This window comes from Paenibacillus sp. FSL W7-1279, assembly GCF_037969845.1.
GTDB lineage: Bacteria > Bacillota > Bacilli > Paenibacillales > Paenibacillaceae > Paenibacillus_AQ.
On record NZ_CP150215.1, the window covers coordinates 85,001 to 142,671 of the forward strand.

The window sequence follows — 57,671 nt, forward strand, 5'->3', positions numbered from 1 at the left end:
CTATAACGGTCCTAAGGTAGCGAAATTCCTTGTCAGGTAAATTCTGACCCGCACGAATGGCGTAACGACTTGGGCGCTGTCTCAACGAGAGATCCGGTGAAATTTTAATACCTGTGAAGATGCAGGTTACCCGCGACAAGACGGAAAGACCCCATGGAGCTTTACTGCAGCTTGATATTGGATTTGGGTACGATCTGTACAGGATAGGTGGGAGCCTTTGAAGCATGAGCGCCAGCTTGTGTGGAGGCGACGTTGGGATACCACCCTGATCGTATCTAGGTTCTAACCTGGTACCGTGATCCGGTACGGGGACAGTGTCAGGCGGGCAGTTTGACTGGGGCGGTCGCCTCCTAAAGAGTAACGGAGGCGCCCCAAGGTTCCCTCAGAATGGTTGGAAATCATTCGAAGAGTGCAAAGGCATAAGGGAGCTTGACTGCGAGACCTACAAGTCGAGCAGGGACGAAAGTCGGGCTTAGTGATCCGGTGGTACCGCATGGAAGGGCCATCGCTCAACGGATAAAAGCTACCCTGGGGATAACAGGCTTATCTCCCCCAAGAGTCCACATCGACGGGGAGGTTTGGCACCTCGATGTCGGCTCATCGCATCCTGGGGCTGAAGTAGGTCCCAAGGGTTGGGCTGTTCGCCCATTAAAGCGGTACGCGAGCTGGGTTCAGAACGTCGTGAGACAGTTCGGTCCCTATCTGTCGTGGGCGTAGGAAATTTGAGAGGAGCTGTCCTTAGTACGAGAGGACCGGGATGGACGTACCGCTGGTGCACCAGTTGTTCCGCCAGGAGCATGGCTGGGTAGCTACGTACGGACGGGATAAGCGCTGAAAGCATCTAAGCGTGAAGCCCCCCTCAAGATGAGATTTCCCAACTAGTAAGACCCCTTGAAGACGACGAGGTAGATAGGTTGGAGGTGGAAGTGCAGCAATGCATGGAGCTGACCAATACTAATCGGTCGAGGGCTTATCCAAATGACCCCAAAAAGTGAAGTGAAGCTTTGAAGCTGACACCGAATACTTTTCTGGGACCCCGATACCACATTGGGTAATGCTACGGATTCTAATCAACGCAAATTTCGTTTCGTATCTAGTTTTCAGGTGATCAAGCATCTGAGCCGTTTGGTGGCGATGGCGGAAGGGTTCCACGCGTTCCCATACCGAACACGACCGTTAAGCCTTCCAGCGCCGATGGTACTTGGACCGAAGGGTCCCGGGAGAGTAGGACGTCGCCAAGCGAACAACCATAAAGACCGTTATCGAGTCATCGATAGCGGTCTTTTCCTATACTCAATAACATGTGTTTGCGAAATCGAGGACTATCCCGTACCGGGTTGGGTGATACTAAACAACAGCGATTCATTGTCCATAGGATGGTGCCTCAAGGGTTAGCATATTGGCAGACAGGGCTTTAACCTGGGTAAGTCTCCATTTAATAGAAGAAACCCGGTCTGTTTGTCCATTCCAAAGAGACAGGATAACGCGCTGGATGGATACTTGCGAACTTCAAGCAAAGGGCGAATATCAATCCTTGACAGCCTATGGGCCCTTTGCTAAGATGGCAATAATATATTTCTGAAAATACTTGAAAATGCCGTCCGGTCCAGCTCTGACAGTAGTTGTAGTCCGCAGGAAGACGACAAAAAGGAGGAATAACCCAGGTGTGGGAAGATAAGTTTAGCAAGGAAGGCTTCACTTTTGACGATGTATTGTTGGTTCCTAGAAAATCCGAGGTGCTTCCAAAAGAAGTAGATGTTAGCACCAAATTGAGCGAGCATGTAAAATTGAATATCCCGCTCATCAGTGCAGGAATGGACACCGTAACGGAAGCTCCTTTGGCCATTGCCATTGCTAGAGAAGGCGGAATCGGCATTATTCATAAAAATATGACCGTTGAACAACAAGCAGAAGAGGTAGATCGGGTTAAGCGTTCGGAAAGTGGTGTTATTACGAATCCGTTCTCACTCCATGCTGATCATCTTGTATCCGATGCAGAGAAACTCATGAGTAAGTTCCGGATTTCCGGCGTACCGATCGTAGATAAGAACAATAAGCTGATCGGTATTTTGACGAATCGTGATCTTCGTTTTGTTCATGACTACAATACGGTAATTAGTGAAGTAATGACCAGCGAGAATCTGGTGACAGCTCCGGTCGGAACGACTCTTCAAGATGCCGAAATGATTCTGCAGAAGCATAAGATTGAGAAGCTGCCTTTGGTAGACGAAGATAATGTTCTTAAAGGACTTATCACGATTAAAGATATCGAGAAAGCGATTCAGTTCCCTAGAGCTGCGAAGGACGCTCAAGGCCGCCTGCTTGTAGGTGCAGCGATCGGAATTTCCAAAGATACCTTCGAAAGAGCAGAAGCGCTTGTGAAAGCTGGCGTAGACGTCATTACCGTTGACTCTGCCCACGGTCACCACATCAATATCATTGATTCCGTTCGGAAATTGCGCGAAGTGTATCCGGATCTGACGATTATCGCTGGTAACGTGGCTACAGGCGAGGGTACAAGAGAGCTTATCGAAGCCGGTGCATCCGTCGTTAAAGTCGGAATTGGGCCTGGATCGATCTGTACGACGCGTGTCATTGCCGGGATTGGCGTACCGCAAATCACAGCGATTTATGATTGTGCAACGGTTGCTAAGGAATACGGAGTGCCGATTATTGCAGATGGCGGCATCAAATACTCCGGTGAAATTACAAAAGCGATCGCAGCCGGAGCAAGTGCAGTTATGCTGGGCAGCATGTTTGCCGGTACGGAGGAGAGTCCGGGCGAAGCTGAGATCTATCAAGGACGCCGTTTCAAGGCTTACCGCGGTATGGGTTCCCTTGCTGCCATGAAACAAGGCAGTAAAGACCGTTACTTCCAAGATGACGACAAGAAACTGGTACCGGAAGGCATCGAGGGCCGTGTTGCTTACAAAGGGCCTTTGGCAGATACCATCCATCAGCTGATCGGTGGATTGCGCTCTGGTATGGGCTATTGCGGTACACAAAACCTGGAGGAACTGCGGAATGACACCCAGTTCATCCGTATCTCTGGTGCAGGACTCCGCGAGAGCCATCCTCATGATATCCAAATTACCAAAGAAGCACCTAACTATTCCTTGTAATTCACTCGGAAGAACAAGGATAAACAATATATATGTCATTTATTTCCTGGACAAGCTGGATGAAATTCATCTAGCTTGTCTTTTTTTGATACCCCCCCTATGATAGAATAGAACAAGTTAATGACTTATTGAGAATTAGAGGGGAGTAATTCCATTGATAGACAAGTCTGTAAAGAAGAATAAGCGACAACGCATTCAAAGAACGCTGGCATCCTTGATGCTGTTTAATATACTGTGTTTCTCTGCTGCGCCTGCGGTTTCGCTTGCGGCGCCTCATATGCTGGCAACAGCGGATACGACGAAAGCCACAGAGGACAAAGCGACAACTGAGAAGGCGACAACGAATAATGCAAAGCCGGATAAAGTGCCATCGATTGATCAACTGAATTTGGATGTAAGCTCCGCTGTTCTGATCGAGCCATCAACAGGACAGGTCCTATTATCAATTAATGCTGATGAAGCATTGCCGCCGGCGAGCATGACGAAGATGATGACGGAATATATCGTTGCAGAGAAAGTAAAGCAAGGCGACTTAGCTTGGGATGATGTTGTTACCGTGGGGGAAAATGCAGCAAAAACCGTGGGATCACGGATATTTTTGGCTGAGGGAGACCAACATACAGTGGAAGAGCTCTACATAGCCATGGCTGTCGGCTCAGCGAATGATGCGACAGTGGCATTGGCTGAGCATGTGGCTGGTTCCGAAGCGGAGTTTGTTACCATGATGAATGATACGGCGAAAAAGATGGGGCTGAAGACAGCGTTCTTCATAAACTCCACAGGTCTTAGCCGTGCCGATATGCCAGAAAAGTATCGCCCTGCGGAGGATAAGGAAACGGTAATGTCGGCGATGGATACCGCTCTACTTGCCAAATATATCGTTGAGGATCATCCTGATTTTTCGAGATTTACGGCCATTCAGTCCCATAAATTCCGGCCGCGCGACACGAATCCGATTATCAACTACAACTGGATGCTTGAGGCTAATAAAAGTATTACAAACTTTAAGTCCTATGCGTATGAAGGTTTGGACGGTTTAAAAACCGGTCATACCAATGCGGCGGGTTATTGTTTTGCTGGTACCGCTGAACGCGATGGCATGCGTCTGATTAGTGTTGTTATGGGTACGAAATCTGAAGGTGCCCGTTTTAAAGAGACCAAAAAAGTCCTGGATTACGGCTTTGACAACTTTGAAGTGAAGGAAGTCCAAGCTGCCGGGGCAACCGTGCAAGGCTTTGAAACGGTCGAAGTGAAGAAGGGCAAAGGCAAAGAAGCTGCACTCGTAACCGATAAGGCTCTCACTTTTGTTGTACCAAAAGGATCAAGCGGCAAGAACATTACCTTCGAAGCCAAGCTGGACTCCTCCAGCATGACAGCGCCTGTTGCTAAAGATACGAAGGTGGGCACGGTAACCTACACCTATAAAATAGAAGGCATGAAGGAAGCTCAGACCGAAACGGTGAATTTAATCACAGCGGAGGAAGTTGAGAAGGCCGGCTGGTTCAAGCTGTTCCTGCGGGCGATTGGAGACTTTTTTGCCGATTTATTTGATTCCATCAAAAATCTTTTCTAACAGCCGACAAATTCCGAGTAAATGGGTTGTGTATTTGATTTTGATGCGGTAAAATATCGAGTTAGATTCATTGCAAGTATGCACCTATACAGGTACAGTCCATATCGCCAGGGAATGCTGTAATGGCGATGAGATACAACATATAATCGGGGGGCTAGGGGACATGGAAACAGGAACATCAACTGTAAAAAGAGGTATGGCGGAAATGCAAAAAGGCGGCGTCATTATGGACGTCATGAATGCGGAACAAGCAAAGATCGCTGAAGCTGCCGGCGCAACGGCAGTTATGGCGCTGGAGCGCGTTCCTTCTGATATTCGCGCTGCTGGGGGCGTAGCACGGATGGCTGACCCAACCATCGTTGAGGAAGTCATGAAAGTTGTATCCATTCCAGTTATGGCCAAAGCTCGTATCGGTCATTACGTCGAGGCGAAAGTCCTTGAATCTCTTGGCGTGGATTATCTCGACGAGAGTGAAGTGCTGACACCGGCGGATGAAGTGTTCCATATCGATAAATGGGATTTCACGGTACCGTTCGTATGCGGTGCAAAGGACCTTGGCGAAGCGCTGCGTCGTATTGGTGAGGGTGCTTCCATGCTCCGTACGAAAGGCGAGCCGGGAACAGGTAATATCGTGGAAGCCGTTCGCCATATGCGCCTTATCAACAGTCAAATCCGTAAAGTTCGCAACATGTCGAAGGACGAGCTGTATGCGGAAGCGAAGAACCTCGGTGTTTCCTATGACCTCCTGAAGGGCATTCATGAGACGGGCAAGCTCCCTGTCGTTAACTTTGCAGCTGGCGGCGTGGCAACACCTGCAGATGCCGCATTGATGATGCATTTGGGCGCTGACGGCGTCTTTGTTGGATCCGGTATTTTCAAATCGGACAGCCCTGAGAAATTCGCTCGTGCGATCGTTGAAGCGACTACGCATTATGATGATTATAAATTGATTGCTGAAGTATCCAAGAACCTGGGTACTCCGATGAAAGGCATCGAGATATCCAAGCTTAGTCCTGCTGAGCGCATGCAGGATCGCGGCTGGTAAGAGAGAAGGGGTAACATGAAGGTCGGCGTACTGGCACTTCAGGGTGCCGTTGCAGAGCATATTCGAAGCATCACGCTTGCTGGTGCCGAGGGAGTGCCGATCAAGAAGGTTGAGCAGTTGGACGGCATTGACGGCTTGATTATCCCTGGCGGTGAGAGCACCACCATCGGCAAGCTGATGCGCAAGTATGATTTTATGGATGCGATTCGTCAGTTCTCAGCCCAGGGTAAACCGATATTCGGAACATGCGCCGGACTGATCGTGCTCGCTGAACGAATTCAAGGCGACGAAGAGGCCCATCTGAAGCTGATGGACATCACGGTGGCGCGGAATGCATTTGGACGTCAGCGTGAAAGCTTCGAGACCGATTTGCCTGTAAAAGGAATCGAGGAAACGGTACGGGCAGTCTTTATCCGTGCGCCGCTCATTCTGGAGGTGGGTGCGGGCGTTGAGGTCTTGTCTACTTATAAGGATGAGATCGTTACAACCAGACAGGGGCATCTGCTTGCAGCTTCCTACCATCCGGAGCTGACGGACGATTACCGACTTCATCAATATTTTGTGGAGATGGTTCGTTCCCGGTCTACGGCACCACAGACGTAATAGTTACAGTAGAAGACATCTTGACTCTTTGGCAGTATGTGGGAGTCAAGTTGTCTTTTTCGCTGAAATACAATAAGATGTATCGTATGTAATAATGTACACTGCAGCCTTGTCCCAAGGCTTTTTATCAACATATAGGGCAGCTGCTTCGATATACTTGATGGATGTTTTACTTTAGGAGGGTTTCCCGTGTTAGACGTAAAAATATTGCGCAGCGAGTACAGTCGTGTAGAAGAAGCGCTGAAGAATCGAGGCAAATCGCTCGATCTGATTGCGGATTTTCCTAAGCTTGACGCCCGGCGACGGGAATTGCTGCAGGAAAGCGAAAGTTTGAAGAATCGCCGCAACACCGTGTCGGCTGAAGTAGCCAAACTGAAGAAGAATCGTGAGAATGCAGATGATCTGATACTGGAAATGCGACAAGTGTCGGACCAGATTAAAGCGATGGATGAGGAAGTTCGTGAGCTGGAAGCCAGCATATCCGAGCTTACTTTGGCGATTCCGAATATCCCTCATGAGAGTGTGCCTGTAGGCGCCTCGGAGGAGGAGAACGTGGAAATCCGCCGCTGGGCGGAGCCAAAAGCTTTCGATTTCGAGCCTAAGGCTCACTGGGAGCTTGCTCAGAATCTGAGTATTTTGGATTTTGAAGCAGGTGCGAAGGTAACGGGCTCGCGGTTTACGTTCTATAAAGGTTTAGGTGCTCGTCTTGAGCGTGCCTTGATCAGTTTCATGATGGATCTGCACAGCGACAAACACGGCTATGAGGAAATGCTGCCTCCATATATCGTCAACCGGGACAGCTTGTACGGAACAGGACAGCTGCCTAAATTCGAAGAGGATTTATTCAAAATTAGCGATACCGACTATTACCTGATCCCAACCGCTGAAGTTCCTGTAACGAACTACCATCGCGAGGAAATCTTAAATAGCGAGGATCTGCCTAAATATTACGTGGCGTACAGCTCCTGTTTCCGTTCGGAAGCCGGCGCGGCAGGGCGCGACACACGGGGACTTATTCGTCAGCATCAGTTCAACAAGGTTGAGATGGTGAAAATTGTACACCCGGAAACTTCGTTTGATGAGCTTGAGAAGATGACGGCGGATGCGGAGCGCGTGCTTCAGCTGCTGAATCTTCCTTATCGCGTCATGGCTCTCTGTACTGGGGATATGGGCTTCGGATCGATGAAGACATACGATCTGGAAGTTTGGCTTCCGGAGAGCGGTGTATATCGCGAAATCTCCTCATGTTCGAACATCGGGGACTTCCAGGCACGCCGTGCCAACATTCGCTTCCGTCCGGAACCGAAGAGCAAGCCTGAATTTGTCCACACCTTGAATGGTTCCGGGCTTGCGGTTGGACGTACCGTCGCTGCGATTCTGGAGAATTATCAACAGGCTGACGGGTCCGTCGTGATTCCTGAAGTACTTCGCCCGTACATGGGGAACGTTAGTATCATCGACCAGAAAAAATAAGTTGATAAAACAGTTTGTCTTGTGGTATAATGATTTTTGCACGTGATTCATTTGCATGGATCATTACCACATGGAGAGGTACCGAAGCGGTCATAACGGGGCGGTCTTGAAAACCGTTAGGGGGCAACTCCACATGGGTTCGAATCCCATCCTCTCCGCCATACATATCAAACGCAAACCGTTTCCTTAGGGAAACGGTTTTTTTGCTCTATTTTATGAGGAATCATTGCGTGGTCTTCCCTTCAGTAGGTTTGTGCTTTATGGAGGAGGCTGTATAAAACATCCCCTGTTATCGCAATTTATAGAGAAGGGGAGGTGTGAACATGAACTCAGAACTGAATGTGGATCAGTCGACGCTGGTCAATGCCTGGCAGGAAAGGCTGCCCACCATATTAAAGCCGGGAGATCGCGCAGAAGTGGCTGCAGACGAAGGGGATCCGAACGCCATCCGCATTCACATTGATGCAGCAGGTCGCCAGGAGTATTCATTTGATTTTCAATGCACGTATGTGGATTCACGGGAAGTGAAGGTCGATTTGGTCGATGTAGAGCGTGATGGCGCAACGACGGATGAGCGTAATGAGAACATTCAGGGCATGGTCGGCGATTATACGCGCCATATCCATGAGTGTGCCCAAACGCTGCAGCAAATCACGCATCACTAGTTCCATAAATGAGCGAGACAGTTTCCATACTGTCCATCATGGTATGGACATCAAAGGCAGGATAGCGTAAGACATCGTTGTGATCCATGAAATGGAGGGCTATCAGATGAGCAAACCAAAAGCGATTCCGGTACCGGAAGCACAGGAGCAGCCGAAGCAGCGCAAGGACCATGACCGTGGCGGCCAGGAGCCGCTGTCAGGCTCGCATAGAGCGAAGATCCGTAAACAGGATGGACATTTCAATCCGGAGGGCTAGAAGCCTGTAGAGGAAGACTGAGAGGCTAGAAAGCAAGAATCGAGGGAACTTCCTGTCATTCGACAGGAAGTTCTTTTTTTCGTTTTGAAACCTTTTGCGTCCAACTTCCGTATTAGTGTTCAAGTGTAATATTTTGGGGCCCCACCTTATTCGCATGTTAAGAAGTTTGAAATTAAGATGGATGGAAAAAGAAAGGAAATAAAATTTCAGTAAATATTCCAGAAAGTGTTTCTCATTTTGGTTAAATGGTTTATGATTAGAAGGTCTGTTATTTTTTTGACTGTTAGAGGGGAGAGAAATTTTAATGAACAAGAAGTTTGCAGCTATCATGCTGACACTGCTGCTCACAGTGACAGTTGTACTTTCTGGCTGCGCCAAAAAAGAAGAGCCTAAGGCAGCGATGACGAATGCTGCTACAAACGCGATGAAGATGACATCCTACGAAATGAAGAGTAAATTTGTCATTGAAGACCTTCAAGTTAACATACCTGCAGTTGAAGGCGATCCAAGCGTAACACAGGCGATGACGATGTTGAAGAATGCTGAGGTTACGCTTGATGGTATCTACCAAGCTGATCCAATGCAAACCGAGATGAACATGGGTATCAATCTGAAGGGTGATATGGCGATGTCCTTCAATATTGATATGGTGATGACGAAAGAGAAAATCTACGTTAAAGTTCCAAGCATTCCAATGCTGCCATTCCCAGAGGACGTTGTTGGTAAGTTCCTCATGATGGACATGAAAGAGCTTGCTGAGCAATCCGGTGAAACGTTTAGCCCAGAAAGCCTGGATACTGAGAAGTCCCAGAAATTCGTTAACGAAATCCTTGAAGCCTTGCTGAGCGAGTATGACCAAGCGAAATACTTCAAAGAGATCAATGTTAAAGATGCTGGCCTTCCAGAAGGCGTTGACGCTAAACAAGTGGTTCAATTCTTTGTAACCAATGATAATCTGAATGAAGCATTGGATATTATGGTAAACAAGGTTGCACCTAAGGTTGTTGACATTGCAGCTAAAGACGAGTACCGCGAATTGCTGGGTCTGACCCAAGAAGATATCGATGCTGCTAAAGCTGAAGTATCTAACGTTAACCAAGATGAATTCAAAGCGGGCTTGGAAGAGATGCAGAAATATCTGAAGATCAACACATTCAACATCAACACAGCTATCGATAAAAAGGATTTCCCTGCATATCAGGATGTTGTGTTGAACGTTGATTTCAACGATCCAGAAACCAATGAGAACGTGAAGTTGGCTGTGAAGGCTAGCACCCAATACAACAACATCAACGCTAAACAAGAATTCAAAATCGGTATTCCAAAAGATGCTGATGTCATCACGATGGAGCAATTTGAGGAATCCATGAGCCAAATGGGCACTTATTAATATTATTCATCGCAGACAACAAAACCCGGCCGTCATGGCCGGGTTTTTACGTTGTTATACTTTTACTCTACATAAGGATCATAGTTTCCCGCGCAAACGTCGGAAGAACTGAGTGAGCAGTGATGCGCATTCTTCCTGCAGCACGCCCTGAACCACGTTAGTCCGGTGATTAAAACGCGGCTCTTGAAGCAAATTCATCAATGTGCCGGCACAACCGGCTTTGGGATCACCAGCACCATAGATCAGCTCTGGGACCCGGGATTGGACGATAGCTCCTGCACACATGGGACAGGGTTCTAACGTCACGTATAATCGGCAGTCCAGCAGCCGCCATGCTCCAAGATGCTGGCTTGCCTCCCGAATAGCTACCATCTCGGCATGGGCCGTACCATCGTAAGTCGTTTCACGCAAATTGTATCCACGGCCAATAATCTCATCGCCCCGCACGATGACAGCACCAATCGGAACTTCACCGAGCTCTTCAGCTTTCCGTGCTTCTGCAATGGCTTCTCTCATCCAGTGCTCATGATTATCGTTATCCACAGCCAGTGGGTCTATTGAATTTGATATCAAACTAAAGTCTCCTTTCACAGCCCGTTAAAACCCTGTATTTATACCCAATGTTCAACGAACATTTATTCGTTTGTTAACATGTTGTGGACAGAATTGTGGATAACTAAAATATTATACACAAAGTTATGCACACTATCCCCAGATAAGTTGTGTATTTGTGCGCAATCTGTGGATACGTTGTTTATTTTACCGGGAATGACCTCTTATATTGTAAGGATTCCTTATTTCAATAGCAATGCGATTGTGGAAAAAACCATATAGCCATAAAGCTGCTTGTCTTTTCAAACGTTCGTGATCAAGGTATCATGAGGGTATTAGATTCGCAAGTCGTCTATGTGACAGCAGAAAGGTGAAGATGCCACTTGTCGATTAAGACGAAATTATCGATGATCATGTCCATATCGGTATTATTTATTCTTCTGCTCAACATTACGCTGAACTATTACACGACCCAGGAAAATTTGCAGCAGGATAGTGAAACCAAGATGGTGATGGCCGCTACTCAGATCGCCATTACGGTCCAGCAAACCGGCTTTAGTTCTGCATATGTGGATAATATATTCGGCGATATGCTGAAGGTGGCCGCGGTCAACGCGGCAAAAGCTTTGGATCCGGATATTAACAATATAACCAATCAGCAATTGGTGGAATTGAGTAAGGAGATTGGCGTCACTCACATATCATTAATGGTTCGGACGAATGATGATATCGTTGTTGCCCGATCCTCCTCTCAAGATGAAATCGGCCTTTCAACAAAGAACTGGGGGTATTGGCATACGGCTTTTCTGGAATTGTTCCAGTATGGTAAAGTCGTCTCAGTTACCGAGGGCCAGCGCTCCGATCATTTTTGGTCTGGACCGTTTGAGTTCTCCACATCCAATCCGGAATTCATTGATAAATGGGGATACTATTACGATAGCAAGCGCAATTATATTATTGATCCCTACATAAGGAATTCCAATATCAAGGACTTTGTGAAGATTACAAGTCCGGACACCGTTGTGAAAGAGACCTTGAAGTCGAATCCGCGGATATTGGAAGTAACAGGCATCAATCCTGAAACGTTTGGCAATGAATATATGAGGGAAGATGGAACAGATGACGTTCACCACAAGCTTCGCAATCGACCGATTACATTCGGCACCTATGACTATGGGAGCCTGGACCAAGATGCGGAAGCTGTGCAGAAGGCTGTTTCTACCGGCGATAATGTGGTGTTTGTCAGCACCATCAATAATAAGAAGGTGCTAAAAAGCTTCATCCCTATCGTATCCGAAAATAAACCGACCAGTGTCATTAGTGTCGTTATGGACTATGAAGCCATCTCCTCCGTGATGAGAGAGCAGATGATCAGTCTTGTGGCGATCTCATTGGTTTTATTGGAAATTGTGATATTCGGCAGTTATATTGTTGCGGGGTATTTTACCAAGCCGATTCAGGCTATCCTTGGAACTGTAAATGATGTGTCGGATGGTCACTTTGATCGAAGGCTGGAGGTAAGCAGCCGGGACGAGCTGGGTCAGCTTGCAGGTCGAATCAATGCGATGACACGTAATCTGGGCAACTATACGAGCCAGTTGAAGCAAATGGTCGACGAGAATCAGTCCGTTAAGGAATATCTGGAGTCTGTCATTAATCAGACAGCCGACGCCATTCATACAACCGATACCTATGAACGGGTTATTAGTGTAAATAAAGCGTTTGAGCAATTGTATGGTTGGAAGGCGCACGAAGTGGTTGGACGGAAGCCTGCACTTGTCCCTCCCGCTAAAGAGGAAGAAGAAAAGGAACGCATCCGCCGCCTGCGGGCCGGAGAACGGCTTCCTCCAGTGGAGACGGTCCGCCTTCATAAAGATGGAAGCGCTATTGAGGTCAGCATCAGCACCTCGCTGGTGCGCGATGAGAACGGTGAGGTTACTTCCATGATTAGCGTGTCTCGGGATGTGACGGAACGCAATCGCATCGAGGAGCTGCTGCGACGTTCGGAGAAGCTCAATACTGTTGGCCAGCTGGCTGCCGGCGTTGCTCATGAGATCCGGAATCCGCTGACGACCCTCCGTGGATTTCTGCAGCTTCAGAAGCAGACCCACAAGGTCAATCCGGACCATATTGATCTGATGCTGTCGGAGCTGGACCGAATTAATCTGATTGTCAGTGAATTTCTGATATTAGCGAAGCCGCAGGCGATTCATTTCCAAGAGAGGGATGTAAGAATCATTATGAGAGATGTCATTTCATTCCTCGACAGCCAAGCCCATTTGTACAGCATCGAGTTCAAATTGAAGTTTACTGAAGCACTAACCTACGTACACTGTGAGGAGAACCAGCTCAAGCAGGTGTTCATCAATCTGCTCAAGAATGCGATTGAAGCGATGCCGGATGGCGGGAGGATCTGGATTGAGCTTTCAAGGTCGAAGGGTGAATGGGTCCAAATCGACATTCGGGATGAAGGGCAAGGCATTCCGGAGGAGCTGATGCCGCATCTTGGCGAACCGTTTATTACGAATAAGGAAACGGGCACAGGGCTGGGATTGATGGTAAGCCAGCGTATTATTCAGGGCCACCGGGGTATGATGGAAATCGAGAGTGAAGTAGGAGCAGGAACGAAGGTGAGTATAGTTCTGCCTGCGATTCAGCGGAATGCGATCGAGGGATAAGCAAGAAGTAGTTACAGATAAGGGGATGGCATCTTGAGAATCAATAAATTTATCAGTGAAACGGGATATTGCTCAAGGCGTGAAGCGGACAAGCTGGTGGAGAGCGGGAAGGTTACCATCAATGGCGTGGTTGCAGTCCTTGGAAGCCAGGCAGAAGAAGGAGACGATGTCCGGATTCAGGGAAAGCCGCTTCAAGATAAGAAGAAGCATGTGTATATTGCTCTTAATAAGCCAGTCGGGATTACAAGCACCACCGAACCGCATATTAAGGGCAATATTGTAGACTTCGTAGGCCATAAGGAGCGTATTTTTCCTATCGGACGATTGGATAAGGACTCCGAGGGGCTGATTCTGCTGACGAATGATGGGGATATCGTCAATAAGATCCTTCGCTCCGAGGGGAAACATGAGAAAGAATACATTGTGACGGTGGATCGCCCGGTAACGGAATCCTTCCTTAGCGGGATGTCCAGCGGCGTCAAGATTTTAGGTGAGATGACGCTGCCCTGTGAGGTCACTCGAATGTCTGAGCGAGTGTTCCGAATCATTCTGACGGAGGGGAAAAATCGTCAAATCCGCAGAATGTGCAGCGCTTTTGGTTATGAGGTCCGAAAATTACAGCGAATCCGGATTATGAATATCCGTCTCGGCAGTCAACGCATCGGCGCTTGGCGTGATCTTAACGAGAAGGAGAAGGAAGAGCTTGGTCGGCTGCTGAACTATAGGCTCGAGTAGGAGGCTGAAATACATCTATAACCCTAAACCAAAACAACCGATGGATCTGGAGACCAGATGCATCGGTTGTTTATTGTGTGTTATAGTCTGTAGGGACCGTTCCCTGTTGAGTTATTCATTCACGCTGGTAAAGGTCGCACTATCCTGGTATTTACGTATAATGGAAACCTCGACTCTGCGGTTCTTCGCTCGCCCAGCAGCGGTGTTGTTATCGGCAATCGGATGGTATTCACCATAACCGATCGGCATGAACCGTTTAGGATCCAACTCCGAGTTGGTGAGCAAAATCTTCATGAACTGCAAGGCACGATCCGAGCTTAAATCCCAATTCGACGGATATCGGCTATTAGAGATTGGCACATTGTCCGTATGTCCGGATACAATAATTTCATAGTCCGGGAACTTATGAAGCATTTGTGAGATAGCCATGGCCAATTTGCGGGCCTCCGGCTTCACAACGGCTTCGCCGGAAGGGAACAAGGCGTTATCCCGTATTGTAATGACAAGCTGGGAGTGGTTCAACTTGGTGCTGAGCTCCGAGGTTAAACCGTTATTTTTAATATAATTATCGAGCTGCTTCTTTAACTTCTCCAGATCCTGTTGTTCCTGACGCATCAGCTCAGCACGTCGTTGGTCAGGTGTTGTTGCGGGAACGGAAGGGGATGTCGCTTTATGATCTTTAATATTGGGCGGATCATCGCTGGGTTCCGTTTTGCTGTAATCCAGCACGCCGGTCCCGCCAGTGAGAGCAACGCTGAAGGCTTCGCTCATTTCTTGAAATTTGCGTGCGTCTGTCGCGCTCATGGCGTATAGCACCAGGAACAGGGCCAGAAGCAAGGTCAGTAGGTCTGCGTAAGGAAGAAGCCAGGATTCGTCGGCATGCTCCTCATGCGGCTCGTGCCTAGTCTTTTTGCTCACTAGCACCAGCCTCCCTCTCGCTGAGCTCAGCCCGTTCGGACGGTGTCAGGAACACGGAGAGCTTTTGATTGATTGCAATGGTGGATACACCGGATTGAATAGACAGCAGGCCTTCTACCATCATCAGGCGGATTTCAACCTCGCGTTTGGACAGACGCTTGAGTTTATTCGCAATCGGGTGACAGATAACATAACCGGTGAAGATACCGAGCAGGGTAGCAATAAATGCAGCCCCGATAGCATGAGCGAGTTCGCCCATATCTTCCATGTGGGACAGTGCAGCGATCAAACCGATAACGGCTCCGAGTACCCCGAGGGAAGGTGCATACATACCGGCCTGCGAGAAGATCAATGAACCGGAACGATGGCGCTCCTCGGTGGCATTAATATCTTCCATTAAAACGTCACGTACGAATTCCTGATCGTTGCCGTCGATGATCATGCGCATCCCATTACGCAGGAAGCTGTCATCGATTTCATCGACTTTGGTTTCCAGAGCCAGAAGTCCTTCACGGCGTGTGATCGAAGCCCACTCCATAAACAGCTTGATCATATCCGTTTTGTCCATCAGATTCTGTTTCACGAAGGTCATCTTGACCAGCTTCGGAATCTTTTTTAGCTCGACTAGCGGAAATCCGATGAATAAAGTTGCTGCCGTACCGCCAAGAATGATTAGATAGGCTGCCGGATTATACAAAGCGAGAAGGGAGGCACCTTTCAGGATCATGCCCACCAGTACCGCGACGATACCGATTATTAAGCCTATAATTGTTGAAATTTCCATACCACACCTCATCCGTGAGAAATAAAATAACGAATCCATTCGTCAGAACGGCTCTCATGGAGAACCGGGCCCCTTATGTGGGGCGTTATCCTATTTATCGTCAGGTCGGGCTTTTTTTTTTAGTTGTAATTTCCGGTATAATGGAAGGAAGGGAAACGAAGCTAAGTACGGCAAGGAAAGGAGTGATTAAGATGGGCGTTAAGCACGGAAGGGATTATGGCGAAATTCTGGCAGAACTGACCGAGGCGGTCGGGCGAATTTCCGACAGCTATGTCTTCTTTGAAATGGAAGCTGAGGATTGGGGCAATTTGGGCGAAGCCGAGCGAAATGAGGTCCATGAGGCGCTGGCAGAGGATTTGTTCTATGCGCTGGGCACAGAGCCGGTGATTAATGTTGGCAGCGGCGTGGTCATGCATGATCAGACGAACCATCGAATACATATTTTGATTGGTGAGGAAGAGTTGGCTTTTGTGGCCCTTGTGTAATCACTCCAGTTATCAACAGAAACAGGGCAGAATAGAATAGATGACAGATAGCCCATATTACGGTTAGTCGGCTTTAAGATAGGTTTTTTTCGGGGAGGAAGATAAAAGATGCTTTATACGCAGCAAGAAGTAGAGGCTCATCTGGAAAAGCTTGAGGGTTGGGAATTTGAACAAGGGAGATGGATTGTACGAAAGTATACCTTCTCCTCCTTCATGAAGGGAATCGCTTTTGTTGATGAAGTGGCAGCTATTTCGGAAGCTTTCGGACATCACCCCTACATCACCATAGATTATAAAGTCGTTACACTTCGTCTCACTTCTTGGGACGACGGTGGCATTACGGCTGTGGATATTAAGGAAGCGCAGCAGTTTAACGAAGCCTATGAGAAGAGTCGTTCGAAGGATGGCAAGTCGGGACAATAGAACGGGGAGGCCATTAGTCCCTTTAGAAGTCCCCAATATGTAAAAAAACACGCTTGCACCGGGAACAACTCCAGGTGCAAGCGTGTTTTGCGTATAAGCTGATTTATTTTTTCTCAGCAAGGTACAGCGCGATGTTTGCGATTTCTTCAGGTTTAAGTTGGTCTTTAAAGGAAGGCATTCCCTTACGACCTTTGGTTACAACGTTGAAGATCGCGTCCGCATCCATGTGTCCGCCTACTTGATTCAAAGCCGGCCCTGCGCCGCCTTGAAGTTGGTCGCCGTGACAGCTAATGCAGCTTGCTTTCAGTGTGGCTTCCGCTGCGGCTGCATCGAGAGTCACTTCCGGCATGGTCGGCTTCTCTTCCTGAGCTACCTGTTCCTTACCTGGGAGCGTAAACATCAGCGCGATAGCCAACGCACATGCGACGAAGAACAATCCGCTCATGATCCATTTTTGCATCGTCATATCGTCCCTTCTATGTATACTGCACTTTTGCACTTGTCTCCATTATAAACCAACATCCATAGACAGCATAGCCAGTTGTGACAAAAAAAGCAACTATACGGCGTAGCTTCATAAAAAGTACACAAAATTGTGCTTTTTCATATAGACAAAGATTACTATTCCTCATTTGTAGGGGGCTCATACACCATACAGTGGAAAAGGGCATTGCCCGTTGGCGTAAGCCGCTCATACGTATCGGTGATGTGAAAGCCTGCCCTTTGATAAGCGCGGATTGCTCGCTCATTCCAGGTCATTACCTCAAGGTCAATTTCGTCGGCAGGCCGCCTCCGTCTGGCTTCCCGGACAATCGTCTGCATAAATCGTTTACCCATTCCACGCCCGCACCAATCAGGCCGCATGCCAAGTCCAATTCGTGTCACCTCATGCATCGGAAACAGCTGGGCAAATCCCCAGAGGGCCTCCCGCTCATCCAGAACCGAGATGTACTGTCTTCGGCGAATGTCCGGATCGCCAAACTCCACCTCAAGCCCTTTCATCTGCTCCCAGGGAAGAAAGCCATAGATATTATAGGGGGGAGGGTAGGCCCAGGCGCATATTTCTTCGGCGTGCTCTTCACGCATGACCACGGTGTGAAATGTAATCGGTGTGGCATCCATTTGCGAAGTCCTCCTATCGTCTGCATAAATAATAACCATATTACGAGCATCCAGGTTGCATCAAAAAAGCCCGCCAAAGAGAGGTAAGGGCTCCTTTAACGGGCAAGCATTATGTATAGGGAAGATTAGCCTCTATAGCTTAGGATGATTCACCGACCGACTCTTCATACTTATCATCGCTCATGATACGCTTTGCACCCACGTATCGCTGATCGTAGTAATCCTCTGCCAGGCGGTTGATAACCACGCCGCGGTTGGAGGAAGCATGGGCGAATTTGCCATCGCCGACATAAATGCCGACGTGGGAGATGCCCTGGCCCGATGTGTTGAAGAACACCAAATCGCCAGCGCGCAGCTCCTTACGGGACACGCTTGTCCCCATGTCGAATTGAGAGCCGGATTGATGCGGGAGCTTCAGACCGAGTTTAGCATAAACATACATGGTGAAGCCGGAACAGTCAAAACCGCTCGTGGTTGTACCACCGTAGCTGTATCTTGTACCTAGAACCTTATCGATTTCCTGATCCAGCGCATGATCAGCAAAGACGCTGCCAACGCCCAAAGTGAACAACAGCGTGATACTTAGGGCTGCTGTCGATAATGTTTTCTTCAGCATGGAAAGCTCCTTTTCGATGCCGCGAGGCATAGCAATCTATATATTAAAGCACTTACATTAATGACAAAGTTGTTACTGCGTCCATTCTATCAGACAGCAAGCGAGATTGGCAATTATTTCTTGGTGAATTTCGCTATTTTTCAATAGCATTAGCTGTCGAAGCACCAAGGAAAATCAATATTTTTCCAAAATGGGTGTTTAATGAAGGGAGAGAAGGGTATATAAAGGATAGATGATGTGAAGACATGGCGAAGTGAAGTGAAATTGTATAATAAATTTTATTTTTTTTCGAAAAGCGGGAACTTTTTTGCTGTCCTGAACGTTATAAAGGTATACACACAAATCAACAAAAGAAAAAAGCCGCTGGATGAGATCGGCACAATCTCATAAACCCAGGGCTTTCTTGTAAGAGTAAATCAATTAAGTTCCAACATTAATTGTAGCTCACAGCTACAGATTTGTACGTATTCTGACTCATAATTCTCTTAGCGCCTACATATCGGTTAGCGTAATAGCTCTGGCTCAGCGGACTGATAATGACACCGCGCGAAGATGAAGAATGAGCGAATTTGCCGCTCCCGACATAAATACCCACATGAGATACACCTCTACCGGATGTGTTGAAGAACACGAGATCGCCAGCTTTCAGGTTGCTCTTGGATACGGCCGTACCTACTTTGTATTGAGCTGCAGACGTGCGGGGCAGGCTAAGACCAAGCTTCTTGTAAACATAGCTGGTGAATCCGGAGCAGTCAAATCCATTCGTTGTAGTTCCACCTGTTTTGTAAGAAACACCAATGGCTGGTTTGATTGCAGTATTTAATTTGGAATCGGCGAAAGCGCTTCCGGTCCCTAATGTGAGTGCGAGTGCGAGGCCTAGAGAAACAGCCGTTAACTTCTTTTTCAAAACAAAAGCTCCTTCCATTGCCTGCGAGGTTAGCTTAAGGGTTCGGTTGAAGGTCCCCTATGATCCCTCTCTTGCGAGATCAATTCACCCAAAACGGATCCCCCGCTTCCCATATCGTTATGGGAATTCGGCTCCTTGAAATGTTGATGAACCCATTCATTGACGTTTGACGTTCCAACATAGTTAGCGAATTACAACGTTCCTACATAAAAGTTACAGTAAAGATGACAAAGTTGTTACTAACATATTCGTTATTTTAGCAGAGTATTAACAATTTGGCAAACGAGGAAACATTATTTTTAAACAAAAAAACCTGTCCCCATCTTGAGGGAACAGGTTTTTTTGTAATTTGGCGTTCAGAAATTTGTAATATAGAGGATAAATGAACTCTTATTCTCTGTAAAATCTAGCGCGGGATAGAAACGTGTCGCTTCTGATTACAGCTTATTCACGAGCGTGTTTCATTATTATAGGGTGACGAATTGTAACCATTAAGGATGCTGTGAGGAGGAATCTCTCCACAAATGATATTGAGCGGACATTGCCCAAATTTGGAAAAGTCCATTCAGGAAATAAGAGGCCTGCTGAATAATTAAGCCGATCAACCCGGCCCAGAAGAGCGAGGCCGAGCTCAGGAGCAGCAGAATGACACAGGCGGATCCGCCGATGGTGATGGATAACAGCATTGCTGTGCCCAAGCGGCGGAAGAGCGCATGGATAGAGCTGATCATGCTGGAATCGCCGGTACGGCCAAATTGCATATAGAGCAATAACAGGCGGATCAGATAGGCGTACAAGAACCAGCCAGCTGCATAGGGCAGTGCATGAAGCAGCAGTACAGGCTCCTGAATTCCATTCAGCAGAATCGGGAGGATTTTGGGCAGAATCCAGTAACCGGGTGCGAAGGTGAGAATAAGCTCAACCAGATAGAATAGCGTTACGGGTTTCCACAGTTTCCGCATGCCAGTGAAGAAGAATAAACCGCGCTCGCCCTTGGCTTCCTGGTGAAGGTTGTAGAAGATGCCGGCCCGAATGAGCGGGGTGAGGAACATCCGGATCAAGAGCAAACCGGCCAAAAGCCATCCGTAAGTGTGTACTGTGCTGCTCAAGGACAGGCTCATCTCGCCCTCGTAGAAGAATAAAAGACGGCTGAGCTCGTTAGGGGCGGAATCCGGATATCGCATCAGAAGGGGGACGACTGCCGATTTTACGAGTCGGTACAGGCAATATCCCCACAGCAAACGGTATAAGAAGAGCAGAATCGAGACGTATAGCTGGTCTTTAACACTGATCCACCCTTGGCCTGCGTAACTTTTCATGTGCTCCCCCCTCACCATGACAGGCTGCCGAACAGCGTCTCCACAAGCTTGGTAATACTGAGATTCCAGCGTGTAACCACCGTCGGATCCATTCCTGCCTTCATATAGTTATTAATGTGTTTATTCTCCAGGACGATGGAGTACTTCGGATCAACCATGGCCCAGGCGAGCGGAGAGCTGTATTCCAGGGTGTAAGCCACTTTGCCGTCTTTGCCGCTCCAGGTTCGTTCCACCGTTTTGCCGTCCTCAAAGGCGAACACGATCGGCACATCGGTGATATCCCCGTCCTTGCTCGTAATCTGGACCGTGGACTCATACCGAGGATTTTCAGCCGTGCCTTTATTTTTGGTTTTGATCACGTCGATGGCGACATCCGCCATCTGGCTTCCATATACATATTGGTCAAAATACGACTGCCAGGACGTTTTGCTTACTTGCTCGACGACTTTCTGAAAGTCAGATGTGGTTGGATGCTTGAACCGGTATTTCTGGGCATAGGTATGCATAATCTTGCCCATCATCTGTGGACCGACCTGCCGTTCGATGCCTTGCAGCACCAGCTTGCCCCTCGTATATACATTCAGTGCGTAGTTTTCGTGAGAGCTGTATTTCCAGGATTCCATCTTCAGCGGTGCAGGGGAAGTAATGGATGCTCCCTGAGCCGCCGTATTGGAGGTAATACCGTATTCTTTTTCCATCACTCGTTCTTCTGCATAGGTTGCAAAGGCCTCGTCCAGCCACGCTTCCTCAAATTCGTTACTTGCAATCATTCCGTAAAAATATTGATGGGCGATCTCATGAATAACGGTCCGCTCCAGTTCATATCCCGGCGAATCGTTCTTGGCACCGAAGGCTGTGACCAGCGTCGGGTATTCCATGCCGCCTGCACCGTTGCCCGATTCAGGCGGAACGACGATGGACAACGTGGAGTACGGATAGGTTCCGTACCATTTTCCAAACGAAGCGAGTGCCGACTTGGCGGCATCAAAGTAACGCTCCTATAAGTCTTTATGGGCTGGATCGAGATACAGCTTGATGCGGACGCCAGGTACGCCTGGTGCGGAGAATGCTTCTTCTGCCGTGACAAAGTTTGGCGATGCCGACCAGGCAAAATCATGTACGTCATCCGCGTAAAACTGATAAATTTTTTCCCCGTTTGATTTTTGGGCAGGCTTGGTAGGGAATCCGGTCGCGGCGACAATGTAATTTTCGGGCACTCGAATGCGAACGCTGTAAATGCCGAAGTTGGAATAGAATTCGGAGTTGCCGTGGTATTGATGAAGATTCCAGCCTTCCTCTGCTCTTCCGCGAAGACCGGCCGGTTCATAGACCGAAATTTTCGGAAACCATTGGCCAGCCATGATAAAATTCTCGGTGGTTCCCATGCGGGCAAATATTTTGGGAAGCTCGACCTCGAACTCCAAATGAATGGTAACACTCTCCCCGCTCTTGATGGGTTTAGGCAACCTTAGCTTGGCAAGGCTGTGATCCTTGATGTTGCCGTCGTCAGGTTGAACAAATTGAAGGCGATGGGTCAGGGCCAGTCCTTCGGTTGTTTTCACGCTGGTAATGGTCATGGAGCCGTATCCGTCATCTGGCATGGGATCGGAACGAAGCCTGCCGCCCGATTCCTTCATAAAAGTCGTGTCATTGGAAGCAAAAGCATTGGGATACAGATGAAAGTACAGCTCGTTTACGCTTTTTTTGCCTGGATGAGTCCAAGTGAGTGTCTGTTTGCCCTTAAGCTTGTTCTCCTCAGGCTCGTACCGAACATCCATATGATATTCCACCAGCCGGTCGCTTAAGGCCGGAGCGGGAATATTAGGCTGCACCTTAGGCGGTGAGAGCGGGGCCTTCTCCACGGCAGAGGCGGAGGGCTTGCCCGCATTTGGGGCAAGAGCAGACGCTGAGGACCCTGGATTCAGAAATATCGGCATCGATCCTGCAAGCAAACCTAGGGCAAGCAGGGATGATAGAAAGACTTTGGCACGTGGTGGGACCATATCGAACAACCTCCCGTTGACAAGCATCTAGTGCATGTATATGTTTGCTTTTGGGGGATTATTAGTTAAAATAAAATTATTGGGACATGGTTATCAATTTAGCAGCTGATACGTAAGCATCGGCTCTGATATAGGAGGTCGGCAGCAGTGGAGAATGAAGAGCAGAAGCAGGGTGCGAAGAAACCGATTGCTTTGAATATTATTAATAGCAAGAGTAAGCATAAAGGGTTTGGATCAGGCTCCATCGATCTGAACAGTCTGTCACCCGTCATTATCGATAATGGCGAGGCCCGAGTGGATATTGGGGCCATGCATGCCAAGAGTAAGGTGGAGAAGGGTATCCGTTTCAGCATGAACCGGGATGAAGTGCCCAATGGACGACAGGTATGGATCGTGTGGGTGGCTGTAGATCGTACGGCGGAAGGACAGCATTATGCAGGCATGACCGCCTGTGAAATGTGGATCGACCAGGAGGCCCGTCGCGGCTGGAAGATCCTCGCCGATCATGTGAATAAAATGGATGCGGCGATGAAGCGCAAGATCATTCTGGATGGTCTTGGCGACGTCGAGAAGAAGGCACTGCGCGAGCTGCTGATTTCGCGTAACGAGGAATGGTGGAATGCATCGCCAGAGGAATTCAGGGAAGCACTTCAGACAGCGGAATGATACAATAAATTAAAGAAGCCTTTCCAAAAAGGACGAACATGAAGAAGACCGGTTGGATTCGTAAATGAATCCGGCCGGTCTTCTACTTATTTGCATATCGATTAGAATGGAAGGGGGTAGGTCAGCTTTTCTTTTTGATCGAGAAACGGATTGTTGTATTGGAACGTCAGCTTGCCGCCGGCATATCCGAGATACGTAAGGCCGTCACCAATGAAGCCCACCTCATTCGGCGGCATTTCCTCTATGACCTTGATGGTTTCCTCGTCCAGAAGCTCAGGATAGATAAGCTCGGCTGTCTTGCCAGTCGGATGGACGATATACAGGGTCGCCTTCGTGTATGGTCGGACGAGCAGGAAGTCCTGTTCAATCGCTTCTACGATAAAACTATCCTTTACTCCCGTGAGCGCGGCCAGGTCATAAGTTTTGACCGTTTTGCCCATCGGATGAACCAGCTCAAGCGTACTGCCGTTCATCATGGCAATATTGCCTTTGTAGCTGAGTTGGTCCGGATGGTAGTTGATCCCGGCAAAATTGGAATGATTGGTTTTGGATAGCTTCAGGATTTTCTTGTCCTGTATGAGCACCCGGTATCTTCCCTCATGAATATGAGGTTCACCGTAATAATTGGACAAGTCGACCACGTAGGTATTGCTATTGATGCGATGTGCGCTTAAGCTGACTTGATCGATCTCCTCAACCGGGATTATACCAACTTGGGCTGGCGTGGATCCGGCTTTACCCATCGAGAGCATACCATTCTCGCGATTTACCCAGAACAGCATATTGGCCTTGGAAGCATAGGCATATTTTGACCAAGCATCAAAGGTCGTTCTAAGCCCGGATTTGCTGTCATATTTCAGAGGGATGCCGAAAGCTTTGGTAATCAGACTGGCTGGAACATAAGTCACGCCTTTCTTCACGACCGGAGCCGCCTCAAGCTTGAGAGGGGTCCCCTTGGCATTGACTGCGCGCGACTGTCCGATGATAATGCGAACAGACTGTGTCGGGCTGTTAATATACAGCTCTTTTTTTCCCGGGATCGTCAACTGCAGCTGCAGTTGTTCGGAAACTTCCTTCAACGGAATGAATACGACGCCTTTATTCGTATAAGGTTTATGTTTCACGTCCAGCGTGCTCCAGTTTGCCTTGCTCTGTGATGTGGAGGCTGCTGCCGCATGGGCAGGAATCGTTATGAGCGATGAGGACGTAAGCAATAAAGACATGGCTATGGATGCGGTACCTGCTAATTTGATGAGTTGCACGGATTTCATATCAGTTCCTCCTTATGTTTTACACTCCCGCCTATATAAACGACTAAATAATGGGAAATGTTTCACCCTATCGCAAAATCATGTAAAAATTGATATATGCTTATGGCGTAAGATCAGAGCTAGTGGCCAAATGACGAACTAAAAAACCGGAGCTGCCCTGAAGGGGCGAAGCTCCGGTTATATTAATATCCTGATTTCAGCTCCTGATCCTTGCCAAGCAGGATGGTGAGACCAAGCAAGGTAACGATAATGGTGGCGCCCATATCCGATATGATTGCAATCCACAGGGTCAGCCAACCCGGGATCGTTAGCAGCAAAGCAATGGCCTTCAGCGACAAGGAAAGCCCGATATTCCACTTGATAATCTGATTGACCCGTCTTGCGGTTTTGATGGCCCCCGGCAGCTTGCCAAGGTGATCCTGCATCAATACAACGTCGGCGGTTTCTATGGCACTGTCAGTCCCTTTTCCCATCGCGATACCCAGATCGGCAGCGGCCAATGCAGGGGCGTCGTTAATACCATCGCCAACCATGCCGGTTTTTTTGCGGGAAGAAAGCTCCTTGATTTTGGCAACCTTCTGTTCCGGCAGGAGGCTTGCGAATACCCGAGCTACACCGGATTGTTTCGCGATGGCCTGTGCGGACTGCTCATGGTCGCCTGTCAGCATGACCGTATCCGTGATACCGGCCTCGTGAAGCTTGCGGACGACGGTTGCCGTCTCCGGTCTGATCTCGTCGGCAAGGCCGAACTGGCCTAATACGCGATCCTCGCTTACAGCAGCAACAATCGTATAACCTTGGGCCTTCATGCGCCGAATGTCATCCTCCACGGCACGGATATGATCTTGCTGGCCGTTCACATGCTTCAGCACTTCCTCGCTTCCGACCCAGAACAATTTCCCTCCAACTTCAGCCCGAATGCCTTCGCCTGGCAGTACCGTTATCTGTTGAGGTTCATTGAACATGCACTGCGGATTCTTGATCTCCAGATGTTTCATGACGGCTTTAGCCAACGGATGGAGTGACGATTGCTCCAGTGCGCCTACAACGGCATAAAATTTGGTTTCATCATATACCGTCTCTGCATAGACGGCAGGCTCGCCTTTGGTCAAGGTTCCCGTCTTGTCAAAAGCGATGGCTTCCAGCCGGCCAAGCTGCTCCAGGTGGACCCCGCCTTTGATCAGAATACCGTTGCGTGCTGCGCGGGTCATCCCGCTGACCAATGCAATCGGAGAGGAAAGCACAAGCGAACAAGGGCATCCGACAATGAGGATGGACAGCCCCTGATAGATCCAGGTCATCCAGGGCTGATTCAGCAGCAGCGGAGGAATCAGCGTAACCGCCAGTGCGATGATCATAATAGCGGGAGTATAGTACTTAGCAAATTTATCGATGAAGAGCTCTGTCGGTGTCTTGCTGTCCTGTGCCTCCTGTACAAGATGCATGATCTTGGCCAGGGAGGAATCCTCATAGGCCTTCGATATGGCGATATAGAGCACACCGTCGGTGCTGACGCTGCCGCCAAACACAGCATCGCCCTCCCGTTTCGTAACAGGTACCGATTCCCCGGTAATGGCGGCTTCGTTCACCGCCCCGGTTCCTTGGGCTATGGCTCCATCGGAAGGGATCTTCTCCCCGGGTCTCACCCGGACAACGTCCCCGGGAGTGAGACTCTCGATCGGCACGCGCTGGGTTTGACCGTCTTTCCATAGTTCCGCTTCTTTGGGCGCTGCGGCCAGCAGCGCTTCCATCGATTGCCGGGCCCGATTCATGCCGTAGCCTTCCAGCAGCTCGTTAAGACCAAACAGAATGGCAACCAATGTGGCTTCTCTCCACTCCCCGATGATGACGGCACCCACGAGCGCAACGGTCATCAGGGTATCCATATTGAATTTAAAGCGGGTCAGATTACGCAGTCCGCGCAAAAATGTCGTATATCCGCTCAAAATCATAGCGCCTGCATATAATGCGATCACAACCGGTTCGGCGACTTTTCCTTCCAATAGAAAGGTGAAGAGATAGAAAACAGCGGAGATGGACAGCAGCCACTTCATACTCCCTATGCCGCCATGACTATGTTCATGAGCATGATCATGGCCATGTTCGTGATCATGTCCTTGTGCCGATCCGTGAGCATGCGATGAATGGATAGGCTGCACTTCAGCACTGGCGGCCGATAAGGCTGTCTGCGGAGCATAAACGATGCGCGCACCGTCACTTTTCAGAATGGTTTCTACTCGGCTTAGATTGACATGGGGAGAGAGGGTCAGCTTCCCGCTGTTGTAACTCAGTCGGGCATTGTTCCCATGATCCAGCTTCTGAATCTCCTCCTGCATTTCACGTGTACAGTTAGGGCAGGAGAGCCCTTGTACCCGGTATTCAATAAGTTCGCCGCTTGTCTCCGGAGAGGATTGGGAATGTTGATGGTTGTCCTTACTCATCTACATCTTCTCCTTTTGGTGCTCCAGCGTCATGTGAAGCAATGTCCGGATGTGGTCATCTTTGAGCGAGTAGTATACATTCTTTCCGGCCTTGCGCGATTTGGCGATTTCTTTGTTCTTCAGCGTCCGCAGATGATGGGAGGCCGTTGCCGTTGAGCTTCCGAGAACCTCAGCTACATCGCAAACACATAACTCGCCGCCGCGGTCCAGCATATAAGCTACCTTGACGCGCGTCGGGTCGGCCAAAGCCTTGAAGATTTCCGCCATGCCGATCATATCCTCATCGGAGATCGTTTCTTTTAAGGAAGCAATTCTTTCAGTTGAAGGACATTCCGTTTCACACAGCTCGAGGGCGACTTCTTCGTTCATCGTCCGTACATTCATAAGAATAACCTCCTTGGAATAGGAGCAATAAGTGCTCTTTACTCTATATATATTCAAACGTTGATTTGATTGTTAGTCATAATATACCCGATTTACACTCGATATTCAAACGAATATTTGATTGTTCACAAGCATTTCACAGAATGAGATTGAATCAACAAGTCATATAGTATTAACCAATTCCAGGGTTAGGCGCAGTATCGTCCCTCAGAAAATCCTTCCATTTCATAACACGTCAACTTATACTATTAGCAAAAAGATGTAAATTCTCATAGAAAGAATACCTGGGCCCAGAGCGCCTCATGTTACATAGCATCCTTGCACGGGCCAAACGTTTCGACTCGAATGTGTACATTATCTAATACCTATCCTTCGATTTGCGGATGTGTATGAACAGGGGGGCCAGAGTATGACTTGTCCAATATGTCGATATGAAACGGGAGATGGGAAGTATTGCAAGAAATGCGGGGCAAGGCTGATTATCGAGGATTCGCCCGTATTTGCCGCCATGAAAGAGCAAGCAGCAACGTCGGAGGCATACAGTGTCACTAGGCGAAATGCCGGCAGTACAGGGGAGTTACCTCATGTACGCCAGACCGAATCCGTTCTGCCGGTATATACCCCGCCGGATATTCCGTTCCGAGCGGCAGGCCGGCAGCATTCTGAAGAAGAAGAGGAACCCAATCCTTATTGGACCAGCTTAAAATTGTACGGACAGCTCTATGGGGATTATTTTTTGAAGGGATTAAGAAATCCCTTTGGCGCAGCTGCCGGAACGGAAAGCAGCCAGTTTTTCAACGCGATCGTGTCCATGCTGCTCTATGTTGTTCTTTTTCCACTCGCACTGTATGCAGCGCTTCATCATGAGCTGCAAGGGCTGCCTGAGGGGGCATTTGCAGATCTTGTCCTAAAACCAACCGTTTGGACTGCGATTTTCCTATTCTTGCTGAACGTCTTTACCTTCGCTGCGGTCAAGCTGTCCTTCAACCCGGCTGCGAAGCTAAAAGAAGTGATGGCAAGATTCGGCGCTTTGCTGCCCTTGTTCCTCGTGTTGTATGGGGTCAGCTTTCTGTTCCTGTTCCTGAATGGCGATATCTCGAAGGTTATCATCCTTCTGTCGTTCATCAGCACCGTGATGACCGTCCCGTTATTCGTCATGACCAGCTACAAAAAAAGAATGGTTGGCGGCCTGGATCCGCTGTATGCGATCCTCCTGGTCTACGTTGCACTGATGCTCGTGATCGTGATTCTGGGTAGTTCCATGATCGAATATATAACCGTTTTATAATGAAGTCATCTACATAACATATCGTGAAAAAAAGAAAAACAGCAGGTCCTTGTGCGGGAATATCCCGTAAAAGGAGCTTGCTGTTTTTTTGATGTGACGGCTTCGATCCGAGTTACTCGACCCACCATCGTTTGAAATCCTTCCACCAGGAACGCTCTTCCTGTTTCTCGGCCGCATCCGCAGGGTTGGCCTTCTTGGCCGGCTCCCCGCCTTCATGCTCGTCGCAATATTCCGTAGGCTCCGTTCCCTTGACGAAGACCTCCAGAACTTTGTCCGGACAGCCGGCGCCGGCGAGCTTGCCGGTCTTGGGATCCACATATGCGCTGACGACTTCGTCCGGGATCGGAAAAATCTTAGGCGGTACGTTCTCCAAAGCCTTCTCCGTATACTGCGCAAAGATCGGAGCTGCCCGCCGACCGTCCACTTTACTAATCTCCCGTCCTTTGTCATAACCCACCCATACCGCCGTCGACAGCTCCGGCGTATAGCCGACAAGCCAAGCGTCGGTATCGGTGGTGCCTGTCTTTCCGGCCACCGGTCGTTTCATTAGGGTAGAGACGCGGTTGCCCGTGCCGCCAGTCTCGAATACACCCTCCATCATGCGCGTCATCACGTAAGCAGCGGAAGGCTCAACCACTTGTTCACCTGCGTCTTCCGGCGCTGAATACAAGCTGCGGCCGGCAGCGTCGGTGATGCTCAGCACCGCGACAGGGGAGACCCGTTTGCCGCTGTTAGCCATGACGGCGTAAGCCGAGGCCATCTCCAGCGGGCTGACGGGCGAGGTGCCGAGGGCCAGGGAAGGAACAGGCTCCAGCGGACTTGTGATCCCCATCTTTTTTGCCATGTCGGCTACTTTTTCCGGGCCGATCTTCATGATGGTGTTCACGGCATAAATATTATCCGAAGCGGCGATAGCTTCCCTCATGGGAATTTCGCCTAAATATTTATCGCCGAAGTTGCTGGGCTGATACGTCTTGCGGTTGTTATCGTAATGAAACAGGGTGGGCTGGCTGTTGAACACGCTGGTGCTTGTCATTTCCTTGGATGCAATGGCCGTTAAGTACATGATCGGCTTAAATGACGACCCGGGCTGCCTTGTTTTGGCTAACGCGTGGTTGTACTGATTCTCCCGGTAGTTCTTACCGCCCACCATGGCTTTAATGTGCCCGTTACGCGGGTCGATGGATACTAGCGCCGTTTCCAGCTCGCTCTTGCTGTCCATGCCCGCAGATACAGCCTCTTCGGCTGCCTTCTGGGCCCGCGGGTCCAGGGTCGTATAGATGTTCAGACCACCCTGTTCGAGCTGCTGATCCGTAATGTTCAGCTGTTTGGTGACGAGACTCCGGACGTAGTCCCGGAAATAGGAGGCAATCACTTTATTCTCCTGTCGGTCCTGAGGAAGCAGGGCGAGTTTGGCTGAGGCGGCTTTATCGGCTTCTGCCTCGGTAATGAATCCAGTCTCCGCCATGGCATTCAAGATAATTTGCTGTCTTTTGAGCGCGTTGTCGATATGGTTATAGGGCGAGTAATAGGTCGGACCCTTTGGAATGCCGGCCAGCATCGCGCTTTCGGCCAACGTCAGGTTTTTTGCCGACTTGCCGAAGTAGAGCAGGGACGCCGACTCGATGCCGTAAGCACCATGTCCGTAATATATTTCGTTGAGGTACATCTCAAGTATTTCATCTTTCGTATATTTCATCTCAAGCTGGACGGTGAATTTGGCCTCCTTGAGCTTCCGTGTCCACGTTTTTTCATGAGATAGGTAGAGGTTTCGTGCAAGCTGCTGGGTTAACGTGCTTGCCCCCTGTTTGCGATCCATATGCTGCAGGTTGACCAGCACGGCTCGGGCCATGCCCTTCATATCAAATCCCGGATGATCATAGAACTTCCGGTCCTCCACTGCCAAGGTAGCCTGGATCAGGTGAGGAGATATATCGGTTAAGCTCACTTGCTCGGAGGTATGCCCCGTGGTGGAGAAGGTGGCGATTAAATCTCCTTGGCTGTCGAGCAGACGAGAGTAGCGGGATGTTTCCGCAACGGGCAGTGGCGTTATAAATAAATAGGCGAGCAGAATGCCGCCGGCGATGATGGAAATGCCAAGAAGTACGAACAGAAATGTAGCAAGCCGGACGAAACGACGTTTGCGCTTGGGTGATTTTTTTTGTCCCGGCATGATGGTTCTCCTTCCAGTCCTTTTTGTAAAGTTGATTACTTTAAGCTGCCAAGGATGGAGATGTGTTGAAATTCCCCTTGGCTTCCTTCTTTTTCTATATATTATGGGGCTGGAGCGGGCAGGATATTCATGGGAATCCATGCGGATTTTGCTTCTGTCCGTGCGATCTGGAACTTTTGGTTGCAATTTGGGCTTGATTTAATATAATCTAATTTGTTTGGTACAATAGAAAAAGTGTGAAACTGTAAGCTAAAGGCATCTGCCCCGAATAAAGTTTTACGGCTTGGATCTGGACGGCTGAACATTATTCTAGCGGAAAGAAGGTAGTGACGATGGAATTATGGTACACAGAGAAGCAAACCCCGACTTTTGGCATCACGGCTAAAATCCGGGAGACTTTTGTACATGAGAAGACGGAGTTTCAACAACTGGATATGATCGATACTGAGGAATTCGGGCGCATGCTCGTTTTGGACGGTATGGTTATGACTACAATTAAGGATGAATTCGTCTATCATGAGATGGTCGCTCACCCCGCGCTGAACACGCATCCAAATCCGAAGAAGGTTCTTGTTGTCGGCGGAGGAGACGGTGGCGTCATTCGCGAAGTGATCAAGCATCCGGGCGTAGAGAAAGCAGTACTCGTTGAAATTGATGGAAAAGTCATTGAATATTCGAAGCAGTACTTGCCTGAGATCGCCGGCAAGCTGGATGATCCGAAGGTCGAAGTGCTGGTTAACGATGGATATATGCACATTATTGAGCATAAGAACGAATACGACGTCATTATGGTAGACTCCACCGAGCCTGTGGGCCCGGCTGCTCCGTTGTTTGAGCGCGGATTCTACCAAGGGATCTACGAAGCGCTCAAGGAAGACGGTATTTTCGTGGCGCAAACGGACAACCCATGGTTTAAAGCGGACCTGATTCAGCAGGTCAACAAAGACGTGAAGGAAATCTTCCCGATCGTACGTGTGTATGGAGCGAACATTCCAACCTACCCGAGCGGTCTGTGGACCTTTACATTGGGCAGCAAAACGTATGACCCGCTTGAAGTGGACGAGTCCACCATTGATGAGATGGATACGAAATATTATTCGCCTCGCCTGCATAAAGCCGCATTCGTGCTGCCGAAATTCGTTGAAGACCTGGTGAAATAAGGAGGAGCGTATAAACTGATGAAACTGGATCAAGGTTACTCCGGCAACGTGTTTATTCTGAGCTCCGAGGATTATGAAGGGTCCAAGGCCGTCATTTACGGTATGCCGATGGATTTCACGGTTAGTTACCGTCCCGGCTCCCGTTTTGGCCCGGCCCGTATTCGCCAGGCTTCCGTAGGCTTGGAGGAGTACAGTCCGTACTTGGATAAAAGCATTGAAGACATGACGTATTTCGATGCAGGCGACCTGATGCTGCCTTTCGGCAATGCCGGCCGCAGTCTCGAAGTGATTGGCGATTATGTAGGCAAACTGCTGGATGACGGGAAATTCCCGATCGGACTTGGCGGCGAACACCTCGTATCCTGGCCGATCATTCAGAAGGTGTATGAAAAGTATCCGGATCTTATACTGATCCATATCGATGCCCATGCTGACCTGCGTGAGCATTATGAGGGAGAGCCGTTGTCCCACTCCACGCCAGTCCGTAAGGCGGCGGGTATTATGGGCGGAAAGAACATTTATCAGTTTGGTATCCGTTCCGGCTCCCGCGAGGAGTTCCAATATGGACGGGAGAACATTAACTTCTATCCGTTCGAAGTGGCAGCGCCTCTTAAAGAAGCCTTGCCTTCCATGGGTAACCGTCCGGTCTACGTGACCATCGACATCGATGTGCTTGATCCATCTGCCGCACCGGGCACCGGTACCGCAGAAGCGGGCGGCATTACGTCGAAAGAGCTGCTGGAAGCCGTGCATCTCATTGCTGGCTCCGATGTGAATGTGGTCGGCTGCGATCTCGTGGAAGTGGCGCCGATCTACGATCCAACCGAGCAGACCCAGATCGTGGCTGCGAAGCTGATTCGTGAGATGCTGCTGGGATTCGTGAAATAGTCCACCCACCCAAACCCTCCCTGCCAGGGAGGGCCCCAAGGGCGCTGCCCTCTGGACACCCGCAACTTCGGTGTTCGGAGTGGGTATGAGGATATGAGCGGGGCTGGTGCTTGTGCCCGGCCACCGCTCGGTCTCCCCTGCGGGGACGTCCTCGTGGCCTCTTGTGCGCCCATATATTAGCCGAGGCTAATCGCCCCTCGGCTGTGGTAGAAAAAGCAAGCCTCCCCTACCTAAGCCTTTGGCTATCGGGGTCGGCTTGCTTTTTCGCACTTGTTGGAGGCCACCTCGCGTGAGCTGCCCTGACGGGCATGCTCGGTGGTCGGGAGTATGAGCCGGGTTGGCACTGCCCCTCGGCTGTGGTAGAAAAAGCAAGCCTCCCCTACCTAAGCCTTTGGCTATCGGGGTCGGCTTGCTTTTTTGCACTTGTTGGAGGCCACCTCGCGTGAGCTGCCCTGATGGGCATGCTCGGGGGCCGGGAGTATGAGCCGGGTTGGCACTGCCCCTCGGCTGTGGTAGAAAAAGCAAGCTTCCCCTACCTAAGCCTTCGGCTATCGGGGTCGGCTTGCTTTTTCGCACTTGTTGGAGGCCACCTCGTGTGAGCTGCCCTGACGGGCATGCTCGGGGGCCGGGAGTATGAGCCGGGTTGGCACTGCCCCTCGGCTGTTGAAGAAAAAGCAAGCCTCCCCTACCTAAGCCTTTGGCTATCGGGGTCGGCTTGCCTGAGCAATTGAGAAGAAATCCTCGGCGATTCTATGATGTAAACTTAAGATAGATTCAGATTTATTAAGGAGGGTTACATCATGACGAATGCTTCGAGCAAGAAGAGAACCGACACCGCATCAAGAGTTATTATGGCGTCGCCGTCTACGATTTATCAGGCATTCTTGAATCCGGAGACGCTGGCTTCGTGGCTTCCGCCAAAAGGGATGACAGGCCATGTCGACACGTTTGATGCCCGCGAGGGCGGGACTTATCGAATGATCCTCACCTATAACGATACCGATCACGCGGCACCCGGTAAGTCTTCGGACAATACGGACGTCATTGAAGGAAAGTTTCTGGAGTTTGTTCACGATGAGAAGGTTGTGCAGCTGGTCGAATTTGAGTCTGAGGATCCCAATTATGCGGGGTTTATGAAGATGACATGGGCATTGGAGCCGCTTGCGGAAGGCACCCAAGTCACGATCGTGTGTGAGAATGTGCCCGAAGGCGTACGGAAGGAAGATCACGATGAAGGCTTGAGGTCCACCCTCGAGAATCTCGCCGAATCTACGGAGGGACAATAAGACAGTCGGCTAAGCTGTATAACGAAACAAACGATTTGTGATGAGGCATTTTCATGAACAAATCGTTTTGTGGATTTTATCAGGGCCACGTTTGAGCCCTGAATGTTAGACTAAATGATAATGATATTGGAAACAGGAGAGAGCAGCATGAGGAAATTCATCTATAGCTTACTTGCGGTCATGGTCGTCTTAACATTAATTTATATGTTTTTCATAACAACATCTTAATGAAGAACCATCCACCTTCACTATTGCTGCAGGTAGCTGGTTTTTTTCTTTCCGGTGAAACCAAACCCATCCTCCATCCCATCAACAAATCCTTTTTACCCTCCCTCCGTTTGCTTGCTCCCTCCTTAATTTCAAGTTCGACTTCAAGTCCGTTCACGGGTACACGGTACGCGTAGTTGTGGGAAGAATCGGCGATCTGCTCATTGCGTGTCGGATTGAACGATTGTGCCGATATACCGGAAGCCGTTAATATTGGCGTTACATCGACCATATCGACGAAAAGGAGGTGCGAATACGATGGCAGCTCAGTCACCCGAAATAAAGCGCGAGGATTTGATAACCGCCCGGCACCCAGGGACATCCCGCAACCGGTACATAGCCAACATCCGCAAACATTGGATGCTTTATCTCATGATCATTCCCGGAATTCTCTATTATATTGTGTTTAAATATGTCCCGCTGGCGGGCAGTGTCATCGCATTTCAGGACTATCAGATTTTCAAAGGCATCCTTGGTAGTCCGTGGGTGGGCCTGGACAACTTTGGGTTTATTTTTTCCTATCAGGACTTCTACAACGTGCTGCGCAATACGGCAGTGATCGCTTTCTATCAGCTTGTTTTTGGTTTTCCGGCCCCGATCGTGCTGGCTCTGCTGTTCAATGAAATCCGCATCATGCTGGCGAAGCGGGTTGTGCAAAGCATGTTCTATCTCCCGCACTTTTTATCATGGGTCGTTGTCGGCGGGATCGTTTTCGAGCTGTTGTCCAACCAAGGAGTTGTGAATGCGGTGCGGGACTGGTTCGGCTATGAACCCATTCTGTTCATGCAGGAGGAGCGGTATTTCCGAGGGATTGTCGTCCTGTCCTCGATCTGGAAGGAAGTTGGCTGGGGCACGATTATATATTTGGCTGCCATCGCCGGCATCAATCCGAATTTATATGAAGCGGCCGTCATGGATGGAGCAAGCCGGTGGAAACAAACGATCTATATTACGCTGCCGACCATGTTTCCGACGATTCTGGTGCTGTTCCTGCTGCAAATCGGTAACTTCCTGGAGCTCGGCTTCGATCAGATTTACAATTTATTGACACCGATGACGTACTCGGTCGGGGATATCATCGAGACGTACGTCTATCGTGCGGGTGTGCTTCAGGGGCAATACAGCATGACGACGGCCATCGGGCTGTTCCAGTCTGTCATTGGGTTTATACTGCTGTGGATTTTTAACCGATTGGCCAGAAAAACGGATCAGGGGTTGTGGTGATGAAAGCGACATTCGGAGAAAAAATGTTTCAGACGCTGAATTATGTGTTTCTGTTCGCTGCTGCGGTGACGATGCTGTTCCCGCTTCTTCAACTGCTTGCCGTATCGCTCAGCTCCCCGGTAGCTGCCGATTCGAAGGAAGTATTCCTGCTGCCTGTGGAGTTTACAACCGCATCTTGGGAGCATGTATTAAAAAATAAAGGCTTGTGGACATCTTTTGGGATTACCGTATATATTACGATCGCCGGGACACTGCTCAGCATGCTGTTTTCGGTCATGACGGCATACCCGCTCTCAAGACGGGAATTTCTGATCCGCAAACAGGTCATGTTCGGCATTGTGTTAACGATGATTTTCAATGCGCCGATGATTCCGTTTTTTTTGACCGTTCGCGAGCTTGGCATGATGAACTCCCTGTGGGCGCTCATTATTCCCGGCCTGGTTGGCACGTTCAACATGATCATTATCCGGACCTTTTTCATGGGCATTCCCAGTGAGCTGGATGATTCGGCTCGAATCGACGGATGCAGCGAGTTCGGCATATTGTTCCGCATGTATTTGCCTTTGTCCAAACCGGTCATGGCGACGGTCAGTCTGTTTTACGCGGTCGGATATTGGAACACCTTCTCCCGTGCCGTGCTGTTTATAAGGGATCCGGAGAAATGGCCGCTTCAAATGAAGCTGAGAGCATACCTCCAGTCTCCCGAGGAGCTGGCTGCGGTCAATCTGTTTCTTGGGGATTACGATTTCAACACAACAACATTGAAAGCGGCAACAATCCTGTTTGCTACCATTCCGATCATTCTGGTATACCCGTATCTGCAAAAATACTTTGTCAAAGGGTCCATGCTGGGTTCGTTAAAGGAATAAAGCAAAGCGAGGCATGCGATATGAAATCGGCCTTAATGGCTGGTTTGATATAACTACCAATCCGAAAAAGGGGAGGATTTACTCATGTCGAAATGGTTTTTCCAAAAAGGGGCATGGAAACCGGCGCTCACGGCGACACTTGCGGCAGTCATGCTGTTTGGCTGCGGCGGCAAGGGCGACGGCGAATCGCAATCGGGCCAGAGTGGGGAGGGAAATCAAGAATTTACACAGGTAAAGGTGTTCAAAAGCCACATGGGTGTCGGCACGATTCCGGGTGCAGATAATCCGCATGTCCAATATGTGGCAGAACGGACCGGCGTGGAATATCAGCTGGTAACGACCCCGCCGGGCTCGGAGCCGACTGAATATCTCAATCTGATGATTGCATCCGACGACTTGCCGGATATTCTTCGCCCGATCGGCGGGATCGAGCAGACCCTGATCCGCCAAGGAGGTGCGCTGGCGCTGGACGATTTGCTGCCCCAGTATGCCCCGAATGTCTGGAAGAATATCCCGCAGGAGGCATGGGATGTCGTTCGATCCGCTTCACCGGACGGCAAAATCTATTATGTGCCTAAAGTGTTCCTGGTTCCGGAAAGAGCACCGCTCATCCGTCAGGATTGGCTTGACAAGGTAGGCATGTCCATGCCGAAGACAACAGAGGAATACAAGGAGGTGCTGCAAGCCTTTCTTGACAAAGACCCGAACGGCAACGGCCTGAAGGACGAATTGCCCACAACAGGCCGGGAATTCGGCAAATGGATGGATCATTTGTTTGCCATGTTCGGTGTCGCGATGTGGGAGGGGAATCCGGAATGGGACATCTACGACGGTAAAATCCAATATGCCGGCGTAACGGACAATATGAAGGCAGCCATTGCATTTGCCCGTGAGCTATATGACGAGAAGCTGCTTGACAATGAGACGTTTCTGAACAAAGGCGATGTATGGACGGCGAAGATCAATAACAATTTGGTTGGCAGCTGGTACCATCTTCCCGCCAACCTGCGCGACCGGTTTACAGCCATGCAGCAAAAAGCACCGGATGCTTATATCGTTGGCATGCCGCTTCCAGAGGCCGAAGGGTATGAGGGCTTTGTCACGCAGAAGAGCATGGGCGAACCGGAGTGGATCATTCCGGCAAAGGCCCAGGATAAAGCCCCCGCAGCCTTGAAGCTGCTTGATTTCTTCTATGATCGGTCGAATGACGAATTTATCCGCTTTGGCATCGAAGGACAGCAGCATGAAGTTGTCGACGGCAAAAAAGTGCTGCTTCCAGCCGAGGATAGCCGTCCGTTGGCGCTCGGCATGCGCAACCTGACGACAGAGGAGGACATGGACATACGGATTCAGGAGACGATCCCGGTAGACATGCAGCAGATGGTGAAGGATATATTCGAGGTGAGTACCGCGGACGCGAAGCGGATCGCGGGGGACGGACTTCCGAGCACCGTGTATGAAGGCTTCCCGGATATTCAATCGCATAAGCTGTTTCAGGAGTATGTAACCAAGATTGTCATCGGCGAATGGCCCCTGGAGAAGTTCGATGAATTCGTCGACCGCTGGCATAAGGCAGGGGGAGACGAAGTAACGAAGAGGGTAGAGGAATGGTACTCAAGGATGTGATCATACAGTGAAAAAGAAATATGCCATATGCGGTGTAAGCGGTCGTGCACTCGGGATGTTCGCCAAGCCGATTCTGACGACCCATGCCCGGCGCTGCGACCTGGTGGCCATGCTGGACTGTGATCCTGCCCGCTTCGAACTGTATCGCTCCCGCTTCCCCGAGCATACCGCCGTTGCAACTTACGGTGAAGAGGAATTCGGGAAGATGATCGACGAGACTAAGCCGGATGTGGTCATCGTGGCGGGGCGCGACGATACGCATGCGCGTTATATTGTTGCCGCCCTGGAAAGAGATGTGGATGTCATCACGGAAAAACCGATGGTCACGACGGGTGAGGACGCCCGGCGTGTGCTGGATGCGGAGCGGGTGAGCAAAGGCTCGGTGACGGTCACGTTTAATTACCGCTACGCCCCGATTCACACCAAAATCAAAGAGATGGTATGGGAAGGTAAGCTCGGTCGGATTACATCCGTCGATCTCAACTGGTATTTGGACACATATCATGGCTCCAGCTATTTCAAACGGTGGAACCGCCGGCGCGAAATGTCAGGAGGTCTCTCCATCCACAAAAGCACGCATCATTTCGACCTCGTGAACTGGTGGATCGGGCAAAAGCCAGTTGAGGCCTTCGCCTACGGGGCCCTCCATTATTACGGCGCCGAAGGGGAGCTTAATCCGGGCAAAGAAGCCGGTCGTCATTGCGGAACCTGCCTCTCAGCCAGCCGCTGCGCCTATTACTCGCGCTGGAACGCAAGTCATGTGCCGGATGATCATCTCGGTCTGCTGGAGAGCGGGGGGCCGCAGTTTCCTTATACAGGCTACCGCCCGGACCGGTGTATTTTTGATGATGAGATCGACATCGAGGATACGTATGCGGCCACCGTCAAGTACGACGGAGGAGCACTACTCAGTTATTCCGTCAACTTTTCGCTGCCGTATGAAGGGTATCGCCTGGCGATCAACGGTACGAAAGGCCGGCTGGAGACGATGGAATACCATGCTCCGTCCAGAACCCCTTTTCCAACGCCGGTCCAGACGATCGACTACTTCCCGTTGTTCGGCTCCAAGGAAACCATCCATGTCGTTCATCGGGAAGGCGGCCACGGGGGAGGCGACCCGCTGCTGCTGAATGACCTGTTTCTAGGTGAAAACCGGGAAAGGCCGTTCCCGATTTTGTCCGGGGCTGTGGATGGCGCCTATTCCGTGGCGGCGGGGGAAGCCGTGTGGCGTTCCGTGAAGGAGCACCGTCCAGTGGCGATAGCGGATGTTCTGGGCGGGTGGAAGGAGAGTGAGCCTATTGATCGATAAAGGATATTTTGACCCGGCTGAAAGCCTGGCTTCCCAAACAGAGGGCAGTAACATCGAGCATGCGCTTACGGTCATTGCCCAGCGTTATGTCGGTGACCATCCGCCTCATGCCCCGGTTTACCGGGTGACGCGGAAGAGTCCGATCCGTAAGCGGGCCGACCACTGCTATCAGCTCCCCATCGCGGATATGTTCCCCGAAATGACGGAGGGCCAGGTGGTCTACGCCTGGACGAAGCTGTGGGCTGCCCAGCCGCAGAGCTTTCCCTTTCTGATGGAATGGACGGGGCATGTCCGGCTGTACCATAACGGCCGGAAGCGGTTCGGTTCGGCGCCAGGGGAAGAAGCGACAGCGGACGGATTGCCCCTGAAGCTGGGGATTCAGCTTACCCAGGGGTGGAATCACTTCGTTCTGGAATTCCGCCGGGGCCCAAGCGGCTGCAGAGCGGTATTTGGCACAAGCAACCGCAAGAACAAGCCGTTTCACTTTCTGGCTCCTTCCATGGAGCGGGAAGGTGAGGAAGGATGGATTGTGACGGTGCCGCTGGACCGGGCGCTTGCCCGCATCCCCGATTCAATGGAACGCGAATCATGGACGGGGGCACAGTGGCTGCCCGTGCTTGCAAAACACGATGGGGAAGCAGATCGCGGCCCGATGTGGAGAATGTACGGGCGGAAGCCGGGGTATGCCGCTTACGCCTGGACTGCCGTTGTCAACCGGACCTTGGCGGCCAAGAAGGTGACCTTGTCGGGAACCTCCTATGGCCCGGTCCGGTTTGAATGGAACGGCAGGGAGGTTTACACCAGCCGCGAGGCAGGCACGTTCAGTATCGTCATCGATGTGCCTCCGGGCCGCGGGGAGCTTACCGCACGCTGCGAATGCGGTGCAGAGGGCTGGGGGTTTGAGATAGGCGAAGCATCGCCTGAAGGGATGCTGATCGCTCCGCGAAGGGTGCACGGCTTGACCGGCGAGTGGCTTTATCTGGGTCCGTTCCGCGCAGAAGCCGATCTTGAGCTGTCCGACTATTTTGGTCTGGACACGGTCGCTGTTGACGGCGGAGAGAGACTGTTCTGGACAGGGAGCGAGCCGGGAGCGTACGTAAGGCCGTTTTTGGAGAATGAGCTTTTTGGCCGCTGGAATTATCCGCTCGGCGTCACAATGTACGGCTTGCTGGAGACGGGAAGGCTGCTTAATCGCCTGGACATCCAGGAATATGTACTCCGCCACGTCGAGTTTACCGCAGGCCATTACGAGTATTCCTTGTGGGACCGCACGGAATTCGGTGCGGCGGGGCTGAACAACCAGCTGTCCGACATTGACAGTCTGGACGATTGCGGATCATTTGGCGCGCTAGCCATTCTTGCAGACCGAATTCGATCCTTGAAAGGAGTGCGCAAGGCAGCAGACGATATCGCCCAGTACATCATGGATACACAATCACGTCTTGCGGACGGGGCACTTTATCGCGAGGTCGGCGTTTCCCCAAGCATGCACCTGACGATGTGGTGCGACGACATGTACATGAGCGTACCGTTCCTATGCCGATACGCCGAGCTGTCCGGAGATTCCCGCTATCTGGACGAAGCGGCACGCCAGCTTCTGCTGTATAAGTCATACCTGTACATGCCGGACCTGCAGTTAATGTCGCACGTATACGATGTACGTCGTGGGCAGCCTTCCCGGACGGTATGGGGAAGGGGCAACGGATGGGTGTTTTTCTCACTGTCAGAGCTGCTTGCCGTGCTTCCGGTCGGCCATCCCGACTATGTGGAACTGCTTCATTTTTATCGCAGTCTGGCGGAGGGATACTTCCGCTTGCAGGGAGTGCATGGGTTATGGCACCAAGTGCTGACGGACCCTGAATCCTATGAGGAAGCCTCCTGTACCGCGATGTTTATTTTTGGTTTGGCGCGGGGGGTACGCCATGGCTGGCTGGAGAATCCGGATCCGTACTTGCAATCTGCCATTGCGGGGTGGGACGGTTTAACCAGCAGGGCCATCGACGGCAGGGGAAATGTGTACGGTGTGTGCAAGGGCAGCAGCTGGTCAACCTCCCATGCTTATTACAAGCACGACTTATCGTGGAACTTGAATGATACGCACGGAATCGGCATCGTGCTGTTGGCCGGGGTCGAGCTTCTTGAATTCATGCGGTCAAACCATATTGTAAACGCTTAAGTTTACCTGACGGCAGGAGCGGATCGTGAGCTATAATGGAACCATTCTGGTAGTAAAGCGGGGGTTGATATGTTCCAATCGATCGGCAAGTGGCTAAAATACACGCTGGCCCATACGCAAGCGAGGCTGGTGCTCATTTTGACCGTTTCCGTTTTTATGATCATTTTGGCCGTCAGCCTGACCTCATATTACACCTCTAAATCGGTGCTTCAGGAAGAGCTCAGCGAGCCGCAGCACCAAATGCTGCAGATCAGTATGAAATATATTGACGATTTAATCCGGGAGAGCGACAAGATTGCGGTCCAGGTCGCGGTGAATGACTATATCTATGATTTTCTGACTAGCGAGAATCAGAACTCGGTGGCCAATATATCGACATTGTACCGACTGCTATCCACCTGGATCAGCAATTCGAAATACATTAACAGCATATACGTATACGATGTCGAGCGGGGAAGCTTTATTTCGCTTCCGCAGGGGTATAGCTCTAGCAGGCTCACCTTCGTGGATTCCGAATGGACCAGTATTGCTGACGAATTCGGGGACGACATGATGATCATCCGAAAAAGGCATGTCCCGGAGGGAGCGGGCAATAAAGGGTCGGAGCTGACGCTGTTCCGCAAAATCATGATTCAGGGCCGATTAAGAGGTGTCGTAGCGGTCAATTTGCGGGATGCGGAACTATTCGCAAAACTAAATCCGCCGGCGCTGTCGCAGCTCGACAGCATGCGGTACATCGTGGACCAGCATAACAACATTCTTTATTCGGTTTCGAACTCGGAATTCAAACCGGAAGCCGTGAGGCAGGCGCTGCACGAGCTGAAGGAGGACCGCTTCGGCGATTTTTTCCATGAGGGGCGGAAGCTGCTGGTCAACCAGATCGAATCGCCGCTGACCGGATGGAAATACGTATCCATCGTCTCCCAGGACAGCTTGCTTGCCCAGTCCAAAAAGGTGCGAGACACGGTGCTGTATGTATCGGTGGCGGCACTTGCACTCGGCTTGCTGACCATTCTATACGTAAACTCCGCGGCCTTCCGGCCGGTGCGCAGGCTTAAGCAGCTGTTCAGTGCCTACGACGGGAAAGCGACCAGCCCGGATCGCATCGATCTGGAAAAGCTGGCTGGCGAGCTGCTCAGCAATCATGCGCATCTGTCTCAGTTGATCCGCGAGACGATATCCGATGCGGCTTCCAAGTTTCTGTATGACATTCACTCGGGTCATATGAGCGGCAGACGCGAAATTCGCGAGAAGTGGAGACGATATTTCGCGGAATGGACGGATGCACCCGTCACGGTAGCAGTGCTGTCGATCGACCGCTACGATTCGTGGTCGCGCAGATTTCCGGCCAGTGACCACTCGCTGCTGAAATTTGCGCTCGCCAATATTATGGCAGAGCTGCATGAGCCCGAATGGAGGGTGGCCTGCGCCGATTTTGGGGCGGACCGGATGGCTATCCTGCTGCAGCCGCGGAGCGGCGAAACGCGGCCTCCGCTTGTCGAGGCGATCGAAACGGTGTCCCGTTTGCTGAAATTCAGTGTATCCGCCGGCGTGAGCATGCCACAGAGTGAGGTTTGCCGGTTAAAGCAGGCCATGCTGGAAGCGGAGAATGCGTTAACCTACCGTTTATATAAAGGGTATGGTCAGCTCGTGCCGTTTCAGGATGTATCCAGTCACGAGGTGACGGATATGCAGCCGCAGGAAGATGGCGTACGGGAATTGATGACGGCTGTGGAGACCGGTGATGGGGAGCGGGCTATAGAGCTGCTTGGGCGTATTATTGGCGATATCCGCAGCCATTACTGGTATCCTTCGGAGGCGCTTGCCTTGCTTCAGGCGCTGCTGGAACGTCTTAAAGGGATATGCCCAGAGGGCGATGGTTCCGAGGGGGATCCGGCCGGTCGGCTGGGCACGCTGTACATCGAAGATATCGAGGCGGAGCTTTCCGGCCTGATTTCGGCCTTGGCCGACCGCTACCGCCGTTTAATCGGCAGCAAGGATTTTTTGATGTGCCAGCGGATGATCGAATTCATGGAGCAGCACCTCGGCGATCCGATCGGCATTCCGGAAATTGCGGAATCGACCGGCATCAGCAGCAGCTTGGCCAGCCAGCTTTTTAAGCAGGAAACAAACGAAACGATCTATAACTACTTAACCCGGCTGCGGATGGAGCGGGCTAGCGAGCTGCTGGTCAAAACCGACCGCAAAGTATCCGATATCGCCCAAATGGTCGGTTACCAGCATGAAAACAGCTTCATTCGCAGCTTCCGCAAATTCAAGGATATCACCCCGGGCAAATACCGGGATATGATGAGAACCCGGATAGACGCCTTGTTTGAATAAAGGGCAGGGAAGGGAGGAGCTATGGAGATGGAGAGAGAGCAGATTGTTAGGCGGCATAATCCTGAATTCGACAGGCTAGATCCGCTTTCACCACTGTCGGTAGGCAACGGGGAATTTGCGTTTACCGCCGATATTACCGGGCTGCAGACATTTCCAGAACAATACGAGGTGCCGCTTGGCACCCAGTCGAACTGGGGCTGGCATTTTACGGGGGGGCGCGAAAGGTTCTCCGCGCAGGATGCAGCGTTGCAGATGTTCGAGACCCACGGCCGGCAGGTCGGCTATCCGATGAAGCCGGGGGATAAGCCGGAAGCTTACCAATGGCTGCGGCAAAATCCCCACCGACTTCACCTAGGCCGGCTGTCGTTCCGATTTCTAGACGAAGCGGGAGAAGAGCTCAATTACAGCGCTGCAGGCCAATTCCGTCAAAATCTCGATCTGTGGACGGGCATTCTATCGAGCAAGTTCGAAATTCGCGGCGTGCCGGTCGAAGTTACGACGGCGTGCCATCCGGATGCTGATATTATAGGCGTGCGGGTTGTCTCGCCCCTCATCCGGGAAGGGCGGCTTCAGGTATTTATCCGCTTCCCCGCACCGGATATGACGCATTCGGCTTGGTCGAAATCGGTGTTTCCCGATTGGGAAAACGATCAACGACATGATACCGTTCTCGTCAAGCAGGAGGAAGGGGCGGCCTTGATTGAGCGAACGCTGGACGAAGAACGTTATGCGGTCCGCTGGCATTGGAGCTCTGGCCGATTGGAGCAGACGGAAACCCATGAATTTACGCTGTTTCCCGGCGAATCTCCTGAACAATCTTCGGAGGAGCTGGCGTTTTCCGTCGGCTTTGCAGCTGGGTCGCCCGGTGCGGCTGACTTTGAGGCCATCGTTCCGGCCAGCGCCCGGCACTGGGCATCGTTTTGGCAGAGCGGGGGTGCAGTCAGCTTCGCAGGCAGCTCCGATCCGCGAGCCTTTGAGCTGGAGCGACGCGTTGTCCTGTCGCAATGGTTATGCGCCATTCACAGTGGGGGCTCTATGCCGCCCCAAGAGACCGGCCTAATGTATAACAGCTGGTTTGGCAAATCGCATTTGGAGATGCATTGGTGGCATGCCGCCCATTTCGCGCTGTGGGGCCGGGCTTCCATCCTGCGGAGAAGTTTGGACTGGTACAACGGCATACTGCCGGTCGCCCGCGAGCTGGCGCTATCCCAGGGATACGAGGGAGCACGCTGGCCGAAAATGGTCGGTTTTGACGGCATCCCGTGCCCGTCGCCGGTCGCTCCGGGCTTGATCTGGCAGCAGCCGCATCCAATCGCCATGGCGGAGCTGTGCTATAAGGCCGACTCAGCACAAGAAACGCTGCGCCGGTTCCGTGACATCGTCTTTGAATCGGCTGACTTTATGGTTTCCTATGTTCACTGGAATGAGGCAACAGGCGCTTTCGATCTTGGCCCGCCGCTTATTCCGGCTCAAGAATGCCATCCGATGAATGCAAGCGCGAACCCGCCTTACGAGCTGGAGTATTGGAAATACGGCTTTGATATCGCTATAAAGTGGGCTGATCGGTTGGAAATTCAGCCGAATCCGCGTTGGGCCGAGGTGGCAAGCAATCTGGCGGCACCGCCCCGACTCGACGGCGTTTACCTGGCGCATGAGTTTGCGCCGGACACGTTTACGGAGAAGAATCATGACCACCCGTCCATGCTGTGCGCATTAGGCGTGCTTCCCGGCAAGCTGATCGACCGCGAAACCATGCGGCGTACACTGTGGAAGGTTAAGGATGCTTGGAAATGGGAGACGGCCTGGGGATGGGATTTTCCCGTATGCGCCATGACCGCTGCTCGGCTCGGCGAACGCGATCTGGCTGTCGATTTTCTGTTAATGGACGAAATGAAAAACACGTATTTGCCAAACGGGCATAACTATCAGCGCCCAGGCCTATCCGCTTACTTGCCGGGTAACGGCGGACTGCTTACGGCGGTCGCTATGATGGCCTGCGGCTGGGAAGGCGAAGAGGACCCGAACTGCCCGGGATTTCCGGCAAGCGGCTGGACGGTGCAGTGGGAGGGGCTGAAGCCGTGGCTATAGCTTCGGCTTATACAACTTGCGGACAGGAGGGCTGAATATGGCCAAGGGAACGGTGTGGAGGCCGGAACGTAAGTTTTACCGCGACCGGTTGACCGGAGTCGAAGTGGTGCAGCTGACCGACTACAAAGCTCACAGTCATCATCTGTATTTTACGGAAAGCGGATGGTATGACGGCGGGAAGCGGCTGTTGTTCGTATCGGACAGGGACAACAGCTCGAACTTGTACAGCATGGATGTTAACAGCGGTGAGATGCTTCAGCTGACGGATTACCCGGACAATGATGCTGTGGATGCCTGTCTATTACCGGATGGCCGGGCCGCCTTTGTCAAAACGGATCGGAGCGTACGCCGTCTCGATCTGGCAACATTGGAGGAAGAACTGATCTACGAAGCCCCGGAGGGGTACAACATCGGCAATCTGAGCTGTCCTGCGGATGGACGCTCAGTCGTCACCTGCATACAGGAGGATCTGTCCCATCGCATGCCGCTCGATCTGGGCAACGGCTATGTCGGCCATAGGGAGTTGATGGAGGCCGCTCCCCACAGCAGGATCGTGCGGATCGACTCGGAAGGGCAGACGCAGCCGGAAACCCTATATGAAGCCCATCGTTTTATAACCCATATTAACGCGTCACCCGTCGAACCATGGCTGATCACCTTCTGCCACGAAGGACCCTGGCATTTGGTCGATCACCGGATATGGGGGCTGGACCTTCGGAGCGGAGAGGCCTGGAGAATTCGCCAGCGCCTTGAACCCGGAGAAAAGGTCGGCCATGAATTTTTTTATCCTGACGGTATAACCATCGGTTACCATGGCTTCCGCATGGATGGAACTAATTTCTTCGGAAGCATCCGGTATGACAATACGGCCATGGAAGAGACGGACTTCGGGTTTGATACGTGGCATGCGTATGCGGACGGCTACGGTCAGGCCGTTGTCGATGGCAAGGGGGCGGTCAAAACCCTCTCCGTATGGCGTAAAGACGCCAAAGGAGTCTACCAAGGACCGCGAATGCTGTGCGAGCTTCGATGCAGCTTTCATTCCCAGAAGGTGCACGCGCATCCGCGTTTTGATCCGGGCGGTAAACGACTCTTGTTTACAAGCGATAAAAATGGTTACGGCAATCTGTATCTGGTCGGCATGCCGGAGGATTTTGATTCGCTGCCGCTGCTGTCGGTTTAAGCGAAGGAGAAGGGAGTGGTCAACCGTGGCTGAAGCAACGGTGCTGGAACGAATACCGGTCCAGGTTGCAGAGACGATCCTGTCCGCTTGCGTGGACGGATACCATCCGAATATAGCCAACAAATGGGGCTACGTGGCCGGCATGGCTTTGACTGCACTGGGCCGCCTGGCCAATTGGACGGGTGAGGAGCGTTACAATGAAGTGGTCAAGCGTCATATGGACGTCTTCATACAGGAAGACGGGGCCATAGCCGGCTACACACTGGAGGACTATAATCTCGATCATATCAATAAAGGCAAGAATCTGCTGCCCTTGTGGCGCACGACAGGAGAGGAGAAATATCGCCGGGCTGCCGAGCTGCTGGCATCTCAGTTGGTTGGACAGCCGCGGACCGACGAAGGCGGATTTTGGCATAAAAAAATCTATCCGTTTCAGATGTGGCTGGACGGCCTCTATATGTCGTCACCGTTTATGGCAGAATATGCAGAAACGTTTGATGAGCCGGCATGGTTCGACGAAGCGGCCCGGCAGCTGCTGCTCATCGAGCGGCGTACTCGGAATCCGCAGACGGGGCTGCTGCATCACGCTTATGATGAGAGCCGGGAGCAGCGCTGGTGCGACAAGGAAACGGGCCGCTCGCGCCATGTATGGGGCCGGGCCATGGGCTGGTATGCGATGGCGCTTGTGGACGCGCTGGAGTTTTTCCCTGTGAGGCATCCGCAGCGCGGGCAGCTGATGGGCATTTTCGAAAGGATGGCCAATGCGCTCGTACGCGTTCAGGATCAAGACAGCGGGCTGTGGTATCAGGTGATGGACTGCAATGGCCGGCAGGGCAATTATATGGAAGCTTCCGGCTCCTGCATGTTGACCTATGCCTTGGCCAAAGGCATTCGGCTTCATTATTTGGCCGAGATCGACATCGGGGTGGTCGAACGTGCCTATGACGGCATCCAGAAACATTTTATCACCGTCGACGGCGAAGGGCTGCACCTTCACGGCATCTGCCACGGCGCCGGATTGGGCGGGCGCAAATACCGCGACGGATCATACGATTATTATTTGAGTGAAAAGGTTGTCAGTGATTCGCTCATGGGCGTCGCTCCGCTTCTGCTGGCCAGCATCGAAATGGAGAGGCTGCAGGCGGGGGGCAAAGGCGGGTATCGGGGATGAGTCAAGAGAACCTGTTAACCATGAGGTATCCCGCCTCTTGGTGGCGTAATATGTGGCGTGAGGCGCTGCCATCAGGCAATGGGATTGTCGGGGCCTCGGTTTTCGGGGGCGTGCAGGAAGAGACGGTACTGCTGAATCACGAGGGGTTGTGGCATTGGGGTCGAAAAGATCCGCTGCCGGACGTGAGCATGACGCTCGCCGAAACGCGCAGCCTGATGGATGAAGGACACTATATGGAGGCCAGCTGGAACTTGGCGAACGCTTTAAGGGAGCGGGGATACGGGACGAGGCTGGCCTCCCGCTTTCCGCTCGCGGCGATTAAGCTGTTCATGCCCAGCACACGGGCATTCCGTCGTTACCGAAGATCCCTCAATATGGAGACCGGCGAAGTTTCGGTAGGCTGGACGGACGGCCCGAACCGGTACGTAAGGCGGCTGTTTGTATCCCGTGCAGATGGGGCTGTCGTCTATGAGATTGGCTCCGAAGAATGTGCCAACGAAGAAATACACCCTGGAGACAGGAAGGGGACCGGTAAGCATATCGAGGATCAAGCCGGGGCGTTTCACTGTATTTCGGGGGAGATCGGACTGACGCTTTACCCAAGCGATCGATGGGGGGATACGCCAGAATTCAGGGAATTGGCCGAATCCGTGGTCACTTCGGCGAAAGGCGCGTATATCCGGTACGCCGGCCGCAATGATGACGGTACAGATTTCGGTGCCGTGCTGCGGCTTATTTGTGAAGATGGAAGCTTGCAGTCAACTAAGGAAGGAACGATGTTGAATTTTACTAAGGCCCGCCGGGTGCTTGTACTGGTGAAAGTATTTATTCGTGGCAAGCGTGAACAGGAATGGGAGCAGCTTGAGCATGAACTCAAAAACTTCCCTGAAACGTGCGAATATGACCTGTTGCTCAAGCGCCACACCGAGCTCCATGGTCCTTTGTTCCATTCCGCATCCCTGGAGCTTAACACTGCCAGCAGGGAGGACGTGCGTTCGAACGAGGAGCTGATGCTGGAGGCTTACGAAGGCGAAGCGCCCGTATCGCTTGTCCGTAAAATGTGGGCTTATGGAAGGTACTTGTTTATTAGCGGGACGGCAGCCGAATCAGGGCCTTTCGGACTGTATGGCTTGTGGGGCGGAGACTACCGGCTTGTCTGGTGCCACCATATGGCAAATGAGAATATTCAAATGATGTATTGGCACGCGCATGTTGGAGCCTTGGGAGAATTAGTGCCCCCTCTGTTCCGCTACTATGGCAGCCTAATGGGCGATTTCCGCGGCAATGCCCGCAAGCTGTACGGATGTCGCGGAATCTACATCCCGGCTGGGACCACGCCGGGGATCGGAACGCCGAATCAAATCGTACCCGTCATTCTAAACTGGACGGGAGCAGCCGGGTGGCTCGCCCGGCATTATTACGAGCATTTTTTGTATACGGGCGATATCCGGTTTTTGAGGGAGGAAGCGCTGCCGTTCATGCGCGAAGCTCTTCAATTCTACGAGGATTTCGCAGTCGTTGGTGAAGACGGCTCCTATCGTCTGTATCCTTCGGTATCGCCGGAGAATACGCCGCTTAATTTCATGCCGGAGGACGGAAAGCAGCTGGCTCACCCGATGCCGACAACCGTCAATGCAGCGATGGATATTGCGATTATGAAGGAACTGCTTACCCATCTGATCGAAGCGAATCGGCTCGTCGGAGGCCCAGGTTCGAAGGATGAGGAGGAGCGGTGGAAGCGAATGTTCGAACGCATCCCCTCTTACCGGACGAACGAGGACGGAGCTCTTGCGGAATGGCTGGATCCTAAGTTTAAGGACCGATACGATCACCGTCATCTCTCGCATATCTATCCGTTGTTCCCGGGTGATGAAGTGACCCGCGAATCAGCGCCGGAGCTGTATGTCGCCTTCGAGAAGGCGTTACGTCTGCGCCGGCTCGGCGCCCAAAGCGGCTGGTCGCTGGCTCATATGGCGTCCATCTATGCGAGGTTAGGGGAAGGCGACAGTGCACTGGAGTGTCTGGATACACTGGCGCAATCATGCCTGCTGCCGAATCTGTTTACCCTCCATAACGATTGGAGGGGGATGGGGATATGCATGGATATGCCGGCAGCGCCGATACAGCTCGATGCGAACATGGGTTGGGTGAATGCCGTACAGGAGATGCTGCTGCAGGTATCGCCGGATATGGTGAAGCTCCTGCCGGCGCTGCCGGAGCGCTGGCGTAGTGGCCGGCTCTCAGGTTGGAGATTCCATACCGGTCGGATCACCATGGAATGGAACCGGGATGCCGGTATGTTCCACGCTAAGCTTGAGGCTGAACGGGAGACGAACATCCTCGTTTCCCTGCCGCCTTGGGCAGGAAAAAGCTCCATGTCTGGGCAGGGAGCCTCCATCCAGCCATCAACGCTAGGGCCCCTTTTTTATGCGGTTCGTCTGGGCCCGGGAACACAGCTGTCGATCCATTGCAGCCCGCAGGTCGACGGGGACGTAATCGGACCTTGAAATTGTAGCTAGCGAAGACCGGTTAACGCAAAAAGGCACCTCAACCATGGGCATTAGCTTTTGGTTGAGGTGCTTTTCCTTTAAGAGTTATCTTGGCTTAACTGAGAACATGTTGCTTGGCTGCCCACTTTTATTATGGCTGCAAGGTGATCCCGAAGGCCGAGCCTGGGGCACCGGCAAATACAACAGCTCCATTGGCTGGGAGCTTCACTTCGTTACTACCGCTGACGAGGCTGTAGTTTACAACCGCACCTTTTTCGTCATACACGACGAATGCGCCTTGTGCCGGCAGGGTGACGGTCATGGTTTTGCCCTCAGCTTGTTTAGGGACGGTGTACCATTTGGCATAACCATCGGCTTGCAGGGTGACGGTTGATTTTTTCCCTTTATAAAGCGGCTTCACGTTCTTACCGCTCACAAACAGGGAGCCTGCCCCTTCGAGATACTCTACGCCCTTTTCTTTATAGAAGCGGAATTCGGCCGTATCCCGGCTACCGATAGCCGGAACCTGATGCTGGCTTACTGCGGTATCCTGGTCAATGATCTTTTTGTCGATCATGTAACCTTCCAGACCGCTCTTGCTGTTAATCTCAACCGTCGGTTTCGTAATGAAGTACATCAGGGATGTGAATTTCTCGTTCAATGGATAGAACGTTTCGCCTTCCCGCTTGGCCCAAGCGGCAGCGGTCTCCTTGGATAACGGGTTCGCTTCCATTTTCTCGGCGGTATAATGCGATAAAGCCATTTGCCCAAGTCCAGGAATCGTTACATATTGTCTTACCCATAAATAGATGCGGTCATTCTTTTCTTTGACGAAGCTTACCTTCGTGCTGCCATCCGCGCTGACAAAGGTTCCATCCGCAGTGTATACATATTTCTCCGCAGGATAATCCGGCACCATCGGTACGGTAATGGATAGTTCGCCGTCCTTGATGTCGACTTTCATCTGCTGATTCGTCACGCCATAGTAACCGGCATATTTCGCGATGTCGCTAGGCATGTCGGCCTTGACCGGTTTGCCGAAGGATTTCTCCGGCTTGATTTCCTTGATGGTGCCTTTCTCCTTGAGCGCTTGCAGCAGAATGTCGTTGGCCAACAGTTGGTTGGTTGAGCTGGAACCGCCAGACGATAATACAGCGGCAGCCATGTTCTGCTCCGGAAGAACAACGAGCGAAGCGTGATACAGGATGGTGTCTCCACCTTTGGTTACGGCTTTCATGTCATATTGGTTAAACGGGAACAGTCTTACGCTGTCCCAGCCAAGTCCGTAATCGAACGAGTTATCGGCATCTTCGGGCCACAGACCCTTTTTATATTCTTCCTGCTCCATGGCTTTAACGGATTTGTCGGAAAGAATGCCTTCGGCTTCTCCGGTGAAAATCTGCGCGAACTGTACCAAGTCTTCAGCCGTAGAATAGATGCCGCCGGTGCCGATCACATTGACCGTCTCGTTAGGAAGCTGTCCTTGGTGAGTAGGAAAATACAGACCTGCCATTTGGCTTAAATCCAAATTATCTTGGGATGTCTTCGTGTGGTCCAAATCTAACGGCTCGGTAAAATATTGATGAATGAAGGCGGTAAAATCCTTGCCGCTGACTTTCTCTACCAGTATCTCAGCTAGCGTGAATCCATCATTACAATAAACGGAGAATGCACCCGGATCCGCTTTCAGGTTTTGGGTGGACAGCTGCTTCAGCAGCGTGTCATGTGCATGAGGGTCATTATCCTCGAACAAAAATGCATTATTCAGGCTTGAGCCTTGCAGTCCGGAGGAATGATTAAGCAGCATGCGCGGCGTGATTTTTTTGTAACGTTCGTCTTTCATCGTGAATTCGGGTATGTACTGAACCACAGGCGTATCCAGGTTGATTTTTCCCTCATCCACCAATTTCATTACCGCAGCGGCGGTGAACACTTTACTCGTGGAACCGATGGCATACATCGTATCTTTAGTCAGCGGTTTCTTTCCTTCCATATCATTGACGCCCTCTTGCCCGGACACGGTAATCACCCCGTTGTCGATAAGGGCATATTGAACGCTTGTCGTTCCATACGTCCCGGTGAGCAGCTTGGCTTTCTCAGCGGCGGTTTTCTCAAGGCTTCCTCCAGCGGCAGCTTGGCTGTTATCTGCTGCCATTACCCCAGCCGGAAGGATCATCGTAACGGCGAGTAGGGTAACCAGCATCCGTGATAGTCTTTTCTTCAAATAAATACCTCCTTATTATGAATGTACTATTAGTACGATTTACCAGCCGGAATGGTTCAATCTTTTTTCATATTTCTGCAAAATTATAATGTACACGTGTGCGAAAGATGTGGAGCAGCCTGAATAGAGGCAAGAAAAACAATGAGGGAAGCACAAAAAAACAGGCATTCCATCCAGAGCCGTAAAGCCAAGAGGGAGATGCCTGTTTTTTTAACTGAGCACGATAAGCAGCGCCGAGGTCGTTCCGACGAAACAGCCGGCCAAACAATCCGAAGGATAGTGAAAGCCAAGATAAATCCGTGACAGGCTGACCGTAAGGGCCAGCAGGATCAAGAGCAATGATAGCCACGGCGTTATGAACAGAAACGGCGTAATAATGGAAAAGATCGCCGTCGAGTGCCCGGAAGGAAACGAGTGATCCTTCATCGGTTTTTTTTCGAAGCGCACCTTTTCAAGTGCCAGATAAGGCCTGATGCGCCGCATCTTCCTTTTGATGAGGGCCGTAATCAGGAAGCTGAGGGAAAGCGCAATAAAGCTCTGCCACCCCATCGTATTCCACGGCTCAGGTGCAAAAAACGCTATCGAGAGTGTCAGCACAATGGTAAAGATAGCACCCCCCATATGGGTGACCAGCGCGAGCATCGAATCCACCGTTTTGTTGCTGATCTTGCGGTTTAACCAGCGGAAGATAAGGTGGTCATGTTGCTGAAGCCAATCCATCGAACGAGTAATCATTGTGAACAGAACACCTCACATTATAATTTTGTAAGCTGGCAGCCCAAAGTCCAATCGGGCTGCAATATATGCTTGTAAGGGCTAAAGATTCATAGTGTAGACAAGAGGCTTACATACGACAGTATACAGGAGAATTGTTAAGCGTGGGTATGAATGACTTGTATTTTTTCATAAATTGAGCATTCCTTATCGCACGGCGAGTTGATGATAACCGTTTTAGCGTGCTAGAAGCTTGCTTCTTAGGATTATGGTTTCCAAGGGAGGATGACTTCATGTTCCCATGTTCTCGAAGCGCAGAATCCGATATAATGTAAGCATCTAACCACGCTTAAGGAGGAGAAGCATGAAATTTCGCGTTTCTGCCGTGCAATACCATCTGCACACGATTCAATCCTTTGACGATTTTGCCCGTCAGTCGGAGCATTACATTCGGACGGCGGAGGAATTTGAAGCTGATTTTGTGCTGTTTCCGGAATTTTTCACGACCCAGCTGATGTCCATCGGGGACGATCAGGGCAAGGCATTGACGATCAATGATCTTCCGGATTTCACAGACCGTTACCGCTTGCTGTTTCAAGGCTTTGCGAAGCAATATCATATGCATATCATTGGCGGGACGCACGTCATTCGCCGGGAAGGGAAGCTGTACAATGTAGCGCATCTGTTCTATCCGGACGGCCGCATTGCGGAGCAGGCCAAGATCCATATCACGCCTTCGGAGATTAGCGGATGGAATATGGGAGCGGGCGAAGGGCTCAAAGTGTTCGAGACGGAAAAAGGCACCATTGCGATGCTGACCTGCTATGACATCGAATTTCCTGAGATTGTGCGCATGGCCAAGGCTAAAGGAGCCGATGTCATTTTCTGTCCATCCTGTACGGATGATCGTCACGGATTCCATCGCGTGCGTTACACCAGTCATGCCCGCGCCATTGAGAATCAGATCTATGTGGTGTTGACCGGTACCGTTGGTTCGCTGCCAACCGTGGATCTGATGCGTGCCAACTTCGGACAGGCGGCCATCATTACCCCGAACGATATCCCGTTTCCTCCACAGGGCCTGCTGGCCGAGGGAGAGCTGAACAACGACATGATCATAACCGCCGATCTCGATCTGGATTTATTGTATCAAGTGCGCGAGAAGGGCTCCGTCACGACATGGCGTGACCGGCGTACTGATCTGTATCCGGATTGGGAGTAAGCCGTTTATCATTACTTGAGGAAAATAGGACAAAGGCGGTGCAGAGGAAATGGCCCGGTTTCATCAACAGTTATATGTATTTGACGATGCCCGGCCGGTGCCGGTTATCATTCGAAGCTACACGGAAGCGGATTCTGACGAGCTGATCGTCATTCAATCCGAGACGTTCCCGCCCCCATATCCGCCGGAGCAGTGGTGGAACAAGGAGCAGCTGAAGCAGCATGTTACCCTGTTCCCTGAGGGGGCTCTGTGCGTTGAAGTGGAAGGCATGCTCGCAGGGTCCATCACTTCGCTCATCGTGGATTACGATCCGATGGAGCCTGCCCACTCCTGGGCGGAGGCCACGGATAACGGGTATATCCGGTCGCATAAGGCGGACGGGAATACGCTATACATTGCCGACATTTGCGTCAGGCCGCGCTTTCGCAAGCTTGGGCTCGGCAAATGGCTGATTCAGTCGCTGTATCACGTGACCGTCGAACAGGGATTGGACCGGCTCCTTGGCGGCGGACGGATGCCCGGCTATCATCGGCATGCCCATCAAATGTCGGCTGCGGAGTATCTGGACGCTGTTGTCCGGGGTGATCTCAAGGATCCGGTGATTACCTTCCTGCTTCGTTGCGGCCGGACGCCCGTTGGGGTAGCGGCAGATTATTTGGAGGATGAGGAGTCCTGCAACTACGGGGCTCTGATGGAATGGAAGAACCCTTTCACTGGATAAAGAAGTCTCGCTTGAACGATATAAATTGATTTCAACTATAATGATGGATTTTTTTATTACATATAATAAGGAGGCTTTAATTTAATGGAATATATTCGCATTACGAGCATCGACGATCCCTTGTTCCGCAAAATGCACAATCTGATGAAGGAAGTGTTCCCTCCGGAAGAGGTGCTGGAATTCAGTTTGTGGAAGGAACCGCTGGAAGATCCGGGCATCCGGGTATTCGTTGCCCTGCATGAGGACGAAGTGGTGGGTACAACGGAATACCGCTATTATGAGGACTGGAATGTAGCGATGACCGATTTTACCATCATCGGGCGCGAAGGGCTCGGCATCGGCCGATTCTTGGCACAGCATCGTTTGAAGGATCTAAATCAACTCGCGGCCGCGAACGGCAAAGAGCTGTTCGGCATGTTTGCCGAGATTTACGATCCGTACCGGGTGCAGGACCATGCATTCGGCGGTGTGAAGCCGATGGATCCTTTTGTTCGCCGCGAAGTCCTCTCGCATCTTGGCTACAAACGCACGGATATCGCCTACGTGCATCCTTCCTGGAACAATGACGGCGAAGCGGTGAGCGGGCTCGATTTGTGCTTCATGCCTGGCGATGATGCCGTTGATGAGCTGTCTGCGGAGCTGATCGTCAACTTCCTGAGACGTTACTATTCGGTACTGCCTGAGAAACCACAGGCCTGGAACGACATGGTGGCCAAGCTGGAAATGCGGGAGAAGGTAGCCTTGCTTCCGTTGTAACTTATATGATAGTTCATGCCTGATTCGTTACGGATCAGGCATATTCTTTTCCGGGTATGCCTACAGCATGTGATATTTTGGTATTCTAATTGGTAGGATAGCAGAGGGTGAGGTTATCGGGGGAACCTCGTTCCCTGATCGGGGCGATTTAGCCGGTGCGCCTTATTCCATCGACGGGAAGACTCTGGTGGAAATCACGGGTGTAAGTTATCGTGAGTGGCACAAGCAATGGGTCGAGAAATACGGGGATTGAGGATGCACCCGATCTTTCGTGTAAGCACGCGGATAGACGTTTACTTCACATTTGCTAAAATCCTCATTTGAATTGCAGGGCTATACTGGATATAGTAATACAATAGGTAAGGAAAAGAGGAACGAACATGAACGACCGAAAACAAGTGAGCATCCGTCTTCAAAGCCTTCACGAAGGGGAGAATACGATACAGGAGCTTCCGGCAGAGGCGTTTATCAAAGGAAATGTCCTGTATGTTCGCTATACCGAACCAGCGCTTGGACCGCATCAAGGGGAAACCCGGGCCATGCTCAAGCTGACGGAGGACGAGCTGAAGCTGATCCGTCACGGCGAGGTGGAGTCCGAGCAGGCATTTAAGCTGGGTCAGCGATTGCCTGGGTATTACCGCTCCCCGTTCACTTCATTTAATCTGTCTACGCACACCCAGCGTCTGGAGCTTGCGCTTGAAGGAGTGTCCGGACGAGCGGCTTGGGCGTATGATTTATATGTGTTTGACGAGTTTTCGGGACACTTTTCTATTAGTTTGACTATTCAGGAGGCACATGAATCATGACAATGAATCCATTAGATCACATTAACGGGCTGGTTGCAGAAGCGGTGGCGGACGCTGCCGTAGCTGCAGGATTGGTTTCCCGTGAGGAATTGCCAGGCATTACGCTTGAAGTTCCCAAGGATAAGTCGCATGGCGACTTGGCTACGAATGTAGCGATGCAGTTGACACGAATCGCCAAGAAGAACCCGCGACAAATTGCGGAGGCTATCCTGGAACATCTGGACATGGGGAAGGCTTCCATTGAAAAAGCGGAAATA

46 protein-coding genes, 1 tRNA gene, 2 rRNA genes, 1 pseudogene and 1 riboswitch (2 of these 51 running past the window's edge) are annotated in these 57,671 nt (G+C 51.1%); of the genes and pseudogenes, 35 read left to right on the forward strand and 15 right to left on the reverse strand.

Translation table 11 applies throughout. The annotated features are described in order from the left end of the window. From MKY82_RS00395 to MKY82_RS00445, 11 genes are all read left to right on the forward strand, one after another. Positions 1-978, forward strand: a 23S ribosomal RNA gene (locus MKY82_RS00395); it begins 1,951 nt to the left of the window's first position. 146 nt (positions 979-1,124) lie between these two features. Further along, positions 1,125-1,241: ribosomal RNA gene (rrf, locus tag MKY82_RS00400) — 5S ribosomal RNA — on the forward strand. Positions 1,242-1,664: 423 nt separating this feature from the next. Beyond that, positions 1,665-3,122 (forward strand): IMP dehydrogenase, encoded by a 1,458-nt coding sequence (gene guaB, locus MKY82_RS00405; protein WP_071221104.1) that lies wholly within the window; start codon positions 1,665-1,667, stop codon positions 3,120-3,122. A gap of 154 nt (positions 3,123-3,276) precedes the next feature. After that, the gene (locus MKY82_RS00410; protein WP_339295233.1) at positions 3,277-4,695 is read left to right on the forward strand and encodes a D-alanyl-D-alanine carboxypeptidase family protein; all 1,419 of its coding nucleotides are present in this window, start codon (positions 3,277-3,279) and stop codon (positions 4,693-4,695) included. Between the two features lie 163 nt (positions 4,696-4,858). Beyond that, complete coding sequence (gene pdxS, locus MKY82_RS00415) at positions 4,859-5,740, forward strand: pyridoxal 5'-phosphate synthase lyase subunit PdxS (RefSeq protein WP_071221106.1); 882 nt, start codon at positions 4,859-4,861, stop codon at positions 5,738-5,740. 15 nt (positions 5,741-5,755) lie between these two features. Beyond that, complete coding sequence (gene pdxT / locus MKY82_RS00420) at positions 5,756-6,343, forward strand: pyridoxal 5'-phosphate synthase glutaminase subunit PdxT (RefSeq protein WP_339295234.1); 588 nt, start codon at positions 5,756-5,758, stop codon at positions 6,341-6,343. Between the two features lie 189 nt (positions 6,344-6,532). Further along, positions 6,533-7,816 (forward strand): serine--tRNA ligase, encoded by a 1,284-nt coding sequence (serS, locus tag MKY82_RS00425; RefSeq protein WP_194540323.1) that lies wholly within the window; start codon positions 6,533-6,535, stop codon positions 7,814-7,816. A gap of 72 nt (positions 7,817-7,888) precedes the next feature. Continuing rightward, a tRNA-Ser gene (locus MKY82_RS00430) sits at positions 7,889-7,977 on the forward strand. A 162-nt stretch (positions 7,978-8,139) separates the two neighbouring features. Then, positions 8,140-8,481, forward strand: a complete 342-nt coding sequence (locus MKY82_RS00435) for a hypothetical protein (RefSeq protein WP_194540324.1) — start codon at positions 8,140-8,142, stop codon at positions 8,479-8,481. 106 nt (positions 8,482-8,587) lie between these two features. Next, the gene (locus MKY82_RS00440; RefSeq protein WP_098741251.1) at positions 8,588-8,737 is read left to right on the forward strand and encodes a small acid-soluble spore protein P; all 150 of its coding nucleotides are present in this window, start codon (positions 8,588-8,590) and stop codon (positions 8,735-8,737) included. Positions 8,738-9,041: 304 nt separating this feature from the next. Next, positions 9,042-10,127 (forward strand): hypothetical protein, encoded by a 1,086-nt coding sequence (locus MKY82_RS00445; RefSeq protein ID WP_339295235.1) that lies wholly within the window; start codon positions 9,042-9,044, stop codon positions 10,125-10,127. Between the two features lie 78 nt (positions 10,128-10,205). On the opposite strand, the gene tadA is transcribed toward MKY82_RS00445, so the two are convergent. Beyond that, positions 10,206-10,643, reverse strand: a complete 438-nt coding sequence (tadA, locus tag MKY82_RS00450) for a tRNA adenosine(34) deaminase TadA (RefSeq protein WP_233355150.1) — start codon at positions 10,641-10,643, stop codon at positions 10,206-10,208. 419 nt (positions 10,644-11,062) lie between these two features. Here tadA and MKY82_RS00455 point away from each other — a divergent pair, with 419 nt between their 5' ends. Continuing rightward, positions 11,063-13,357, forward strand: coding sequence for an ATP-binding protein (locus MKY82_RS00455; protein ID WP_339295236.1), 2,295 nt, complete (start codon positions 11,063-11,065; stop codon positions 13,355-13,357). A 33-nt stretch (positions 13,358-13,390) separates the two neighbouring features. Further along, positions 13,391-14,092, forward strand: coding sequence for a 23S rRNA pseudouridine(2604) synthase RluF (rluF, locus tag MKY82_RS00460; protein WP_071221114.1), 702 nt, complete (start codon positions 13,391-13,393; stop codon positions 14,090-14,092). A gap of 111 nt (positions 14,093-14,203) precedes the next feature. Here the strand turns inward: rluF and motB are convergent, their stop codons facing one another. Then, positions 14,204-15,010, reverse strand: a complete 807-nt coding sequence (gene motB, locus MKY82_RS00465; protein ID WP_194540326.1) for a flagellar motor protein MotB — start codon at positions 15,008-15,010, stop codon at positions 14,204-14,206. Beyond that, the gene (gene motA, locus MKY82_RS00470; protein WP_100541615.1) at positions 14,994-15,794 is read right to left on the reverse strand and encodes a flagellar motor stator protein MotA; all 801 of its coding nucleotides are present in this window, start codon (positions 15,792-15,794) and stop codon (positions 14,994-14,996) included. Before motA ends, motB begins: the two co-directional genes overlap by 17 nt. A 191-nt stretch (positions 15,795-15,985) precedes the next feature. Between motA and MKY82_RS00475 the strand changes: the two genes are divergently transcribed. Both MKY82_RS00475 and MKY82_RS00480 read left to right on the forward strand, forming a co-directional pair. Continuing rightward, positions 15,986-16,279 carry a hypothetical protein gene (locus MKY82_RS00475; RefSeq protein WP_194540327.1) on the forward strand — a complete coding sequence of 98 codons (294 nt, stop codon included), beginning with the start codon at positions 15,986-15,988 and terminating at the stop codon, positions 16,277-16,279. Between the two features lie 108 nt (positions 16,280-16,387). Further along, positions 16,388-16,702, forward strand: coding sequence for a 4a-hydroxytetrahydrobiopterin dehydratase (locus MKY82_RS00480; protein ID WP_009595556.1), 315 nt, complete (start codon positions 16,388-16,390; stop codon positions 16,700-16,702). 103 nt (positions 16,703-16,805) lie between these two features. Here the strand turns inward: MKY82_RS00480 and MKY82_RS00485 are convergent, their stop codons facing one another. From MKY82_RS00485 to MKY82_RS00510, 6 genes and pseudogenes are all read right to left on the reverse strand, one after another. Then, entirely contained in the window at positions 16,806-17,162 is a 357-nt protein-coding gene (locus MKY82_RS00485) for a cytochrome c (RefSeq protein ID WP_006207476.1), read from the reverse strand. Between the two features lie 161 nt (positions 17,163-17,323). Then, entirely contained in the window at positions 17,324-17,824 is a 501-nt protein-coding gene (locus tag MKY82_RS00490) for a GNAT family N-acetyltransferase (RefSeq protein WP_339295237.1), read from the reverse strand. Between the two features lie 139 nt (positions 17,825-17,963). Beyond that, positions 17,964-18,437: a C40 family peptidase gene (locus MKY82_RS00495; RefSeq protein WP_339296622.1), complete on the reverse strand. Its 474-nt coding sequence runs from the start codon at positions 18,435-18,437 to the stop codon at positions 17,964-17,966. A gap of 436 nt (positions 18,438-18,873) precedes the next feature. Then, positions 18,874-19,347, reverse strand: a complete 474-nt coding sequence (locus MKY82_RS00500) for a C40 family peptidase (protein WP_339295238.1) — start codon at positions 19,345-19,347, stop codon at positions 18,874-18,876. Between the two features lie 3 nt (positions 19,348-19,350). Then, a riboswitch (cyclic di-AMP (ydaO/yuaA leader) is annotated at positions 19,351-19,490 on the reverse strand. A gap of 348 nt (positions 19,491-19,838) precedes the next feature. After that, a complete protein-coding gene (locus MKY82_RS00505; protein WP_339295239.1) occupies positions 19,839-20,666 on the reverse strand; it encodes a hypothetical protein in 828 nt (275 codons plus the stop codon). A gap of 11 nt (positions 20,667-20,677) precedes the next feature. Then, positions 20,678-22,669 (reverse strand): annotated as a pseudogene (locus tag MKY82_RS00510) (M1 family metallopeptidase). Positions 22,670-22,816: 147 nt separating this feature from the next. Here MKY82_RS00510 and MKY82_RS00515 point away from each other — a divergent pair. Continuing rightward, positions 22,817-23,335 carry a YwhD family protein gene (locus MKY82_RS00515; protein ID WP_071221123.1) on the forward strand — a complete coding sequence of 173 codons (519 nt, stop codon included), beginning with the start codon at positions 22,817-22,819 and terminating at the stop codon, positions 23,333-23,335. A 101-nt stretch (positions 23,336-23,436) separates the two neighbouring features. On the opposite strand, the gene MKY82_RS00520 is transcribed toward MKY82_RS00515, so the two are convergent. The 3 genes from MKY82_RS00520 to MKY82_RS00530 all read right to left on the reverse strand — a co-directional run bounded on the left by MKY82_RS00520 (position 23,437) and on the right by MKY82_RS00530 (position 27,431). Then, on the reverse strand, positions 23,437-24,606 hold the full coding sequence (locus MKY82_RS00520; protein ID WP_339295240.1) for a copper amine oxidase N-terminal domain-containing protein: 1,170 nt from the start codon (positions 24,604-24,606) through the stop codon (positions 23,437-23,439). Between the two features lie 182 nt (positions 24,607-24,788). After that, positions 24,789-27,047, reverse strand: a complete 2,259-nt coding sequence (locus MKY82_RS00525; protein WP_339295241.1) for a heavy metal translocating P-type ATPase — start codon at positions 27,045-27,047, stop codon at positions 24,789-24,791. Next, positions 27,048-27,431: a metalloregulator ArsR/SmtB family transcription factor gene (locus MKY82_RS00530; protein WP_194540333.1), complete on the reverse strand. Its 384-nt coding sequence runs from the start codon at positions 27,429-27,431 to the stop codon at positions 27,048-27,050. A 409-nt stretch (positions 27,432-27,840) separates the two neighbouring features. On the opposite strand from MKY82_RS00530, the gene MKY82_RS00535 reads away from it, so the two are divergent. Further along, on the forward strand, positions 27,841-28,719 hold the full coding sequence (locus tag MKY82_RS00535; protein ID WP_339295242.1) for a hypothetical protein: 879 nt from the start codon (positions 27,841-27,843) through the stop codon (positions 28,717-28,719). 112 nt (positions 28,720-28,831) lie between these two features. Here the strand turns inward: MKY82_RS00535 and MKY82_RS00540 are convergent, their stop codons facing one another. Then, a complete protein-coding gene (locus MKY82_RS00540) occupies positions 28,832-30,892 on the reverse strand; it encodes a PBP1A family penicillin-binding protein (protein WP_194540335.1) in 2,061 nt (686 codons plus the stop codon). A gap of 332 nt (positions 30,893-31,224) precedes the next feature. Here MKY82_RS00540 and speE point away from each other — a divergent pair, with 332 nt between their 5' ends. The 13 genes from speE to MKY82_RS00605 all read left to right on the forward strand — a co-directional run bounded on the left by speE (position 31,225) and on the right by MKY82_RS00605 (position 50,989). Beyond that, positions 31,225-32,052 carry a polyamine aminopropyltransferase gene (gene speE, locus MKY82_RS00545; RefSeq protein WP_113061663.1) on the forward strand — a complete coding sequence of 276 codons (828 nt, stop codon included), beginning with the start codon at positions 31,225-31,227 and terminating at the stop codon, positions 32,050-32,052. Between the two features lie 18 nt (positions 32,053-32,070). Further along, a complete protein-coding gene (gene speB / locus MKY82_RS00550; protein WP_100541604.1) occupies positions 32,071-32,940 on the forward strand; it encodes an agmatinase in 870 nt (289 codons plus the stop codon). Positions 32,941-33,740: 800 nt separating this feature from the next. Then, on the forward strand, positions 33,741-34,226 hold the full coding sequence (locus MKY82_RS00555) for an SRPBCC family protein (protein WP_339295243.1): 486 nt from the start codon (positions 33,741-33,743) through the stop codon (positions 34,224-34,226). A 525-nt stretch (positions 34,227-34,751) separates the two neighbouring features. Next, positions 34,752-35,717: an ABC transporter permease subunit gene (locus MKY82_RS00560; RefSeq protein WP_194540338.1), complete on the forward strand. Its 966-nt coding sequence runs from the start codon at positions 34,752-34,754 to the stop codon at positions 35,715-35,717. Then, on the forward strand, positions 35,717-36,586 hold the full coding sequence (locus tag MKY82_RS00565; RefSeq protein WP_009595532.1) for a carbohydrate ABC transporter permease: 870 nt from the start codon (positions 35,717-35,719) through the stop codon (positions 36,584-36,586). The genes MKY82_RS00560 and MKY82_RS00565 overlap by 1 nt, the downstream gene beginning before the upstream one ends. An 84-nt stretch (positions 36,587-36,670) precedes the next feature. Next, positions 36,671-38,212, forward strand: coding sequence for an extracellular solute-binding protein (locus MKY82_RS00570; protein WP_339295244.1), 1,542 nt, complete (start codon positions 36,671-36,673; stop codon positions 38,210-38,212). A gap of 7 nt (positions 38,213-38,219) precedes the next feature. After that, positions 38,220-39,521 carry a Gfo/Idh/MocA family oxidoreductase gene (locus MKY82_RS00575; protein ID WP_339295245.1) on the forward strand — a complete coding sequence of 434 codons (1,302 nt, stop codon included), beginning with the start codon at positions 38,220-38,222 and terminating at the stop codon, positions 39,519-39,521. Further along, a complete protein-coding gene (locus tag MKY82_RS00580; protein WP_339295246.1) occupies positions 39,502-41,697 on the forward strand; it encodes a glycoside hydrolase family 88 protein in 2,196 nt (731 codons plus the stop codon). Before MKY82_RS00575 ends, MKY82_RS00580 begins: the two co-directional genes overlap by 20 nt. Before the next feature lie 69 nt (positions 41,698-41,766). Beyond that, positions 41,767-44,040, forward strand: coding sequence for a helix-turn-helix domain-containing protein (locus MKY82_RS00585; RefSeq protein WP_339295247.1), 2,274 nt, complete (start codon positions 41,767-41,769; stop codon positions 44,038-44,040). Between the two features lie 21 nt (positions 44,041-44,061). Next, entirely contained in the window at positions 44,062-46,128 is a 2,067-nt protein-coding gene (locus MKY82_RS00590) for a glycoside hydrolase family 65 (protein ID WP_339295248.1), read from the forward strand. A gap of 37 nt (positions 46,129-46,165) precedes the next feature. Further along, positions 46,166-47,311 carry an oligogalacturonate lyase family protein gene (locus MKY82_RS00595; protein ID WP_339295249.1) on the forward strand — a complete coding sequence of 382 codons (1,146 nt, stop codon included), beginning with the start codon at positions 46,166-46,168 and terminating at the stop codon, positions 47,309-47,311. A gap of 25 nt (positions 47,312-47,336) precedes the next feature. Beyond that, positions 47,337-48,482, forward strand: coding sequence for a glycoside hydrolase family 88 protein (locus MKY82_RS00600; RefSeq protein WP_339295250.1), 1,146 nt, complete (start codon positions 47,337-47,339; stop codon positions 48,480-48,482). Next, the gene (locus MKY82_RS00605; RefSeq protein ID WP_339295251.1) at positions 48,479-50,989 is read left to right on the forward strand and encodes a glycoside hydrolase N-terminal domain-containing protein; all 2,511 of its coding nucleotides are present in this window, start codon (positions 48,479-48,481) and stop codon (positions 50,987-50,989) included. The genes MKY82_RS00600 and MKY82_RS00605 overlap by 4 nt, the downstream gene beginning before the upstream one ends. Positions 50,990-51,122: 133 nt before the next feature. Here the strand turns inward: MKY82_RS00605 and MKY82_RS00610 are convergent, their stop codons facing one another. Together MKY82_RS00610 and MKY82_RS00615 are read right to left on the reverse strand one after the other, a co-directional pair. Further along, complete coding sequence (locus MKY82_RS00610) at positions 51,123-53,195, reverse strand: serine hydrolase domain-containing protein (protein WP_194540347.1); 2,073 nt, start codon at positions 53,193-53,195, stop codon at positions 51,123-51,125. 210 nt (positions 53,196-53,405) lie between these two features. Continuing rightward, on the reverse strand, positions 53,406-53,930 hold the full coding sequence (locus MKY82_RS00615; RefSeq protein WP_071221142.1) for a phosphatase PAP2 family protein: 525 nt from the start codon (positions 53,928-53,930) through the stop codon (positions 53,406-53,408). 343 nt (positions 53,931-54,273) lie between these two features. On the opposite strand from MKY82_RS00615, the gene MKY82_RS00620 reads away from it, so the two are divergent. The 5 genes from MKY82_RS00620 to argS form a co-directional block, all read left to right on the forward strand. Beyond that, positions 54,274-55,131, forward strand: coding sequence for a carbon-nitrogen hydrolase family protein (locus tag MKY82_RS00620; RefSeq protein WP_339295252.1), 858 nt, complete (start codon positions 54,274-54,276; stop codon positions 55,129-55,131). A gap of 49 nt (positions 55,132-55,180) precedes the next feature. Next, on the forward strand, positions 55,181-55,852 hold the full coding sequence (locus MKY82_RS00625) for a GNAT family N-acetyltransferase (RefSeq protein WP_339295253.1): 672 nt from the start codon (positions 55,181-55,183) through the stop codon (positions 55,850-55,852). An 84-nt stretch (positions 55,853-55,936) separates the two neighbouring features. Beyond that, entirely contained in the window at positions 55,937-56,608 is a 672-nt protein-coding gene (locus MKY82_RS00630; RefSeq protein ID WP_194540350.1) for a GNAT family N-acetyltransferase, read from the forward strand. Positions 56,609-56,988: 380 nt separating this feature from the next. Further along, positions 56,989-57,414 (forward strand): DUF1934 domain-containing protein, encoded by a 426-nt coding sequence (locus tag MKY82_RS00635; RefSeq protein WP_071221146.1) that lies wholly within the window; start codon positions 56,989-56,991, stop codon positions 57,412-57,414. Then, positions 57,411-57,671 carry the 5' end (the start) of an arginine--tRNA ligase gene (gene argS, locus MKY82_RS00640; protein ID WP_339295254.1) on the forward strand. Its footprint extends 1,419 nt past the window's final position, so 261 of the gene's 1,680 nt are visible here — the first part of the coding sequence; it begins with the start codon at positions 57,411-57,413; the stop codon falls past the right edge of the window. Before MKY82_RS00635 ends, argS begins: the two co-directional genes overlap by 4 nt.

What these genes read in the sequence shown, in the direction of transcription:
- MKY82_RS00570 (WP_339295244.1), top strand. Translation starts at nt 36,671, where the DNA reads ATGTCGAAATGGTTTTTCCAAAAAGGGGCATGGAAACCGGCGCTCACG.
- MKY82_RS00440 (WP_098741251.1), top strand. Translation starts at nt 8,588, where the DNA reads ATGAGCAAACCAAAAGCGATTCCGGTACCGGAAGCACAGGAGCAGCCG.
- MKY82_RS00445 (WP_339295235.1), top strand. Translation starts at nt 9,042, where the DNA reads ATGAACAAGAAGTTTGCAGCTATCATGCTGACACTGCTGCTCACAGTG.
- MKY82_RS00635 (WP_071221146.1), top strand. Translation starts at nt 56,989, where the DNA reads ATGAACGACCGAAAACAAGTGAGCATCCGTCTTCAAAGCCTTCACGAA.
- MKY82_RS00530 (WP_194540333.1), bottom strand. Translation starts at nt 27,431, where the DNA reads ATGAATGTACGGACGATGAACGAAGAAGTCGCCCTCGAGCTGTGTGAA.
- MKY82_RS00525 (WP_339295241.1), bottom strand. Translation starts at nt 27,047, where the DNA reads ATGAGTAAGGACAACCATCAACATTCCCAATCCTCTCCGGAGACAAGC.
- MKY82_RS00560 (WP_194540338.1), top strand. Translation starts at nt 34,752, where the DNA reads ATGGCAGCTCAGTCACCCGAAATAAAGCGCGAGGATTTGATAACCGCC.
- MKY82_RS00480 (WP_009595556.1), top strand. Translation starts at nt 16,388, where the DNA reads ATGCTTTATACGCAGCAAGAAGTAGAGGCTCATCTGGAAAAGCTTGAG.
- MKY82_RS00435 (WP_194540324.1), top strand. Translation starts at nt 8,140, where the DNA reads ATGAACTCAGAACTGAATGTGGATCAGTCGACGCTGGTCAATGCCTGG.
- MKY82_RS00505 (WP_339295239.1), bottom strand. Translation starts at nt 20,666, where the DNA reads ATGAAAAGTTACGCAGGCCAAGGGTGGATCAGTGTTAAAGACCAGCTA.
- MKY82_RS00585 (WP_339295247.1), top strand. Translation starts at nt 41,767, where the DNA reads ATGTTCCAATCGATCGGCAAGTGGCTAAAATACACGCTGGCCCATACG.
- MKY82_RS00520 (WP_339295240.1), bottom strand. Translation starts at nt 24,606, where the DNA reads ATGAAATCCGTGCAACTCATCAAATTAGCAGGTACCGCATCCATAGCC.
- MKY82_RS00535 (WP_339295242.1), top strand. Translation starts at nt 27,841, where the DNA reads ATGACTTGTCCAATATGTCGATATGAAACGGGAGATGGGAAGTATTGC.
- MKY82_RS00485 (WP_006207476.1), bottom strand. Translation starts at nt 17,162, where the DNA reads ATGCAAAAATGGATCATGAGCGGATTGTTCTTCGTCGCATGTGCGTTG.
- motA (WP_100541615.1), bottom strand. Translation starts at nt 15,794, where the DNA reads ATGGAAATTTCAACAATTATAGGCTTAATAATCGGTATCGTCGCGGTA.
- MKY82_RS00475 (WP_194540327.1), top strand. Translation starts at nt 15,986, where the DNA reads ATGGGCGTTAAGCACGGAAGGGATTATGGCGAAATTCTGGCAGAACTG.
- MKY82_RS00590 (WP_339295248.1), top strand. Translation starts at nt 44,062, where the DNA reads ATGGAGATGGAGAGAGAGCAGATTGTTAGGCGGCATAATCCTGAATTC.
- pdxT (WP_339295234.1), top strand. Translation starts at nt 5,756, where the DNA reads ATGAAGGTCGGCGTACTGGCACTTCAGGGTGCCGTTGCAGAGCATATT.
- pdxS (WP_071221106.1), top strand. Translation starts at nt 4,859, where the DNA reads ATGGAAACAGGAACATCAACTGTAAAAAGAGGTATGGCGGAAATGCAA.
- MKY82_RS00605 (WP_339295251.1), top strand. Translation starts at nt 48,479, where the DNA reads ATGAGTCAAGAGAACCTGTTAACCATGAGGTATCCCGCCTCTTGGTGG.
- MKY82_RS00615 (WP_071221142.1), bottom strand. Translation starts at nt 53,930, where the DNA reads ATGATTACTCGTTCGATGGATTGGCTTCAGCAACATGACCACCTTATC.
- MKY82_RS00620 (WP_339295252.1), top strand. Translation starts at nt 54,274, where the DNA reads ATGAAATTTCGCGTTTCTGCCGTGCAATACCATCTGCACACGATTCAA.
- speE (WP_113061663.1), top strand. Translation starts at nt 31,225, where the DNA reads ATGGAATTATGGTACACAGAGAAGCAAACCCCGACTTTTGGCATCACG.
- MKY82_RS00595 (WP_339295249.1), top strand. Translation starts at nt 46,166, where the DNA reads ATGGCCAAGGGAACGGTGTGGAGGCCGGAACGTAAGTTTTACCGCGAC.
- tadA (WP_233355150.1), bottom strand. Translation starts at nt 10,643, where the DNA reads ATGAGAGAAGCCATTGCAGAAGCACGGAAAGCTGAAGAGCTCGGTGAA.
- MKY82_RS00565 (WP_009595532.1), top strand. Translation starts at nt 35,717, where the DNA reads ATGAAAGCGACATTCGGAGAAAAAATGTTTCAGACGCTGAATTATGTG.
- MKY82_RS00625 (WP_339295253.1), top strand. Translation starts at nt 55,181, where the DNA reads ATGGCCCGGTTTCATCAACAGTTATATGTATTTGACGATGCCCGGCCG.
- MKY82_RS00540 (WP_194540335.1), bottom strand. Translation starts at nt 30,892, where the DNA reads ATGCCGGGACAAAAAAAATCACCCAAGCGCAAACGTCGTTTCGTCCGG.
- MKY82_RS00630 (WP_194540350.1), top strand. Translation starts at nt 55,937, where the DNA reads ATGGAATATATTCGCATTACGAGCATCGACGATCCCTTGTTCCGCAAA.
- speB (WP_100541604.1), top strand. Translation starts at nt 32,071, where the DNA reads ATGAAACTGGATCAAGGTTACTCCGGCAACGTGTTTATTCTGAGCTCC.
- MKY82_RS00490 (WP_339295237.1), bottom strand. Translation starts at nt 17,824, where the DNA reads ATGGATGCCACACCGATTACATTTCACACCGTGGTCATGCGTGAAGAG.
- MKY82_RS00555 (WP_339295243.1), top strand. Translation starts at nt 33,741, where the DNA reads ATGACGAATGCTTCGAGCAAGAAGAGAACCGACACCGCATCAAGAGTT.